The organism is Streptomyces sp. NPDC029044, assembly GCF_040637495.1.
Lineage (GTDB): Bacteria > Actinomycetota > Actinomycetes > Streptomycetales > Streptomycetaceae > Streptomyces.
Genome location: NZ_JBEZWN010000019.1, coordinates 54,020 through 107,069 on the forward strand (window position 1 = coordinate 54,020; position 53,050 = coordinate 107,069).

Sequence of the window (53,050 nt, forward strand, 5' to 3'; positions counted from 1 at the left end):
GCTCCCGCACGTCCTGCCCGACCCGCGTGCGGCGCGGATCACCTCGCAGGCGGACTGGCTGTGGGTCCGGATCCTGGACGTCGTACGGGCGCTGGAGGCGCGGACGTACGAGGGGCAGGGGACGCTGGTGCTGGAGATCGCCGGGGTGGACGGGCTGACCGGCGGGCGCTACCGGCTGGAGGCCTCACCCGAGGGGTCGTCCTGCACGCCGACGACCGAGAGCGCGGAACTGGAACTGGGACTGGGCGAGTTGGCAGCGCTGTGGCTCGGGGACGAGTCGGCGGTGCGGCTGGCGGCGCTGGGGAGGGTGCGCGAGGAACGAGCGGGCGCCGCCCGGAAGGCCGACGCCCTGCTGCGTACGTCCAGACGGCCTTGGTGCCCGGACATGTTCTGAGCCGCTCCCTCCTGCCGGTGTGCTGGGACCCGCATCCGTAGCGAGCTGTTCAGTTGTGGTTGTCGTGCGGCCGAGCCGGCCGGGCGGGACTCCCGGCTCCCCTCCGGAAGGGAGTCCCTGAGCGGGTGGCCAACCCCCTGAAGGTCTGACCATGTTCCCCAAGTTGGTTACCAACTTCACTGTTTGTATCTCCGCTTGGAAGCGGCTCATAACCACCTTTCCGTGAACTGCCGAAAGATGGCGGGAAGTTGTACTGTTCGAATGTGGACCCGGAACACGACTCCGTCCATGGACGGAAGAAGTCGCAGCGGCCACAGAGAACACATCACGAGGTGGCCGACGCGCTGCGCGCCCGGATCAGGTCAGGGGCGCTGCGCCCGGGTGAGCGCATGCCCACCCAGGCCCAGCTGGCTCACGAGTTCGGCGTCGAGCGCACCGCGGTGCGGCAGGCGCTGCGCCTCCTTCAGTCCGAGCGGTTGCTCACCAACGTGTCCAAGGGCAGCCCGGCGACCGTCGCCCCCGACCCCGTCGGCGCGCTGACCGGCCCACAGGTCCCGCCGCTGCCCACCACGGTGGCCCTCGCTCCCCGGATAGCGACGGCGTTCGCGGCGGAGCACGTCGAGATCGACGCCGTGTGCCTGACGTCCATCTCCCTCACGCTCGCGATCGGGGAGCCGCTGCGGCAGATCCACGCCGGACGGCTGAAACCGGCCAAGGTCGACGTGCGGGTGCTGCTGCCCAGCCGGGACATCGACCTCGCCTTCCCGGTGCCGGTCGAGGGGCGCGGCGACGACTGGGTGCACGAGCGGTGGCTGTCGATGCGCAACGCCCAGGGGCAGGTCCTCCAGCACAATCTGCTGGCCCTGCGCGCCACCCACGGCATCGATGTGCGGGTCACGTTCCGGGCGCTGCCCTTCACCCCGCCGGTGAAGCTGTACCTGCTGAACGGCACGGAGGCGCTGTTCGCGTACTACACGCTGACGCGCCGGGAGGCCGAGGCCGATCACGAGCAGCCGGCGCTGTACGACGCCCAGGGCACCCAGTCCATGCTGTTCGCCTTCCGGCAGGGCGCCGGGCTGCGCGACACGACGTTCGTGGAACAGTCGCACCTGTGGTTCAACGCACTGTGGGAGACGATCAGTTCGGAGCTGGTGCTCACGACCTGACGTCTCCCACGGGTCGTTCCGGGGTGGCGCGGTGACTCATCGGGCGGGCCCCGTCATCAGCAGCGCGAGCACGACCGCTCCCGCGGAGCTGACGGCCGGGCTCTTGGCCTTGACGCCCACGGTGAGAAGGATCAGGCCGACGATGCCGGCCGGACCGTACTTCCACTGGACGAGCTGCTCGAAGGCGACGACGAAGGCGGCGGAGAGGAGAGCGAGGGCGGGCATCGGTGTTCCCCCTTCGGAAGCCGGAAGCAAAACTTCCGCCAACTCCGAGAAGTTGGCAACCAACTCTGATTAAGTTGTCCCCACTTGGCCCCTAGTCATAAACAACTTTCAAACAACTCCCGCCAGATGGATCAGAGTTGTAGCGTTTGGTCGTGACCCAGGAGAGCGTGGCGGAGAACGTGGCAGTGAACGGCAGCAGAAGGTCATCGCCCCAGGAGATCGCCGACAGCCTGCGGGAACGCATCCGCGCCGGCGAACTCAAGCCCGGGGACCGCCTGCCCACCCAGGCCGAACTGGCCGAGGAGTTCGGCGTGGAGCGCGGCGCGGTCCGCCAGGCCCTGCGGACGCTCCAGGAGGACGGTCTCCTCAGCAACGTCAGCAAGGGCAGCCCGCCACGGGTCGCCGCCCCGGCCCCGGCCCGGGGGGAGCCCCAGCCGACGATGGTGGGCCTGGCGCCGCGCCTCACGGAGGCGTTCTCGGCCCCGCGCGTCCGCGTCGACGTCGTCTGCCACACCGCCGAGACGCTGATGGTCGCCATCGGCGAACCGCTGCGCCTGATCCACGAGGGCCGTATCCACCCCGAGGCCATCGACGTCCGCATCCTGGTCCCCTCCCGGGACATCGAGCTGGCCTTCCCGGTCCCGGTCGAGGCTCACGGCGACGACAATCCGGTCCACCAGCGCTGGCTGTCCATGCGCAACGCCCAGGGGCAGGTCCTCCAGCACAACCTGCGCGCGCTGCGCTCGACGCACGGCATCGACGTGCACGTCACGTTCCGGGCGCTGCCCTTCACCCCGCCGGTGAAGCTGTACCTCCTCAACGAGGAGGAGGCCCTGATCGGCTACTACATGCTGACCAGACGTGCGGAGGAGTGGGGCAGTCAGACCCTGGACATGTACGACGTCCTCGGCTCCCAGTCCCTCCTCTTCTCCTTCGTGAAGCGGGCGGGGCGGCGGGACGCGGCTTTCGTCGAGGAATCCCAGAAGTGGTTCAACGCCCTCTGGGAAACCATCACGACGGACCTGACACTCTCCTAGTGACTTCTGATGCGACGCAGACTGGTGCGGTGCCCTTCGAGACCGAGAATGATCCGAATCGACTCCCTCATCTGATCAGACGTGCCCGTGTCGTGCTGTGGGACTTCGACGGCCCCATCTGCCGCCTGTTCGCCGGGCACTCCGCGGAGCGGGTGGCGGGCGACCTGGTGGCCTGGCTGGCGGGCCGTGGTCTGCACGGCCTGCTCACCGACACCGAGCGCGAGTCCCTCGACCCGCAGGTGGTGCTGCGTGCCGTGGACCGCCGGCACCCCGGCAGCGACCTCGTCGCCGAGCTGGAGGAACGTCTCACCCAGGAGGAACTGCGGGCCGCGTCGTCGGCCTGGCCCACCGAGTACGCGGACCCCCTGATCCGCACCTGGACGGCCGTCGGCTCCCGCCTGGCGATCACGACGAACAACTCCCCGCGCGTGGTCCGCAAGTACCTCGCCGGCCGCGGCCTCGTCGACTGCTTCGCGCCCCACATCTACGGCCGGACCCAGGAACTGCGTCTCCTCAAGCCGGATCCGCACTGCCTGAACCGCGCGTTGAGTGCGATGGGGGCGGCGCCGGGGGACGCGCTGATGATCGGTGACACGCCTCCCGACCTCCAGGCGGCGGAGCGGGCCGGGGTGCCGTTCCTGGGCTACGCGCGCAATGAACGCAAGGCCAAGATCCTGCGGGACGCCGGGGCCGAGACGGTCCTCGTGTCCCTTCAGCCGCTGCTGGAGCGGCTGCGCGGACAGGCGGGCGCTCCGGGAGCCGGCGGAGCACCGGGACGGGTGTAGCATTCCCGCACCGCGCGCACCGATTGAGTCGAACGCCCGGCCTCGTTCGTAAGGGAAGAAGCCAACCGGCCGCCATCGAACGGGCTCGCGCCGTCTCATGCAGACGGGTGGCAAACCACCCTCAACGGCTCACTCCGCATGCGCTGGGCGGGCCGCGTATCTACCGTTTGCCATACCGTTCTCCCCTTCTCGCACATCCGGAGCGGCCAGTGGGCGCATCCCCTCGTCCCCGTCCTGTTCTCGGGGAGCGCGCCTCGCACGACGCCACCTGCCGGGCCTTCGTGAAACTCGCCGCCGAACTGGGGCAGGAGACCGGCGGCCACCACAACCGGAACTACCTCCTTCCGCTGACGGAGGGCATGGCCCGGATGGTCGGCGGTGAGGCGGGCGCGTGCGTGACCGTCCGGATCCGGCGCCCGGACGCGCTGCCCGTGGTCATCCGGACCTGGCAGCACGAGGCCGACGTCCTCGCCGCCGTCCGGGGGGTCCTGCCGCACACACCGCGGTCCCTGGTCGAGCGGGACGGATTCTCGATCCACAGCTTCGTGGACGGCGTACCGCTCTCCAGCGTCTGCGACTACGGCAAGCCCGTCGACACCCTGTTCGTCAAGGCGCTGGCCGGGCTGCTCGCCCGGATGGCCCAGGTGCGGCGCGGGGCGCTGCCCGCCCTGCCGTCGGTCTGGCCCCGCAACGACACGGACAGCCAGGGCTTCCTGAGGACCATGGTCCACCTGGCCGACCAGCAGATCAGACGGCCCAACCGGGACGGGTTCGGCGGGTTGTTCGCGGCGCTGGGCATCCCCGAGGACACGCTCGCCGGGCTGGCCGGGCGAGTGCCCGCCATGGCCCGGCGGCCGTACAGCCTGCTCCACGCCGACCTGCACCGCGACAACGTGATCGTCTCGCAGGCGGGCGACCCGCCCCTGGTCTGCGTCGACTGGGAGCTCGCCACCTACGGCGATCCGCTGCACGACCTCGCGACCCACCTCGTGCGCATGCGGTACCCGGCACACCAGTGGGCCGAAGTGGTCGACGCCTGGGCCGAGGCCATGCAGCAGGTCCGTCCGGCCGCGGTCAGCGGTCTGGCCAAGGACCTGCGGCACTATCTGGCGTTCGAGCGGGCGCAGTCCGTCTTCCCGGACGTGATGCGGGCCGCCCGGTCCCTGGAGGAATCGTTCACGCAGGCGAGTCTGGACGAGGCGACGGCCGAGGTGGGGCGGGCCCTGGAGGCGGCGGCGGAACCGCTGCGCCTCGTCAGCGTGCCGAAGGAGGGCGACGTCCGGCGGGCCCTGTTCCGGTGGCTGCTCTCGCGGACGAACGGGGATGCCGGAGGCCGGGCCTGGGGTGCGGAGGCGTTCCGGTGGCGGCCCGACCGCCGGATGCCGGAGCGCCGCGGCTTCCCGGCGACCGCGGTCAGGCAAGCGCTGCTGGCGGAGGGGGCGGCACCCGCGGGCCGGGTGTTCAAGGGCACCGCGCACCTGAACACCGTGGTGTCGGTACCGGGCTTCGGCTCTCCCGTGGTCGTACGGCGCAAGCTGTCCGAGGGGTGCCGCAGGGAGCGCGGCTTCCTCAGCGAACACGCCGTGCTGCGCGCGATCGAGGAGTCGGCCGTCGCGGTGGCGGCGCCGCGGGTGCTCGCCCTGGGCGAGACCTGCCAGGGTGACACCATCGCCCTCCACACGTACGTCGGGCCGCGGGACGTGGACCGGCCCCCCGACCACCCGGTCCACGGCCTGTTGCCGCACGAGGCGGACGGCCTGGTGGACCAGCTGTGTGCCCTGACGCACGTCCGGTACGAGCAGGTCGACCCGACCGCCGGCGAGGGCGCCTTCCACCACTGGCTCCGGGACCAGCTGGTCTCCCTGGTACGGGACCTGCCGAAGGAGTCGCAGCAACTGGCCCGGCATCTCGGGCTGCCCGACGCGGAGCGGTTGCAGCTGATCCTCTCCCGGTACGAGGTGAGCCACCGGGAGCCCGCGCTCCTGCACGGCGACCTGAACCCCTGGAACCTCGTGCGCCGCGACGACGATCTGGCGCTGACCATCATCGACTGGGAGATGGCAGTCGTCGGCGATCCCCTCTACGACCTCGTACGGCACATGCACCTGACCCCGACCCGGCCGGAGATCAGGGACCGGATGTTCCGCCGCTGGGAGGGCCGGCTGCCCGCGCGGTACACCCGCGACTGGCGCAAGGACTGGCGGGTGTACCGCCGGCTGGAGATCGTGCGCTCCGCCTACGTCGACCTGGACCGCATCGTGACGGGCGCGAGCCTGGACGCCCCCAACGTCCGGCGGGCGGTGGACTCCTACGCGGTGACGCTGGCCGTCGCCACGGGCTCGCTCGGTCTTCCGGTGCGCTCCACCGCCAATCCGTATCTCGCCCGCGCCCTGGCCTGACCCCACCGCTGCGTAGGCTCCCCGGTATGACCAACCCGGGCCTGCGTGAGCGCAAGAAGCAGCGGATGTACGAGACCGTGTCGGACATCGCCGTGCGGCTCTTCCTGGAGAAGGGGTTCGACGCGGTGTCCGTCGCGGAGGTGGCGGCGGCGGCCGATATCTCGAAGCCGACGCTGTTCCGGTACTTCCCGGCCAAGGAGGATCTGGTGCTGTACCGGATCGCCGATCACGAGGGGGAGGCCGCCCGGGTGGTCGCGCGGGCCGAGGGGACGGCCGTGGAGGCGCTGCGGCGGCATTTCCTGGAGGGGCTGGAGCAGGGAGACCCCGTGACCGGGCTCAATGACCACCCCGACGTGCTCGCCTTCCACTCCCTGCTCTACGGGACGCCCTCCCTGGTGGCCCGGGCGTACACGCACCAGGAGCGGTCGGAGGCCGCGCTCGCCGAGGTGCTCGGGGGTGATCTGGACGCGCGGCTCGCGGCCGGGCAGATCATGGCCGTGCTGCGGGTGCTGGCGCTGGAGAACTGGCGGCGGATCGCGGCGGGGGAGCGGGTGGCGGAGGTGCGGCCGGACGCGGTGGCGGCGGCGCAGCGGGCGTTCGGCCGGCTCGCGGCCGGGCTGCCGCCGCATCTCTCTGGCGATACTCGGTAATTTATTTAACTCAGTCACTTTTTCGCGTACGCTCGGTGGAATGACCTCGACCGACCCTGCCCTTCAGCACGTCCTCGACCAGGAACGCGCCCACCACGAGCGCTGCCGGACCGCCCTCGCCGCGATGGTCGAGGGCGCCGGTGAACAGGTCGTCATCGGGGAGGACGTGTCCGCGTCCGGGGCGGATGCCGAAGTCCTCGGATACCGGCTGCGCAGCCATGCGAAGGCGCTGCGGGAACTGCCGGAGGGGCCGTTGTTCTTCGGGGCCCTGCGGGGCGGCGAGGGGCAGCTGCACATCGGGCGGCTGCGGATCTCCGAGCACCCGGCCGAACCGCCCCTGGTGGTCGACTGGCGTGCGCCCGTCTCCCGGGCCTTCTACCAGGCGTCGGCCCGTGACCCGCAAGGTGTGGTGGTGCGCAGGCGCTTCGGGTGGGCGCCCGGCAGCCGGGGCGACTCCGGGGACCTCACCGGCCTGGAGGACGAGCACCTGGAGCAGGGGGAGGCGCGCGACAGCGAGATCGTCGCCCGGGAGATCGAACGGCCCCGGGTCGGGCCCATGCGGGACATCGCCGCGACGATCCAGCCCGAGCAGGACGACCTCGTCCGGGGGGATCTGGCGCTGTCGGTGTGCGTGCAGGGCGCGCCGGGCACCGGCAAGACCGCGGTCGGGCTGCACCGGGCCGCGTATCTGCTCTACACCCACCCGCAGCGCATCCGGCGCGGCGGTCTGCTGATCCTCGGGCCCAACCGCACCTTCCTGTCGTACATCGCCGAAGTGCTGCCCGCCCTCGGCGAGAGCGGAGTGCGGCAGTCGACCCTGGGGGAGGAGATCGCGCGCCTGCCGGTCCGGGGCGTGGACGACGAGCGGGCCGCCGTGGTGAAGCACGACGCCCGGATGGCGGAGGTGCTGCGGCGGGCGCTGTACGCGAGGGTGCGCGCCGAGGGGAACGGCGCGGAGATCGCCCTGCCGGACGGGGCCTACCGGTGGCGGGTGCCGGCGGGGCAGCTCGCGCGGATCGTGGCCGGGGTCCGGGAGGAGGAACCGCCGTACGAGGTCGGGCGGGAGCGGGTCCGGGCGCGGATCGTGCGGTGTCTGCGCGAGCAGGTGGAGCGACGGGCCGGGCCGCCGCCGAACGCCTGGGTGCGGCGGGTCGAGCGGGCGCGGCCGGTGTCGGCGTACGTCGACGCCGTGTGGCCGCGGGTGCGGCCCGAGGAGGTCGTGGCCGGACTGCTCGGGGACGAGGCAGTGCTGGCGGCCGCCGCCGAGGGGCTGCTCGACGCCGGTGAGCAGCGGGCCCTGCTGTGGGACCGGCCGCCCCGGTCGTGGAAGTCGGCGCGCTGGTCGGCCGCCGACCTGGTGCTGCTCGACGAGGTCGCCGGGCTGATCGCGCATCCGGCAGGGTACGGGCACGTCGTCGTCGACGAGGCGCAGGACCTGTCCCCGATGGAGTGCCGGGCCATCGCCCGCCGGGCCCGCTTCGGTTCGCTGACGGTGCTGGGCGACCTGGCGCAGGGGACGACGCCGTGGGCGGCCCGGTCCTGGCGTACGGTCCTCGCGCACCTGGGGAAGCCGGACGCGGCCGTGATCGCGCTGACCACCGGGTTCCGGGTGCCGCAGGCCCTCGTCGGACTCGCCAACCGGCTGCTGGAGCACCTCGACGTGGACGTGCCGGCGGCCCGTTCGCTGCGCGGGGACGGGGAGTTGCGGATGCGGGAGACGACCGTGGACGGCGTGCCCGGGGCGGTCGTCGCGGCCGTCCGGGACGCGTTGGGGCGGGAGGGCTCGGTCGGGATCGTCGCGGCGGACGCGGACGTTCCCCGGGTGCGGGCGGCACTGGACGCGGCCGGCATCGAAGCCGCGGGCCCGGACGAACTCGGCGCGCGGGTCGCCCTGGTGCCGGCGAGCGTGGTCAAGGGCCTGGAGTACGACCATGTCGTGGCCGTCGAACCGGCGGCGATCGCCGAGGCGGAGGAACGGGGACTGCACCGTCTGTACGTGGTGCTGACGCGGGCGGTGTCGCGGCTGGAGGTGGTGCGGGGCAGGCCGCTGCCGTTCCGCTGAAACCGCGGTTAGGGTCCGGGACATGGCTGACGTCGACGCGTTCACGGACATTCCCACGACCACACTGGCCGACCTGCTGGGCCGCGGGCAGGTCATGGACTTCGGGATCCGGCCGCTGTGGGGCCCCGTGCCCCGGGTGGCCGGACCCGCCTTCACCGTACGGTGCCCTCCCGGCGACAACCTGATGCTGCACGCCGCGATCCACCGGGCAGACCCCGGCTCGGTCGTCGTCGTGGAGTCGGGGGACCTGGACTACGCCCTGGCCGGCGGCAACGTCTGCGCCGTCGCCCGGCGCCGGGCATCACCGCGTTCGTCGCCGACGGGCTGATCCGCGACCTCGCCGAGGTCCGGGAGATGCGCTTCCCGGTGTTCGCACGCGGCGTCATCCCCATCCCGGGCACCAAGTCGGCCGCCCGGCCGCTGAACGAGCGGGTGCGCTGCGGTGGGGTGGACGTGGACGCGGGGGACGTGGTCGTCGCCGACGAGGAGGGCGTCGTGGTGGTCCCCGTGGCCCGCCGAGAGGAGATCCTGCCCGCGGCCCGGGCCAAACTGGCGAAGGAGGCCGCGGAGTCCCTGGCCGACTGGGAGTCGGCCCACCGGTCCCGCATCGCCGGGATCCTGGCGGACCAGGGCTTCGAGGCCTGACGGACCGGCCGCTTCCGCTCACGCCCCCTTCGCGAAGGGCCCTGACTTCGTGAAGGCCAGTTCGTGGAAGCGGGTGCCGATGTGGTGGTGGGTGGCCGCGTCCGGGTGGACGTGGTCGGGCAGGGGGAGGGTGGCGGCGTCCTGCGGGCCGTAGAGGTCGAGGCCGTCGAGGTAGTGGAGGTGGGGGTCGTCGGCGCGGCGCTGTTCGACGATGCGGGACAGTTCCTCGCGGATGACCGTCAGGGTGAGTTTGCCCATGGGCGTCTCCGCCGGGTCGCCCATGGGGGCGAAGACCAGGCGGCCCTTGCCGATCTCGTCGCGGTCGGGGGCGGTGGGGCCGGGTGTGTCCTCGTGGATGGCGCAGTGGATGGGGGAGACCAGCAGCAGCGGGGTGTCCGGGTGCCCGTCGCGGATCGTGTCGAGGAAACCGTGCACGGCGGGGCCGAACGCGCGCAGCCGCATCGCGTCCTGGTTGACGATGTTGATGCCCATCTTGACGCTGATCAGGTCGGCCGGGGTGTCCCGCATGGCGCGCGCGGTGAACGGGTCGAGCATCGCGCTGCCGCCGAAGCCCAGGTTGACCAGCTCCACACCGCCGCGCAGCGCGGCGATCGCCGGCCAGATGGCCGTGGGGCTCGCGGCGTCCGAGCCGTGGCTGATCGAGCTGCCGTGGTGCAGCCACACCCGGCGGCCCCGGTCCGGTACGGGCGTGACGGGCGCGTCCGTGCGCAGGGCGACCAGCTCGGTGGTCTCGTTGTGCGGCAGCCAGATCTCGACGTCCTTGTCCCGCGCGGGCAGACCCGTGAAGCGGACGGTGCCGACCGGGCCGGACGTGACCTCGCCCGCCCAGGTGGCCAGGTCCACGGTGAGGACGTTGCCGCCCGTCCCTGCGGCCTGGCCGGCCGGGACGCCGTCGACGAGCAGGTCGTACAGCCCGTCCGGGCGCGGCGGGAAGCCCGTGTAGTCGCGCTTGGTGCGCAACGTGTCCAGCTCGACGGCGGTCGCGGCGGTACGGAACACCAGACGTACGCCGGAGGGCTGGGCCTCGGCCATCGCCAGCTGCGCGTTGGTGTTCTGCGCACGGGCCCGGGCCGGGAGCCGGTGGGGGAGCAGGCCGTGCTCGGTGTGCTCCACGTCGAGGGCGCCGCGCAGCAGGTCCGCCGTGAGCGGGGTGGTGATCCAGTCGTGCTCGGTGTGCATGGGTGTCAGCCTCGGGGGTCGGTAGGGGCCGCGGGCCAGTTCCGCAGCAGCGTGTCGAGGGCGTCGAGGATCCGGGCCCAGGTCTCCTCGGTGTCCGGGGCGCTGTGGCTGAAACCGCCGCCGAGCTCCAGGCTGACGTAGCCGTGGAAGACGCTGCCGAGCAGCCGGACCGCGTGGGTCTGGTCCGGTTCCGTCAGGTCGTAGCCGCGCAGCAGCGCCCGGGTCATCTGCGCGTGCCGGACCCCGGCGCTCGCGGCCGCCGTCTGCGGATCGAGCCGGAGCTGGGCCGCGGCGTAGCGGCCCGGGTGGTCCCGGGCGTAGTCGCGGTACACGTTCGCGAGGGCGGACAGGGCGTCCTTGCCGGCTCGTCCGGCCAGGGCCTCGGCGGCCCGGTCGGCGAGTTCCGCGAGGGCGAGCAGGGCGATCCTCGTCTTCAGGTCGTGGGAGTTGCGCACGTGCGAGTAGAGGCTCGCGACCTTGACGTCGAACCGCCGGGCGAGTGCCGAGACGGTGACCTGCTCGAAGCCGACCTCGTCGGCGAGCTCGGCGCCGGCCTCGGTCAGACGCTCGGGCGTCAGTCCTGCGCGTGCCATGAGGGGCCCTCCCTTCTACCTGAAGAGAGTGTGCCCCTGCCTAAAGGTTTTAGGCAACTGCCTGCATCTTTCTGCGACCGCGGCGGGTCTTCCCCCAGGGCTTGAGGACGGAGATCACCGTCATGAAGGCGTACGCGGACAGCGACACGACCGGCCCGAACAGCACGTCACCCGCGTCCGGCAGCGGCCCGCCCGCGGCGACGGCGGTGACCGCGGAGTTCACCCCGGGGCGCAGCGCGAACACCGTGGCGGTCGTCGTGGCGAGGGTCAGCCAGAACTTCGTGTACACCCAGCGGTACCGGGCCAGACCCCACACCGTGCCCAGCGCCAGCAGCAGGCCGCTGAGGAGCGTGAGGAACGCGACCGGCAGCAGGAGCCAGTCGGCGAAGAGCTTCATGGCCCGCACCGAGGCCTCCACGGTCCCGGCGGAGCCGTTGGTGGCGGCGGTGGCCCCGAGTGCGAGCAGCCCGAGCGTGAGCCCGAGCCAGCCGGCGGAGGCGATGACGTGCACGACGAGGGCGGCCCGGCGGGCGGGGCGGCCGAGCCGCCGGGGCGGGCTCGGGGCCGGTGTCGGCCTCTGTTTCTGCCTCGTATTCATGGTCATGCCGAGCACGGTGCCGAACGGGGGCCGCGGGGTCGTCTCACGGTGGGAGTAACCCGGCGTACTGGCGTCGGAGTACGGGTCGTGTCACCGCCGTCGCCTAGGTTCACGGCATGACCGAGCCCTCCCACCTCACAGCGGTCCGCGAGTCCTACGACGCCGTCGCCGCCGACTACGCCCGGCGCGTCAAGGAACCGGCCGAACTGGACCCGGTGTCCCGCGCGATGCTGGCCGCGTTCGCCGACCTCGTCCGGCCCCCGCACCCCGGGCCGGTCGCCGACCTGGGCTGCGGCCCCGGCAAGGTGACGGCACATCTGGCCGCCCTCGGGGTCCCGGCGTTCGGCGTGGACGTGTCGCCGAGGATGGTCGAGCTGGCCCGGGCGGCGTACCCGGAACTCCGCTTCACCGTCGGCTCGATGACCGCGCTGGACATCGCCGACGGCGGGCTCGGCGGCATCCTCGCGTACTACGCCACCCACCACACCCCGCCGCAGTGGCTGCCGACGGTGTTCTCCGAGTTCCACCGCACCCTCGCACCCGGCGGCCGGCTGATGCTGGCCGGCCACATCGGCGGCGGCGAGGACCTCCGCCCGACCCACGCCTACGGCGGTCACCCGGTGTCCTACGCGTCGTACCTGCTCCCGCCGGACCGCATCGCCGAACTCCTCCAGCGGGCGGGTCTGGTGGTCACGACGCGGGTGGTGCAGGAACCGGAGGGAGAGTCGAAGAGGCAGGTGGGCACGTTCCTGGCGTACAGGCCGCAGTAGCTGCCCGGCACCCGGCGTGTGTCCACACCCGGAGCGGCCCGACGGCCTCGAAACCGTGGCGGAGGGCGGCCGTCAGGTCGTCCCCCTGCTCGTAGCCCACGATGGGCAACGCGGGGAAGAGCCGGCCGGCCGCGTGCAGGACGAAGGGCCAGGCCACGTCGGGCGGTCCGAAGACGTTGGACACCCCGACCACGTCACTGCTCCGGCCGGCCACCGCTCCCACGGCCACCCGCCCGTCGGCGGACCGCCCGGCGAGCACGAACGTCTCCGGATCGTCGAGCAGCCCCGGCCCGAACAGGTCCGCGTTCCCGCCCCCGTCGTCGTCACGACGGGGATCAAATCGATGGCCGGCCCGGTCCGTCCACCGATTTGATGGTTGCCGCCCCGTCCGGACCACTGCTGGAAGGACTCCCCCTGTGCCTGTCTCCCCTCCCGACTGCGGACCGGCCGTCACGCTCCTGCGCGGCCTCGGCGCGGCGGACACCGCCCACCCGGGCGGCACCCTCCTCGCCCACCTCACCCGGGTCCAGCGGCAACTGGCCGCGTGGGGCGCCCGCCCGGCCCTCCAACTGGCGGGCCTGTGCCACGCCTTCTACGGCACCGACGGCTTCCCGGAAGCCCTGCTGCCCCTGGACCGCCGCGGCGAACTGGCAGCGGCGGTGGGTGCCGAGGCCGAGGCCCTGGTGTACCTGTACGCCTCGTGCGATCGCAGGGCCACCTATCCGACGCTCGCGGCTGCCGACGGACCTTTTCATGACCGGTTCACCGGCCTGAGCCACATCCCGGAACCGCAGTCGCGGCGCGACTTCGCCGAGCTGTCCGCCGCCAACGAGACCGACCTCGCCCGTCTCGACCCCGCGTTCCGCGACCAGTGGGGACCCGAACTCCTCGGCCTCTTCACCCGCATCCGCCCCCTGCTGAGCGAACCGGCCTGGGCGGACTGTCAGGAGGTGCTCGCCGGATGAAACTGAGCGCGATCACCCTGGACTGCGCGGACCCGCTCGCCCTCGCGGCGTTCTACCAGCAGGCCATCGGCCTGGAACCGCATCCGAAGTCGGACGCCGAGTTCGCCGCGCTGGGCGGTGAGGGCGGACTCATCCTCGGCTTCCAGCGGGTCGACGGCTACCGGGCACCGAGCTGGCCCGGCCAGGACGTCCCCCAGCAGCTGCACTGCTGCTTCGACGTCGAGGACCTGGACGAGGCCGAGGCGCGGCTGGTGGAGCTGGGTGCGGGCAGGCCGGAGCAACAGCCGAACGCGGGCAGGTGGCGGGTGCTGACGGATCCGGCGGGGCATCCCTTTTGCATCGTCGGGGGCTGAGACCGCCGGAGTGCCGACCGCAGATGTCAAAGGCCCTTAAGGACACGATCAAGTGCGGACCGGCCTGCGGGCCCCCAGTTCGGCTTGCCGCCGGGCAGGCCGCGGTCCCCGTTCTGGCCCATCGACATCAGGAACAGGCTCCTCATCGCGGCCAGTCCGCGCGCTCGTCGCACCGTCGCCTCGTCCGCCGGTGAGTAGCTGTTGAAGAACCGTGAAGCGCCGCCCGCGGGGAGCAGCAGCCAGGCGGCCGCGAGGTCCCACGCCGGGTCGCCGGCGACGAGTGCGCCGAAGTCGACGACACCCGCCAGTGTCCCGTCCGCGACGACGACGTCCGCGGGATGCAGATCGCCGTGCACCCACACCGGTGGGCCCTGCCACTCCGGGGCCGCCACCGCTTCGCCCCAGACCTCGCGGATCTCATCGGCGAGGTCCGCAGGGGCCACGGCCTGGAAGAAGTGCTCGAAGCCGCCCGTGCAGGCCTCGGGGTGGGCGCCGAAGTCCGATGCGGTCGGTGCGTCGGCGGGTGCCTCCACGTGCAGTGCCCTGAGGAATTCCGACAGCGCTTCGGCCGCGTGGTCGCCGCGGGTGATCGAGCCGTGGTCCAGCGGCGTGCCCTCGACCCATGTCATGACGGTCCAGATCTTGGGGAAGCGCTCGGACGGCGCACCGTCCCGGACGGGGACCGGAACCGGCAGCGGCAGGCGCGCGGCCAGAGTCGGCAGCCACCGGCGCTCCTTGAGCTGCGGATCGGGGCTCGTGTCCATCCGCTGCATCCGGACGGCCAACTCGTCACCGAGGCGCCACATCTGGTTGCCCCAGCCGCCCGCCACCTCGCGTATGGGCAGCTCGGCCAGGTCCGGATGCTGTTCCCGAAGCAGGTCACGGACCAGACCCTCGCTGATCTCGATCTCGGATTCGATCATGAGTCCTGCGCTGCTTCACGCTCGGCGGCGAACTCGTCGAGGAGCTCGAACAGGACCTTGATCGCCTGCTGTTCGTCCTCAGGCGGAAGATTCCACAAGTCGTCCCAGCCGTTCGGGAGGGCGATGTGGAGGATTTGGCCCGGCCAGGCGTGGTCGCAGTCGCGTCCGCGACGGGCGACGAGCCAGTCGTGCCAGCCGGTGAGCCCGGGCCCACCGTGCCGGAGAGCATGCTGGTCATAACCGGTCAGGAACGCGGTCAGCATGGGGAAGGAGGTCTTGCCGACGAACATGCCGGGACGTTGGCCGACGCTGACGAAGTACTCGCGTTCAGTCATCTCCGAGAGGGGCTTCATGTGTCCGTACCCTCCTCGTCAATGTCGCTGACGCCCAGGTCTGGACGAAGCCTGCTGCGGGCCGCCTCCAGACGTTCGGCGTAGTCCGCCGCAAAGATCCCCGACAGCGACTTGTCGAGCGTTCCCGCAATGCGGTGAAGGGGTGCCCAGACCGCCGCATCGTCGACGAGACGACTGAGGTCCGTCATCTGTACCTGCTCCAGCCAGTCCGACAGGACCAGCGCCTCATCCGAGGTGAGCTTGATGATGATCTCCGGATTCTCCACTCCTCGAACATAGTTCGTCGACCCTGCCCTGTCAGAGGTGCCTGGCACAGTGCCGCTGTGGACACTGATTCCTTCTGGAAGCTCATCGAGGAGTGCCGGCGTCAGGCGCAGGGCCCGGACGAGCGGCTCGCGTGGCTGCGTGGCGCATTGGCGCGAAGGCCGCTGGCTGAGGTTGTGCAGTTCCAGGTGCGCTTGGACGAGGTGACGCACGAGGCGTTCACGTGGGATCTGTGGGCGGCAGCGGACCGGATCTTCGGTGGCTGGTGTTCGGATGACGGATTCTGCTACTTCGGCCTGTGGATGGTGGGGCTCGGCCGTGATGCCTTCTCCAGGGCATTGGCTGATCCGGACCCTCTGGCCGACGTTCCGGAGGTCCAGCGCATGGTGGGACGCCTGGTTCAGATAGACCGAGACCGGCTCGCCTTCAGCGAGACGCGTCACCGTACCCGAGGCAGCCGGGTGGCGTGGCGCACTATTGCAAGCGGGTGCTTGCAATAGTTAGCGAGGTGCTGCACTGTGGAGGCATGGCAACGCTCAACGTCGGCAACCTCGGTGACTACTTGCGCGAACAGCGGCGCACCGCGCAGCTGTCGCTGCGGCAGCTCGCCGATGCCGCCGGGGTGTCCAACCCGTATCTGAGCCAGATCGAGCGCGGGCTGCGCAAGCCGAGCGCGGAGGTGTTGCAGCAGGTCGCCAAGGCCCTGCGGATCTCCGCCGAGACGCTGTACGTCCGGGCCGGCATCCTCGACGCCGAGCGGGACCGGGACGAGGTGGAGACGCGCGCCGTCATCCTCGCCGACCCGGCGCTGAACGAGCGCCAGAAGCAGGTGCTGCTCCAGATCTACGAGTCCTTCCGCAAGGAGAACGGGTTCGGGAGCGGTGACGGCTCGGACGCCCCGGGTGTCGTCGGGGTCGTCCCCGGGGACGGTGTGGTGAGCGTCGACGGGGACGCTCCCGCTGCCGGAGCCGAGATACCGGCGCCCGGCCCGACCGCGGACGCTCAGCCCGCCCGGCGCCGAAGCCGCAAGAGCACCGGCAAGAGCACCGGCAAGAGCGCCAGTAAGAGCCTCAGCAAGAACGACGGCAGCGACATCGACCCGCAGCAGACGGCCGGCTGAGCCGGACCAGGGCACCGGCCGCTCTGCCGCGGATCACACACCCTCAGCCGAACCCTCAAGCGATACAGAATCCGGGAGGACCATCACCATGGCCATCACCGACGACCTGCGCAAGACCTTCAGCGACCCGACCCCGCTCTACTTCGCCGCAGGCACCGCCGACCTGGCCCTTCAGCAGGCCAAGAAGGTGCCGGCCCTGGTCGAGCAGCTGCGCTCCGAGGCCCCCGCGCGGATCGACGCCGTACGCAACACCGACACCAAGGCCGTCCAGGAGAAGGCGTCCGCCCGGGCCAAGGAGGCCTCCGCCCGCGTCAAGGAGACGCAGGAGACCTTGCAGACCAAGGTCACGGAGTTCATCGGCTCCATCGACGTCGACATCAAGAAGCTCGGCAGCACGATCGACTCGGACCTGAAGAAGTTCGGCGAGAGCGCCCAGGACTTCGCGCTGCGCGGCGTCGGCGTGGCCGCCGAGTACGCCGTCAAGGCCCGTGAGACCTACGAGAAGGTCGCCGAGCACGGCGAGCAGGCCGTGCGGACCTGGCGCGGCGAGGCCGCCGACAGCATCGAGGACGTCGCCGAGGGCGTCGAGGAGCTGGCCGTGGCCGTCGAGCCGAAGCCGAAGCCGCAGCCGGTCGAGGTCAAGGAGGAGCCGGCGAAGCCGGCCGCCGCCGCCCCGGCGAAGAAGGCGCCCGTCGCCAAGAAGGCCCCGGCGCGCAAGCCCACCACCGCGAAGAAGACCACCCCGCCCGCGAAGTAGGACGGCGAGCAGGACGGCGGAGCGGTCACACGGGCCGGGCACCCTGGGGGTGCCCGGCCCGTTGTACGGGTACGGTGACGCGTAGGACGAGCCGAGTCAGGTGGTGGACGTTGTGCTGATGCAGGGCTTCGCAGGGTTTATGTGGCTTCTGAGCATGGCCCTGATCGTTTTCAGCGGCTTCGCGTTGCTCGACGCGGCTGTGCGCCGGGAGGACGCCTACCGGGCGGCCGACAAGAAGACCAAGCCCTTCTGGCTGATCATCCTGGGCATCGCCTTCGTGGTGAACCTGCTCTTCCCGATCCTGTCGTTCCTCCCGATCATCGGCCTCATCGCGACGATCGTGTACATGGTCGACGTACGGCCCGCGATCCGGGCGCTCCCGGGCGGCGGCCGCAGCCAGCGGGGCTCCAGCAGTGACGGCCCCTACGGCCCGTGGAACGGCGGCCGGTAAGGGCTTCCTCCGGAGACTCCGGAGAGGCGGCGTCAGAGCTACGGCACCCGGTCCAGCAGCAGGACGGCCACGTCGTCCGTCAGCTCGCCGCCGTTGAGGTCGCGCACCTCGTTCACCGCCGCCCGCAGCAGCTGCTCGCCCCGCAGGCCCTCGGCGAACTGGCGGCGGACCATCTCCGTCATGCCGTCCTGGCCGAGCCGCTCCCGGCCCTGGCCGATGTGGCCCTCGATCAGGCCGTCGGTGTAGAGCATCAGGCTCCACTCGGCGCCCAGCTCCACCTGCATCCGCGGCCAGCGGGCGCCGGGCAGCAGTCCGAGGGCCGGGCCGTTGTTGTCGTACGGCAGCAGGCGGGCCGGCTTGCCCGGGCGGGCCAGCAGCGGCGACGGGTGGCCCGCCAGGCACAGGCCGGCGCGGCGGCCGTCCGGCGCGATGTCCACCGTGCACAGGGTCGCGAAGATCTCGTCGTCGGCCCGCTCGTGCTCCAGCACCTGCTGGAGCGTGCCCAGCAGCTGGTCGCCGCACAGGCCCGCCAGGGTCAGCGCGCGCCAGGCGATCCGCAGCTCCACGCCGAGAGCTGCCTCGTCCGGGCCGTGGCCGCAGACGTCGCCGATCATGGCGTGCACGGTGCCGTCCGGCGTGCGCACGACGTCGTAGAAGTCGCCGCCGAGCAGCGCGCGCGAGCGGCCGGGGCGGTAGCGGGCGGCGAACCGCAGCGTGGAGCCCTCCAGCAGCGGCGTCGGCAGCAGGCCGCGCTCCAGGCGGCGGTTCTCCTGCGCGCGCAGCCGGCCCTCGGCGAGCCGCCGCTCGGCCGACTCGGAGCGCTTGCGCTCCACCGCGTAGCGGATCGCCCGGCTCAGCAGCCTGCCGTCCAGCTCGTCGCGGAAGAGGTAGTCCTGGGCGCCGACGCGCACCGCCTCGGCGCCGCGCTCGGCGTCGCCCGACGCGGTCAGCGCCAGGACGGCGTGCCGGGGCGCGAGCTCCAGCACGTGCCGGAGCACGGCGAGCTCGTCCTCGGAGTCGCTGTGGCCGGGCGCGGGCAGCGCCAGGTCCAGCAGGATGCAGTGGACGTCGTCGGTCAGCAGCCGCCCGGCCTCCGTCAGGTTGCGGGCCGTGCGGACGCGGATCGGCTTGCCCGCCTGGTCGAGCATGTCGGGCACGATCGGCGAACCGGCCGGATCGTCCTCGATCAGCAGCAGCGTCAGGTTGGTGTGGGCGGTGCTGTTCTCCACCTTGTCCGTGGTTTTCCCGGCGGTGTCCGGCGTGCGGCCCGTGGGCGAGGCGTCCTTCGCGGATTCCTCGGCCGAGCCGCCGTGCGGGGACGCGGCCTGCGCCTGACCACTCTCCACGGCCGGGATCGCTCTCTGCCGCGGTATGGGTACGGGCATCGTCTTGGGTTCCTTCCCTCCCCCCGAGGGCACGGTGGGGCGAGGGACCTCGACCCACCGACGGGGACCATAGCGGGTGTCGGCGCCGCATTGGAATGGTGTGAGCCACGCCGCTGTGCCACCGGCCAGTGTCATATGCCGCGATATGTACCGCAGTTGGACAGCTGGGAGATGCTGCGGGGATGACGAACGTCACGTCAGCGCACGGTTTGCCCGCGGTGGGGCGTGCGGTGGGTCACGTGGGCCAGGTCACCGCGGGTGTCCGATATCCGGTGCGCGTCGTCAGGCCGCAGTCTTCGGGTGCGCCGTCGTCAGGCCGCCGTTGTCAGGCCGCAGCCTTCGGGTGCGCCGTCGTCAGGCCGCAGTCTTCGGGTGCGCCGTCGTCAGGCCGCCGTCGTCAGGCCGCAGTCTTCCGGTGCGCCGTCTTCAGACTTCCGCTCACAGGCCGCCGTCTTCACGCCGTCGCCGGCGATCAGTTGGCGCCGGTGTCCGGGTCCGGCCGGACCACCCCGAGGATGGGCATGGATCCGGCCCCGGCGATCGTCACGGTACGCCCGGGCCGCGGTGCGTGCACCATCGCCCCGTCGCCGATGTACATCGCGACATGGCTGGCGTCGTCGAAGTAGATGATGAGGTCGCCGGGCCGCATGTCCTGGACGGCGATGTGCCGCAGCCGCTTCCACTGCTCCTGCGAGGTGCGGGGGATGCCGCGCCCGGCGGATATCCAGGCCTGTGACGTCAGCCCCGAGCAGTCGTAGGTCTTCGGGCCCTCGGCGCCCCACTGGTACGGCTTGCCGATCTGGGCCGTGGCGTACTGCACGGCCTTCTTGCCCTGCTCGGAGGCCTTTCCGTCGATCTCGTCGAGGATGCCGGAGTCGAGCCAGGCGGTCTGCGCCTTGTTCGCGGCCTCCTTCTCCAACTCGGCGAGGCGCTCCTGTTCCTCCTCCTGTAGCGCGGATTCGAGCTTCTCCGCCTGCGCGATCTGCTTCTCGATCTTCTTCTGTGCGGCGGCCTTGGCCTTGCGGCCCGCTTCCAGCTTCTTCCACTGCGCGGAGGCGTCCTTCGCGTACTGCTCCAAGTCCTCCTGGGTGCGGGTCACTTCGCCGAGCAGGCCCTTCGTCGCGTGGTGGCCCTCGCGGACCCGGCCGGCGCCGTCGAGGAAGTCCTGCGGGTCGTCGCTCAGGACCAGGTGGGCCTCGGGCGGGAGCCCGCCCCCGCGGTACTGGGCGGCGGCCGCGGCCCCCGCGCGGTCCTTCAGCTTCCGGAGCTTCTCCTTGCCCTTGACGATCTTCTTGGCCAGTTCGACGACCTCGGCGGACTGCTTGTCCGCCTTCTCCTCGGCGGCGTTGTACTCGTCGGTGGCGCGGCCCGCGGCGCGGTAGAGCTTGTCGAGCTTCTTACGGACGGCTTCGAGGTCCTTGCCGGCCGCGAGGGACGGGCCCGCGCTCGGGGTGGGGGAGGGGGTGGGGTTCGCGAACGCCGTGCCCGGTGCGGCCAGCACCGTGATCGCGCAGACCACGGCCACCGCCGTCGCGATCAGGCCACGTTTGCCCGTTCCCATACCTCAGCCCCCAAACTGATTAACCGTCAGTAACGTGCGGTTCGTCCGGGGATGCTGCCATGTCCGTCCGGAAAGCGACAGGGGTAGTACTGCCCGCCGCCCCCTCGCCGGTATGCCCCCGGCATGCGATCTCCCCGGTCTGTGTGACGAACGACTCAGAGAGATCGTTCCATCGGCCCCGGCCGGGCCGGAGGAGTCAGGCGCCCGGCGCCAAGGCCTCCCACCGCACCGTCACTTCGCCCTGCCGCCACCGCACCGGCCCGTCCGCCACCGGCCAGTCGGCCGCGAGGTCCCGGACCGCGCGCATCCAGCGCTGGCGGGCGCCGTAGGAGGCGTAGGGCGCGGCGGCCGCCCAGGCGCGGTCGAAGTCGCGCAGGAAGGCGTGCACCGGCTCGCCCGGGACATTGCGGTGGATGAGTGCCTTCGGCAGCCGTTCCGCCAGGTCCGAGGGGCGTTCCAGGGAGCCCAGCCGGGTCGCGAAGGTGACCGTGCGCGGTCCCTCCGGGCCGAGCGCGACCCAGACGTGCCGGCGCCCGATCTCGTCGCAGGTCCCCTCGACCAGCAGCCCGCCGTGCGAGCCGGTCGCCGGGTCGGCCGGTGCCAGCCGCGCGCACAGCCGCTGCCACACGGCCGCGACCTCGCCCTCCTCGTACTGCCGCAGCACGTTCGCCGCGCGGACGAGCAGGGGCCGCTGCGGGACCGGGATCTCGAAGCCGCCGTGCCGGAAGACGAGGCCCGGCCGCTCGTAGGGCAGCGCCGCCGCGACCCGGGCCGGTTCGATCTCGACGCCCACCACGCGCGCGCGGGGCGCGACCGTCCGCAGGCGCTGGAGCAGTTCGACGGCCGTCCAGGGCGCGGCGCCGTAGCCGAGGTCGACCGCCACGGGGTCGGGGGCGCGGCGCAGCTCGGCGCCGTGCGTGGCCACGATCCAGCGGTCCATGCGGCGCAGCCGATTGGGGTTGGTCGTCCCGCGCGTCACCGTGCCCAGGGGTCGGGTCGCTGCGCGGGGTGTCATACGTACGAGGTTAAGCGGCCTCCGGCCCGGTCAGGGGCGAGGTGCCGCCGCCGGCGGGTGGGGCCCGGCAGCCGGACTCTCTCGAACGGTTGAGCGACAAGCGGTAATGATTCGGTAAAACTGCCGAATCAGGAAATGGAGCACCGGCTTCCGGTGTTGGACTCCGTCGGAGGGCAGCGTGCGCCCTGCGAAAGGCATGCCCCGAGCGAGGAGGAACGCCCCGTGAGCCAGTACATCGGCAGGCTCGGCCGGCGCGCCACGTCATCGCCCCCGCGCCTCCGGCTGCACCGCAGGCCCCGCCGGGTGGCCATGCTCTCCGTGCACACCTCCCCGCTCCACCAGCCGGGCACCGGCGACGCCGGCGGCATGAACGTCTACATCGTGGAGCTCGCCCAGCGCCTGGCCGCACACGGTGTCGAGGTCGAGATCTTCACGCGCGCCACCGCGGCGGCCCTCCCCCCGACCGTCGAGCTGGCCCCCGGCGTCCTCGTCCGGCACGTCGACGCCGGTCCCTACGAGGGCCTCAACAAGGAGGACCTCCCCGCCCAGCTGTGTGCCTTCACGCACGGCGTCATGCAGGCCTGGGCCCACCAGCGCCCCGGCCACTACGACCTGGTCCACTCCCACTACTGGCTCTCCGGCCACGTCGGCTGGCTCGCCGCCCAGCGCTGGGGCGTCCCCCTGGTGCACGCCATGCACACCATGGCCAAGGTCAAGAACGCCAACCTGGCCGACGGCGACACCCCCGAGCCCGCCGCCCGCGTCATCGGCGAGACCCAGATCGTCGCCGCCGCCGACCGGCTCATCGCCAACACCACCGAAGAGGCCGACGAACTGGTCCGGCACTACGCGGCCGAGACCGACAAGGTCGCCGTGGTCCACCCCGGCGTGAACCTCGGCCGCTTCTCGCCCGCCGACGGCCGCGCCGCCGCCCGGGCCCGCCTCGGCCTGCCCCAGGACGCGCTGATCCCCCTCTTCGCGGGCCGCATCCAGCCCCTGAAGGCCCCGGACGTGCTGCTGCGCGCCGTCGCCGTCCTGCTCGACCGGCGTCCCGAACTGCGCTCGCGCATCCTCGTGCCCGTCGTCGGCGGCCCTTCCGGCAGCGGTCTCGCCAAGCCCGAGGGGCTACAGAAGCTCGCCGCACGCCTGGGCATCGCCGACGTCGTACGGTTCCGCCCGCCGGTCGGCCAGGAGCAGCTGGCGGACTGGTTCCGCGCCGCCTCGGTGCTGGTCATGCCCTCCTACAGCGAGTCCTTCGGCCTGGTCGCCATAGAGGCGCAGGCGGCCGGCACCCCGGTGCTCGCGGCGTCGGTCGGAGGCCTGCCGGTCGCCGTGCGTGACGGGCACACCGGTTTCCTCGTCCAGGGGCACGACCCGGCCGAGTACGCGCGCGTGCTGGGCGACTTCGCCGACGACCCGCAGCTGGTGCCCCGGCTCGGCGGGCAGGCCGCCCGCCACGCCCAGTCCTTCGGCTGGGACACGGCGGCCGCCGCCACGGCCGACGTCTACACGGCCGCGATGCAGGCACACCGCCGTCGCGTACGCTCGCTGCATGGGTGAAACCGATCAGGAACAGCGCGCGGCCCAGGTCATCGAGGGAGCGCTGAAGGACGCCGACCTGGAGTGGGAGAGCCCCCAGCCCGGCACCTACGTCGCGCAGCTCCCCGGCACCCGCAAGCTCAAGACGACCGTCTCCCTGATCGTCGGCCGCCACTCCCTGTCGCTCAACGCCTTCGTCATCCGTCATCCCGACGAGAACGAACAGGGCGTCCACCGCTGGCTCCTGGAGCGCAACCTCAAGCTCTACGGCGTGAGTTACGCCGTCGACCAGCACGGCGACGTCTACGTCACCGGCCGGCTCTCCCTGTCCGCCGTCACCGCCGACGAGCTCGACCGGCTGCTCGGCCAGGTCCTGGAGGCGTCCGACGGCGCCTTCAACACCCTGCTGGAGCTGGGCTTCGCCTCGGCGATCCGCAAGGAGTACGCATGGCGGGTGGCGCGGGGGGAGTCCACGCGCAACCTGGACGCGTTCGCGCACCTGACCCAGCGCCCCGAGCGTTAGCCCGCCTTGTACCGCCCCGGCGGCACCCCCACCAGTCTGCGGAAGTGCCGGGTGAGGTGCGACTGGTCGTAGAACCCGGCCGCCACCGCCACGTCGCCCGGTGAGCGCCCCTCCAGGAGCAGCCGCCGCGCCCGCCCCACGCGCAGGGACGTCAGGTACTGGTGCGGGGCGATGCCGTAGGCCGCGCTGAACGCCCGTACGAGATGGGCGGGGTGGGCGCCGAGCAGCCCGGCGGCCTCCCGCAGGGCGATGCCCTCGACGATCCGCTCGTCCAGCAACTCCCGCAGCCGCCGCGCGAGAACGGGATCGGCCGGCCGCGGGGAAGCGGGGTCGCCGCGCAGGTGCCCGCGCAACCGCTCCCCGACGAACAACAGCCTGCTCTCCGCCTCCAGTTCCTCACCGGGCCGCCCCAGCGCGCCGTGCAACTGCCCCACCCGGCACCGCAGCAGCGGATCGCGCAGATCCGGCCGGTCGACGGCCGCCCCGATGAACTCCTCCCCGAGATGCGTCACGTCGAGGTACAGCACCCGCTTGCGGAAGCCCTCCGGGGTGACCGGGGAGCCGTTGTGCGGCACATGCGGCGGCAGCAGCGACACGGTGTCGTGCGGAGTGCCGTGCTCGTGCCGGTCGAGGTCGTACCGCACGGCACCGGTGTCGACGATCAGCAGCGTCCAGGCGTCATGGACGTGCATCGGATACGCGTACTCGGTGAACCGCGCGTGGAAGACCTCGACGACACCCGGGACGGCGGGCCGCCAGGCGGAGACGATCCGGGCGGGCTGGGAGGCCATGCAAAGAACGTACAAGACCTCGACGGGGACTGCCCGGCACGCTCGGATCATGAACACGATCACCGAATCCCCGGGCCCGGAGCCGATCCGCTTCGACACGAAGATCGCCGTGCTGCTGCGCGCCGACCTGGAGCCCTGGCAGCGCCTCAATGTGACGTCGTTCCTGGTCAGCGGCCTGGGAACGCAGCTTCCCGAGGTGATCGGCGAACCGTACGAGGACGCGGACGGCGTGCCCTACCTCCCCATGTTCCGCCAGCCGGTCATGGTCTTCGAGGCCACCAAGGAGACTCTGACCGCCGCCCACACCCGGGCTCTGACCCGCGCCCTGCCCCGCGCGGTCTTCACCGCCGACCTCTTCGCCACGGGCAACGACCGCGACAACCGCGCGGCCGTACGGGCGGTGCCCACGGCGGATCTCGACCTCGTCGGCCTCGCGGTGCACGGCCCGAAGAACGCGGTGGACAAGGTCGTCAAGGGAGCGCGGATGCACCCCTGAAACCAAAGTCGGGCCCCTGTAGACCAACGGCCGATGACAGGGCGGACGGCCCTTCAGGAGACTGGCCGCATGGAGGAAGCCAGGAACGTTCCCATGGGCAAGAGCCCCCGGCCGCGGGCGGGCGAGGCGACGGAACTCGCCGAATCCGCCTGGGCGATCGTGCTCTTCTGCGTCGCCTGCGGTGCCGTGGCCGGCGCCCTGCTCCCGCTCCTCGCCCGCCTGTTGCTCACCCTGCCGTGGGCGCCGCTCGAAGGCCCGGCCGAACTGCTGACCTCGGTCCCGGAACCCGCCCTCACCCTCGGCACGATCACGGTGGGCGTCCTCGGCGGCCTGCTGCTCGGCTTCACGGCGGTGGACGAGTCGCTGTCCGTCCGCGTCTGCGACACCCGGGTGACCCTGGCCGTCCGGGGCAGTTCCCAGGAGTTCACCCGCGAGGAGATCTCCGTGCTGTTCCGGGACGGCAAGCAGCTCGTCCTGCTCGGCCCGGACGGCATGGAACGGGCGAGGGAGCACAGCGGGCTGCCCTGGCAGCGCCTCGCGGACGCCCTCACGGAACACGGGTACGCGTGGGCGGAGGAGGACCCGCACCGAGCCGAGTTCCGCCGCTGGGTCCCCGGCACCCCCGGCCTGCCCCCGGGCGCGGACGCCCTGCTGCGGGCGCGCGCGCAGGCCCGCAAGCACGAGGACGACGCGAGGGACGCCCGGGAGCTGCGCGACGAGCTGCTGCGGCTCGGGGTGGTCGTACGGGACGAGGAGAAGCGGCAGTACTGGCGGCCGGTACGGCGGGACTGAGGCTCACGGAGGGGCTCACGGAGGGACCCGCGCCGCGGACGCCGGTGGCCGGCCACGAACGTCCTCGCTCAGCGACAGCGCCCGGTCACGGGGTGCAGGCCTCGGCGATCGACAGGCTGTTCTCGTAGAGGTGGTGCCGGGTGATCCGCCCGTCCTCGACGGTGAGCCGCAGCGCGAACGGTCCCGAGAAGGACTTCCCCGTCGCCCGGACGGTTCCGGAGAGCCGGCCCATCAGCACGGCGTCGGTCCCGTCGACGAGGAAGGTGTCCACGGACGCGCGGGCGTCCTCCGGGACGGTGTACCGGCCCAGCTCATCGGCCTGTGCCGCACACTCGGCGGCGGTGGACCGGGGCCGGATCCACGGGACGCCGGGGTTGTCGGCGAGCATCCAGTCGACCTCGTCGGCGAAGAGCGCGGCGAGCCCCTCGGTGTCCCCGGCGAGCCGGAGTCCGAGGAACTTCTGGACGGTGAGGCGGGTGGCTTCGGTGGTGTCGGCGGGTGTCATGGACGCCAGCCTGCCGGGACATGGGGTGAGCGTCGATTACCTCGGAGGTAGCCGGCACCGCCGCCGGTGGGGGTCCGGGGTGGGCCGGGAGGCGACGTCGAACCTAGAATCGAACGCATGAACGATCCAGAGTCGCGGCTCGCGCTGCTCCGTTTCCTGGAGCGCGTGCAGGAACGCGACCTGGCACGCACCCGTCGATGGATCGCGGACGAGGAACGCCGCCAGGCCGAACACCGGCACGGTCTCCTCGCCCGGCCGCCCGCGCCGGACTGGGTGATCGAGCGCGGCCTGTCCGGCCAGGAAGCGGTGTACGTCCATGTCGGCGGCTGCTGGAACGCGGGCCGGCGCGGCAAGGGCGTCGACCGCGAACACGCCCGGCGCGCCCTCGCCGAGGGGGTCAAGGCCTGCCCGCAGTGCCGCCCGGACACGGAGCTCGGATTCGTGGACGGCTAGGGCGGCCACGCTCGCCGGCGCCGACGCCGAAGGCCCGTTGTCAGCCCGAGGCTGTGGTCGCGAGCGCGCGGCCGGCTTCCCGGGGTTCCAGCTCCGCAGGGAATGGTTGCCATCCCCGATCTGTCCGGGGGCGGCCCGGAGAAGGCGTCCGCGAATCCGGACGGGTGCGGCTGTACTCCCTGCCGATGTGACGGGCCGGGTGGCTGTGGCCGGTCACAGCGCCCCGCCGGTCTCCCCGGCCACCGTCGCCCGGACCCCCTCGGCCTTCTCCGCCCTCGCCCCCTCGTCCTCCTGCTCCGCGGACACCCGCCGCATCAGCGCGGCGTACCCCGCCCCGGCCACCGTCCCGAGCACCGCGCAGGACCCCCACAGCCACTCCGCCCCGAACCGGTCGATGACGAACCCGGACAGCAGCGGGGCGACGAGGGCGGCCACGGACCAGGACATCGTGTACATGCCCTGGTAGCGACCACGCCCGTGCACCGGGGACAGGCGTACGACGAGGCCCGTCTGCGTGGGCGCGTTGACGATCTCCGCCAGCGTCCACACGCACACGGTGAGCGCGATGACCCCCACCGATCCCGCGAAGGCGGTGAGCGCGAAGCCGTACCCCGCGAGGAGGGACGAGACGACCAGCAGCCGACGGGGATCCCGGTGCTCGATGAAGCGGGTGACGGGGATCTGGAGGACGACGATCAGCACGCCGTTCACGGCGATCGCCATGCCGTACTCGGCCGGGCTGAAACCGGCCTCGCCCATCGCCACCGGCAGTCCCACCGACCCCTGCTGGAAGATCAGCGCGATCAGGAAGGACAGTCCGACGACGCTCATGAACCGCCCGTCGCGCAGGACGGTGCCCAGGCTCACGGAGTCCTCCGCGGTCGCGTCCCGCACCGCCGGTGCGGCCGGCTTGGACTCCGGCAGCCGCAGGAAGACGAGGATCGCGCAGGCCATCGTCATCCCCGCCTCGATCAGGAACCCGGCGCGGTAGCTGACCTCCGCGATGAACCCGGCGGCCATGGAGGAGACGGCGAAGCCGAGGTTGATGGCCCAGTAGTTGAGGGAGAAGGCGCGGATCCGGTCCTCGGGCCGCACGATGTCCGCCATCATCGCCTGCACGGCGGGCCGCGAGGCGTTGCTCGCCATGCCCACCAGGAAGGCGACACCGGCGATCGCGACCGGGTCGTGCACGAACCCCAGCAGCGCCACGGCCACGGCGGTCGAGGCCTGCGCGATCAGCAGCGTCGGCCGCCGGCCCAGCCGGTCCGCCATCACCCCGCCGCCCAGCGAGGAGAGCACCCCGCCGAGCCCGTGCAGGGCGGCGACCAGGCCGGCGTAGGTGGCGGAGTAGCCGCGGTCGAGGGTCAGGTACAGCGCCATGAAGGTGGCGACGAAGGCACCCAGCCGGTTGACCAGCGTGCTGGTCCACAGCCACCAGAACTCGCGGGGCAGACCCGAGACCGTCTCCCGGACGGCGCGTCGGGCACGCAGGACGTACGGCATGGATCCCCCCGGAGGCGACGAGTGCCGGCTGCGCCGCAGCCGCGCCTGTAAGCAGCACTGATGGCAAGCGCAAATTACAAGCCGCCGCTTGACGGCGGCCACTCAATTAACAGATCCAGTCAAACGTCCGCCTGCCGGGCAGCCACGCGAACGGGCGAAAGCGTGGATTACGCTTCGAGGCATGGCCGACGCACCGTACAAGCTGATCCTCCTCCGCCACGGCGAGAGCGAATGGAACGCGAAGAACCTGTTCACCGGCTGGGTGGACGTCAATCTCAACGAGAAGGGCGAGAAGGAGGCGGTCCGCGGTGGCGAACTCCTGAAGGACGCCGACCTCCTGCCCGACGTGGTCCACACGTCCCTCCAGAAGCGCGCGATCCGCACGGCCCAGCTCGCGCTGGAGTCCGCGGACCGCCACTGGATCCCCGTCCACCGCTCGTGGCGCCTGAACGAGCGCCACTACGGCGCCCTTCAGGGCAAGGACAAGGCCCAGACGCTCGCCGAGTTCGGCGAGGAGCAGTTCATGCTGTGGCGCCGGTCCTACGACACCCCGCCCCCGCCGCTCGACGTCGACGCCGAGTACTCGCAGTTCTCGGACCCGCGCTACGCGACCCTCCCGCCGGAGCTGCGCCCGCGCACGGAGTGCCTGAAGGACGTCGTCGTCCGCATGCTCCCGTACTGGTTCGACGCGATCGTCCCCGACCTGCTGACCGGCCGCACGGTCCTGGTCGCGGCGCACGGCAACTCGCTCCGCGCCCTGGTCAAGCACCTGGACGGCATCTCCGACGCGGACATCGCCGGCCTCAACATCCCGACGGGCATCCCGCTCTCCTACGAGCTCGACGCCGACTTCAAGCCGCTGAACCCGGGCGGCACGTACCTGGACCCCGAGGCGGCGGCAGCAGCCATCGAGGCGGTCAAGAACCAGGGCAAGAAGAAGTAAGCAGCGCTGAAGAAGCCCCCTGCCTGCGGGTTGTCCGCTGGTAGGGGGCTTGCTGTCGGTCTTGGGCCGTCTCTGGGCCGTCAGGGGCGACGACGCGAGCGACGGACTCTGATGCCGAGGGCGACCGGCAGCGCCAGGGGGATGCCCCGACGGCGCGGGTGAGGCGGTTGGCCCTGGCGTCGAGTGGCGACTCTGGACGTCGGTATGCCAGGGGCGCCGGATATGTTGCCGAGCATGACAAGTTGGATCGACTGCGGCGTCATGGCGTGGTTGGAAGACGGCCCCTACCGGGAAGACGAAACCGTCCTGGTCTACTTCAGGGGAACTGACTTGGCCGCCATGGCCGATGGCCTGTCCGCACAGCACCGGCCGCCGTTCGCCTACGGCAACGACACAGCACCAGGCGACTGGGGCATGCTCGTGCACCCCATGTTCAACCCTTCCCGCAACGACTACGACGAGATCGACTACCGGGAGCTGTGCCCACAAGGCGCCGAGCTGATGGTGTTCGTTCCCAACCCGTCCCTTGCCCAGGCCCACGGACCCAAGGCATACCACTACGAGGACGGCCGGCTGTCGTCCTGCGTCGACTACGAGGATCCGGACTACGCCGGGGAGTACTGGCCCAACAAGATGGCCTCCGTCATCACCGCGGCCGGACTGGATCGTCAGAACGAGACCTACGAGGAGCAGCTGACCCAGCTGATCTGCAACCACCTGGGGCTGCCCGCACTGGATCGCGACACCATCACGGTGGACCGCGATCTGGTGGCCTCCTACGATCGCTGACCTGTTGTTTCACCTTGCCGTGGCGAGGTTGTGCATGATGGCGACGGCCTGGCAGACCTGCCGGACGCCGAACTGCGCCTCTTCGACGGCGGTCACTTCGTCCTGGAGGACCACCTGCCCGACATCGCCCCGCTGATCGCCGACTTCCTCGACCGGACCCGGGCCTGACCGGCCCCGTCCGCACGCGCCGGACGCTCAGCCGGGACCGCTCGCGGTGCTCAGCCCGGCATGACGGGACGAAGCCACCCGGCGAGCGCGCGGAAGTCGGCGTCCACGAGGCCCTTCGCCGGGTCGACGCGATGCAGCAGTGCCCGCCCGGGATGACTCGCCTCCACCCACAGGTGGTCCATGGCGCCGATCTCGTCGTCGACCCAGATGAACGGCCGGCCCTCGGCCCACTCGACGAGGCGGCCGGTCTTCCAGTGCAGGCCGTGCGGGCCCTGGTCGGCGGCGCAGGGGTCCGGCCACTCCACCACGGGCAGCTTCGGCAGTCCGACGAGGGGGGAGACGACCTCGTTCGCCTCCTCCATCCAGGTCGTCGCCCAGACGAGCCGGCAGCCCAGGGCCAGGAGGCGCGGACCGAGTCCGGGGTCGAGCCGCTCCAGCAGGGGGTTTCCCTGACCGGCCGCAGGGGGGTGGAGGTGACCGGACGATGACCCGAACGGGATGAGCGGGCCGTCGACGTCGAGGAAGAGGAGGGGACGCTCCGTCGCGCTGGTCACGGCGGCACGATAGCTCCGCGCAGCGAAAGCGGGCCAGGTGTGCTGTCCCCTTGATGAAGGCGAGGGCCGGCCTGCGGTGACGCGTGAGGCCTGTGGGCGGGCACGGCACGTCCTGGTCGTCGACACCGGGCCGCCGTCCCCTGTCACGTCCGCGCCCGATATTCGGTGGCGCCCATGCCCCACCCGGTCCACCATGCCCGCATGATCTCTGGCGAGCACACCGGCGAACGAGCAGCGTCCACCGCGTCAGCGGACTCGGAGACGACGCGGTGGACGAAGGCCACCGTCTATCCCGACATGTGGGTCGACCCCGACGACGACCCTCGTGAGACCGGCACCGAGCCGGTCGACGAGCGCGGCATCCTCCTCGACTACCTGCGCCACTACCGCCTCACCTTCGAGATGAAGTGCGCGGGTCTGGACGCCGAGCAGATGGCCCGGCGGTCCGTCCCGCCGTCCACGATGTCGCTGCTCGGACTGGTGCGGCACCTGACGGAGGACGAGCGGCACCTCCGCCGGGTGATGGCCGGAGAGGACGCGCCGAAGCTGTACCGCACCGAGGAGGACCGGGACGGTGACTTCAACGGTGCCGTCGCCGACCAGGCGGTCGTGGACGAGGCCTGGCGGGCGTGGCGTGCCGAGACAGAGCGCACCGACCGCTTCCTGGCCGGCGTCACCGACCTCTCCACCCGCAACGCCGGCTTCTCCGACTACGGCGCCGAACCGGGCGGACAGGTCCAGCTCCGCGACATCCTGGTCGCGCAGATCGCGGAGTACGCACGGCACTGCGGCCACGCCGACCTCCTGCGCGAACGGGTCGACGGCCGCGTCGGGCAGTGAGCACCGGCCCGCAGAAAAAACTTCGGCGGCGATGTCGAGAACCCGTGCCCCGCTCCGTCCCCGGGGTGAAGGCGGCCAAGATGGGTCGCAACCGCACCGAGGAGAGCCACCATGGCCAAGTACCTGCTCCTGAAGCACTACCGAGGCGCTCCGGCAGCGGTCAACGACGTCCCCATGGACCAGTGGACGCCCGAGGAGATCTCGGCGCACCTGCAGTACATGCGCGACTTCGCGGACCGGCTGGAGAAGACGGGCGAGTTCGTCGACGGTCAGGCGCTCGCCCCCGAAGGGGCGTGGGTCCGGTACGACGGTGAGGGGCGCCCGCCGGTCACCGACGGCCCGTTCGCCGAGACCAAGGACCTCATCGCCGGCTGGATGATCATCGATGTCGACGGCTACGAGCGTGCCGTCGAGCTGGCCGGGGAACTGTCGGCCGCCCCCGGAGCGGGCGGCAAGCCGATCCACGAGTGGCTGGAGGTGCGCCCCTTCCTGGCCGCCCACCCCACCGTCACGGAGTGACCCCACCGATGGACGAGGCCCTCGTCAGAAGCCTCATCCCCGGCGTGCTCACGATCCTCGTCCGCCGCGGAGCCGACTTCGCGGCGGCCGAGGACGCCGTGCAGGACGCGCTGATCGAGGCGGTCCGGGTCTGGCCGTCCGACCGGCCCCGGGACCCGAAGGGCTGGCTGGTCACCGTCGCGTGGCGCAAGTTCCTCGACCAGGCGCGGGCGGACAGCGCGCGCCGCCGGCGTGAGGACCTCGTCGAGGAGGAGCCGCCGCCCGGGCCCGCGGCCGACGCGGACGACACGCTCCAGCTCTACTTCCTGTGCGCCCACCCCTCGCTGACGCCCTCGTCGGCGGTCGCGCTCACGCTGCGCGCAGTCGGCGGGCTCACCACCCGGCAGATCGCCCGGGCCTACCTCGTGCCCGAGGCGACGATGGCCCAGCGCATCAGCCGGGCCAAGCGCACCGTCTCCGGCGTGCGGTTCGACCAGCCCGGCGACGTCGCGACCGTGCTGCGCGTGCTCTACCTGGTCTTCAACGAGGGCTACTCCGGCGACGTCGACCTCGCCGCCGAGGCCATCCGGCTCACCCGGCAGCTCGCGGCCGCGATCGACCACCCCGAGGTCGCGGGGCTGCTCGCCCTGATGCTGCTCCATCACGCGCGGCGGGCGTCCCGGACCGGGCCCGACGGCGGCCTGGTGCCGCTCGCCGAGCAGGACCGCGGCCGGTGGGACACGCGGATGATCGCCGAGGGCATCGGGATCCTCCAGGCGGCCCTCGCCCGCGACCGGCTGGGCGAGTTCCAGGCCCAGGCCGCCGTCGCGGCCCTGCACGCCGACGCGCCCACCGCCGAGGAGACCGACTGGGTGCAGATCGTCGAGTGGTACGACGAACTCGCGCGCCTGACCGACAGCCCGGTCGTCCGGCTCAACCGCGCAGTGGCCGTCGGCGAGGCCGACGGACCGCGCGCCGGACTCGCGGCGCTGGCGGCGCTGGACGACTCACTGCCCCGCTACGCCGCGGTGGCGGCGTATCTCCACGAGCGCGACGGTGACCCGGAAACGGCGGCCCGCCTGTACGCCGAGGCGGCCCGCAAGGCACCCGACCTCGCCGAACGCGACTACCTGACCCGGCAGGCGGCCCGCCTCAACGCCGGCCGGCGCCGCTGACGGGCCGCGTGCGGTCGGTCACGTCACCGTCAGCGGCACGGGGTGCACCTCGTCCGCCTTGTGCCCGGCGCGCTCGTGAATGCGCTGGACCGCTTCGGCCGAGGGGGCCTCGGAGAGGCAGTAGACATGGCCGGACTCCGGGTCCGCCCAGGCCATCTCGAAGTGGACCTGCTCGTCCTTCTCTATCGCGAGGTCCGCGTTGTGGGCTTCACGCAGCTGCTCCTCCGTGATGCCCTTCATGCCGCTGTGGACATCCATGAACTTGGGCATGCCTCCAGCCTCCTTCCCGGCAAAGGCAGCGGCTGGGCGACGTCAGCGCCGACGGCGCAGGCCCGTGCCGCCTCGCCTCCCTCCCATGCTCCGCCCGTACGGCCACCAGGGCGACCCCGGGCGCCACGCCGCAGGGCCCCGGCGGGACAGCCGGGGCCCTGACGGACGTACGGGACGACACTGCGTCGGCGTCAGCCGCACTGGCAGGGGCTGCCCGACTGGCACCCGCAGCCACAGCCCGAGCCGCACCCGCACGCGGCGATCAGGTGCAGGCTCCTGATCTCGGCGGGCTGCTCGGTCTCACGCTGCCGTGCGGGGTCGGGCGTCGTGCTGGGGGATTCGGCCATGGGTCCCTCCTAGAGGCTGGTGCCTGTGCCCATTGGATGCCCAGGGCGCTGGGCGCATCAACGGCGCATTGAGGCGCCCGCGCGCCCGGTCCCGATCCCCGGCCTCGGCCTCGGCCCCGGTGCAGCGCGTCAGGCGCTCTCCGCCCCCGGAACCGCCTGGATCTCCGGCTGGGCGTCCGCCTGGAGCTCGTCCGCGTGCTCGCCCGTCACCAGGTACACCACGCGCTTGGCGACCGACACCGCGTGGTCGGCGAACCGCTCGTAGTAGCGGCCGAGCAGCGTGACGTCGACGGCCGTCTCGATGCCGTGCTTCCAGCGGTCGTCCATCAGGTGCTGGAAGAGCGTGCGGTGCAGCAGGTCCATCTCGTCGTCGTCCTGCTCCAGCTGGAGCGCCAGGTCGACGTCCTTGGTGATGATCACCTCGGCGGCCTTCGCCATCAGGCGCTGCGCGAGCTGGCCCATCTCCAGGATGGTGGCGTGCAGGTCGCTCGGGACCGCGCGGTCGGGGTAGCGCAGGCGTGCGAGCTTCGCCACGTGCTGGGCGAGGTCGCCCGAGCGCTCCAGGTCGGCCGACATCCGCAGCGACGTGACGACGATCCGCAGGTCGGTGGCGACCGGCTGCTGCCGGGCCAGCAGGGCTATGGCCCGGGCCTCCAGCTCGTGCTGGAGCTCGTCGACCCGCTGGTCGGCCTCGATGACGTTCTCGGCCAGCTTCAGATCGGAGTCGAGCATGGCGGTCGTGGCGCGCCCGATCGCCGACCCGACCAGCCGGGCCATCTCCACCAGACTGTCGCTTATCGAGTCCAGTTCCTCGTGGTACGCGTCCCGCATCAGGCTTTCCCTCTCGTGCGTCTCAGTCGGGGGTCCAAGGGCCGGGGCCCACCGGACAACCGGCGATACGACCGTCGTATTACCAACGGTCCGAACCCCACGCTCCCACGTTCCGGCCCTTACGCGTCCGTTTCCGTCATCCCAAATGAACCAATACTGGCTCCAAGGTGAACTCTGGGCGACGAGTGTTCGAGCTCGCAGCCCGACGGCTGTGGAGGGTGCCCTGGCCATGCCTAACCTGGGTGCATGGACGTGAACGCGGCGGTCGCCGCAGTGGCAGCGATCGCCGGGGTGCTCACCGGCGTCATCGCGATGCTCGCGTTCCGCTGGAGTGAGCGCGAGCAGAAGCGCCCCACCCGTAGCTCCCTGCACACCGACGCGGTGCTCCCGCCGGGCGTGGACACGGTCCTGTCGGTCCTCAGGTCGTCCGCCGTCGTCCTCGACGAGGCGGACGCCGTGGTCAAGGCCAGCTCGGCGGCGTACGCCCTCGGCCTGGTCCGCGGCGGCAAGCTCGCCGTCGAGCCGATGTTGCAGATGGCCCGGGACACCCGGCGGGACGGCGAGATACGCCAGGTCGAACTGGACCTGCCGCGGCGCGGCACCGGACGCGGAGAGGCCCTGGCCGTCTCCGCGCGGGTCGCGCCGCTCGGCTCCCGGCTGGTGCTGCTCCTCGTGGAGGACCTGACCGAGGCCCGCCGCATCGAGGCGGTCCGGCGCGACTTCGTCGCGAACGTGAGCCACGAGCTGAAGACGCCCGTCGGTGCCCTCTCGCTGCTCTCCGAGGCCGTCATGGACGCCTCCGACGACCCCGAGGCCGTCGAGCGGTTCGCCGGGCGCATGCAGATCGAGGCCACCCGGCTCACCAGCCTCGTACAGGAGCTCATCGACCTCTCCCGGGTGCAGAACGACGACCCGCTGGAGGACGCCGAACCGGTCCGGGTCGACGAGCTCGTCGCCGAGGCCGTCGACCGCTGCCGGCACCAGGCCGGCGCCAAACAGATCACCATGGCCTCGAACGTCTGGGCGCCCGAAGGGCCCGACCAGGCGGGCGGCGGGCGACGTGAAGGCGCTACCGACGACCTGCGCGTCTGGGGAAACCGCGGCCAGCTCGCCGCCGCCCTCGGCAACCTCGTCGAGAACGCCGTCAACTACTCACCCGCCCGCACCCGCGTCGGCATAGCGGCCCGCAGCGTGAGCGCGCCCGGCGGGGACCAGATCGAGATCGCCGTCACCGACCAGGGCATCGGCATCTCCGACAAGGACAAGGAGCGCATCTTCGAGCGCTTCTACCGCGTCGACCCGGCCCGCTCCCGTGCCACCGGCGGTACGGGGCTGGGACTGGCGATCGTGAAGCACGTGGCCGCCTCGCACGGCGGGGAGGTCACGGTGTGGAGCGCCGAAGGCCAGGGCTCCACCTTCACCCTGCGGCTGCCGGAGGCCGGTGCGGCCCGCGACCGCGCACATCAGCAGCCCGCCCGAGAGACACGCGCAGGAGGCGCGGGCCTCGACGTGGAGGCCGGGCGGTCCACCCCTCATTCCCCCGAATCGAACGCGTACGAAACGCTTCCCGCCCCGGAGGTCCTTCCGTGACCCGTGTGCTCGTCGTCGAGGACGAGGAGTCCTTCTCCGACGCCCTGTCGTACATGCTCCGCAAGGAGGGCTTCGAGGTCGCGGTCGCGACCACCGGGCCCGACGGACTCGACGAGTTCGAGCGCAACGGCGCCGACCTCGTCCTCCTCGACCTGATGCTGCCCGGCCTGCCGGGCACCGAGGTGTGCCGCCAGCTGCGCGGCCGTTCCAACGTCCCCGTCATCATGGTGACGGCCAAGGACAGCGAGATCGACAAGGTCGTCGGGCTGGAGATAGGAGCCGACGACTACGTCACCAAGCCGTTCTCCTCACGCGAGCTGGTCGCCCGCATCCGCGCCGTGCTGCGCCGCAGAGGCGAGCCCGAGGAGGTCACGCCGGCGGCCCTGGAGGCCGGCCCGGTCCGCATGGACGTCGACCGGCACGTGGTCACCGTAGGCGGCACCAAGATCGACCTGCCGCTGAAGGAGTTCGACCTGCTGGAGATGCTGCTGCGCAACGCCGGCCGCGTGCTCACGCGCATGCAGCTGATCGACCGGGTCTGGGGCGCCGACTACGTCGGTGACACCAAGACCCTCGACGTCCACGTCAAGCGCCTGCGCGCCAAGATCGAGCCGGACCCGGGCGCTCCGCGCTACCTGGTGACGGTCCGCGGCCTCGGCTACAAGTTCGAGCCGTAGACCGGCCGCGCACGACGGCACGACGAAGGGCGGGCCCTCTCCTCGGAGAGGGCCCGCCCTTCGTGCTGCGACCGACTGCTCAGTGCCCGGCGCCCGCGCTGGCCGAGGCCGCGTCGGTGGGCGTACCGGACGCTCCGTGGCCACCCGGCGTCTCACCGCCCGCGGGGCTCTCCGGCGCGCCCGACGCACCCTCGGCGGGGGAGCCGGACGGCGAACCGGACGGCGAGCCGGACGGGGAGGAGGAGGCGCCCGGCGCGGCCGGAACCTCCGTCGGGCCCCACTCCTTGAAGTAGTGCTCTGCGGGGACGACGAACGCGCGCAGGCTCACGGCACCCGTCTTGCTGAAGGTGAAGGTGACCTTCTGCGCGTTGCCGTCCTGCACCGCCTCGCGGCTGCTCGGCAGCATCGCCGTGGCGTTGTTCTGGCCGCCCAGGACCAGCGAGCCGCCGGGCGGGATGCTGAGGCTGCCGCCCTTGGCGGGCTTCAGCTGGGCGGTCTTGCCGGTGCCCGGGAGGGTGATGGACTCCAGCGTCTCGGCACTGCGGCCGGAGTTGAAGAAGGTCGCGGAGATCGCCGCAGGGCCGGTCGACTCGAGGTCGGGCTGCGTGATCACGACCGCGTTCTGGATCTTGATGTCGCCGACACTCGTGGCGGCGTTGTCCGGCTTGATCTCCAGGGTCTGGGCGTTGGAGCCGGCGCCGCACGCGGCGAGCGAGGCGATCGAGAACGCGGTGACGGCGGCGGCGAGGGCACCGCGTCGAAGGCTGCTGCTCACGGCGGCGGCAACTCCTTGACTCGAGCGGAGCGGCCGATAAAGCCGCCCTAAGTGTCTGTCAGCGGGCCTTAGGTTACCGAGCCGCCCTCGTCCGGCCCCACCCGACCCCCCGTCACCGCCCGGTCCACCTGAGTCACACAGGACTGCCGCGTCACATTGGCGCGTTGCTCGTCCGGCATTCACATAAGAGCCCCGGACAGTGGCACGGATTTTCCGTGAAGGAATGCGCGGGGCACCCGGAATTGATCACCGACCACCCGTCCGGGGGCCTCGTGATCAATTCCGGATTCGACCGGAACCCGGCTCGGGCCGCCGAACGGAGTAGCGGAAGTCGATCATACGGAACCAGACATATGGGGATGTTCGTCCCTCTGGAGGATGCTCCGGATGCGTGTACCGTACGCGTTTCGCTCACCCCGGAGAGCCGCTCCCACCTGCGAATACCTTCTTCCACTCCCTGTCCGAAGCACGTTCCTGTCGGAGTTGTCAAGCCCCGAGATACGCCCTGACCTGCGAAAACGCCATTCAGAACCCGCGATTTCCGTGTTACCCTGGATAGCCACGGAAGGGGTACCTGTCACATGACGTTCAAGGTTGGCGACACCGTGGTCTATCCCCATCACGGGGCCGCGCTGATCGAGGCCATCGAAACTCGCCAGATCAAAGGCGTGGACAAGACCTACTTGGTGCTGAAGGTCGCCCAGGGCGACCTGACGGTACGTGTGCCAGCGGACAATGCGGAGTTCGTCGGCGTGCGTGATGTGGTCGGTCAGGACGGGCTGGACCGGGTCTTCGAGGTGCTGCGCGCGCCGTACGCCGAGGAGCCCACGAACTGGTCCCGTCGATACAAGGCAAACCTGGAGAAGCTCGCCTCGGGCGATGTCATCAAGGTCGCGGAAGTGGTGCGTGACCTGTGGCGTCGTGAGCGCGAGCGTGGACTCTCCGCCGGTGAGAAGCGCATGCTCGCCAAGGCCCGCCAGATCCTGGTGAGCGAGCTGGCCCTCGCGGAGAACACCAACGAGGACAAGGCCGAAGCCCTGCTCGACGAGGTTCTCGCCTCCTGAGGCGAAGCCGGTCGTCCAGCGCTCCGCGTATGAAGCGCGCGCCTGCACATCGAAATGCCGCGGTGCCCGATGACGAATTCTCCGTCGCCGGGCGCTGCGGCATGTTCGTACTCCGACGCCGATGCGCCACCGCCCCGGGATGTGTTATCACTCACGCCCCGGTGTTTGGCGTGCCGGGCCCGGGCAGCCGGCTCGACCAGCGTCACGGAAGGGTCCGGTCGAGCGCGTCGCGCCCGGCACTCCTCCAGGCCATACCCACGCCAGGCCAGCACACAAACCTGACAGGAACCGATGTCTGACGATTCGCGTCCCTCGCCGTCCGCCGGCCCCCCGGCGGCCCGTACGGCAGCCGTGATCCCGGCCGCCGGCCGCGGTGTCCGGCTCGGCCCGGGTGCCCCCAAGGCGCTGCGGGCGCTGAGCGGCACGCCCATGCTGATCCACGCGGTCCGCGCGATGGCCGCCTCCCGCGCCGTCTCCCTGGTCGTCGTCGTGGCACCGCCCGAGGGCGCCGCCGAGGTCAGGTCGCTGCTCGACGCGCACGCGCTGCCCGAGCGGACGGACTTCCTCGTCGTCCCGGGCGGGCAGAGCCGCCAGGAGTCGGTGAAGCTCGGCCTGGACGCGCTGCCGTCCGGCCACGACATCGTGCTGGTCCACGACGCGGCCCGGCCGCTGGTGCCGGTGGACACGGTCGACGCGGTGATCGAGGCCGTACGCGACGGCGCACCGGCCGTGGTCCCGGCGCTGCCGCTGGCCGACACCGTCAAGCAGGTCGAGCCCGCCGGCACCCCCGGCGAGCCGGAGCCGGTCGTCGCCACGCCGGAGCGCGCCCTGCTGCGGGCGGTGCAGACCCCGCAGGGCTTCGACCGGGCCACGCTGGTCCGGGCGCACGAGACGGTCACGGGCGAGGTCACCGACGACGCCGGCATGGTCGAGCAGCTCGGCCTCACGGTCGTGGCCGTCCCCGGTCACGAGGAGGCCTTCAAGGTCACCCGCCCCCTGGACCTGGTCCTCGCCGAGGCGGTCCTGGCCCGCAGGAGGCTCAACGATGGCTTCTGACCAGCCCGTCCTGCCCCAGGTCGGCATCGGCACCGACATCCACGCCTTCGAGGAGGGCCGCGAGCTGTGGTGCGCCGGCCTGAAGTGGGAGGGCGAGGGCCCGGGCCTGGCCGGTCACTCCGACGCGGACGTCGTCGCCCACGCCGCCTGCAACGCCCTCTTCTCCGCCGCCGGCCTCGGCGACCTCGGGCAGCACTTCGGCACGGGCCGCCCCGAGTGGTCGGGCGCCTCCGGGGTCACCCTCCTGACGGAGGCCGCGCGCATCGTGCGCGAGGCGGGCTTCCGGATCGGCAACATCGCCGTACAGGTGGTGGGACCCCGGCCGAAGATCGGCAAGCGCCGGGACGAGGCGCAGAAGCTCCTGTCCGAGGCGGCCGGGGCCCCGGTGTCGGTGTCGGGCGCGACGACGGACGGCCTCGGCTTCCCCGGCCGGGACGAAGGGCTGATGGCGGTGGCCACGGCGCTGGTGGTGCGCGCGGGCTGAGGGCAGGCGTCCGGGGCGTACCCGTTGCCAATGTCACGAATATGCGCACCCCGAGGGGAAGGTCCTGATGCACACCCCGGGGCCCACTACCCTGGAGTGGTGACTATTCGCCTGTACGACACCAGCGCCCGGCAGATCCGTGACTTCTCCCCGCTCAAGCCGGGTTGCGTCTCGATCTACCTGTGCGGTGCCACCGTGCAGGCCGCCCCGCACATCGGGCACATCCGTTCCGGACTGAACTTCGACATCATGCGCCGCTGGTTCGAGTACCGCGGCTACGACGTCACGTTCGTGCGGAACGTGACGGACATCGACGACAAGATCATCGTCAAGTCGGCCGACCAGAACCGCCCCTGGTGGGCCATCGGCTACGAGAACGAGCGCGCGTTCAACGACGGTTACCAGGCGCTGGGCTGCCTGCCCCCGACCTACGAGCCGCGCGCCACCGGCCACATCACCGAGATGGTCGAGATGATGCGCGGTCTCATCGAGCGCGGGCACGCCTACGTCGCCGACGGCAGCGTCTACTTCGACGTCCGCTCCTTCCCGGAGTACCTGGCGCTGTCCAACCAGGACATCGACGACCTGCGTCAGCCCGACGAGGGCGTCTCGGGCAAGCGCGACCCGCGCGACTTCGCCATGTGGAAGGCCACCAAGCCCGGCGAACCCGACTGGGAGACGCCCTGGGGCCGCGGCCGTCCCGGCTGGCACCTGGAGTGCTCGGCGATGGCCCACAAGTACCTCGGGACCGCCTTCGACATCCACGGCGGCGGCCTCGACCTGGTCTTCCCGCACCACGAGAACGAGATCGCCCAGGCCAAGGCCTACGGCGACGAGTTCGCGCGGTACTGGGTGCACAACGCCTGGGTCACCATGAGCGGCGAGAAGATGTCCAAGTCGCTCGGCAACTCGGTGCTGGTCAGTGAGATGGTCAAGCGCTGGCGGCCCATCGTGCTGCGCTACTACCTCGGCACCCCGCACTACCGCTCGATGATCGAGTACAGCGAGGAGGCACTGCGCGAGGCCGAGTCGGCGTTCGCGCGGATCGAGGGCTTCGTGCAGCGCGTGGTCGAGAAGGCCGGCGTCGTCGAGCCCGCCCCCGAGGTGCCGCTCGCCTTCGCCGAGGCCATGGACGACGACCTGGGCGTGCCGCAGGCGCTCGCCGTGGTGCACACCACCGTCCGGCAGGGCAACAGCGCCCTGGCCGCCGACGACAAGGAAGCAGCCGTGGCCCGGCTCGCCGAGGTCCGCGCGATGCTCGGAGTGCTCGGCCTCGACCCGCTGGACCCCCAGTGGGCCGGGGAGGGCGACCGCGGCGAAGACCTGCACGGCGTGGTCGACACGCTCGTCCGCATGGTGCTGGACCAGCGCGAGGCCGCCCGGGCCCGCAAGGACTGGCCCACCGCGGACGCCATCCGCGACCAGCTGGGCCAGTCCGGTCTGGTCATCGAGGACAGCCCGCAGGGGCCGCGATGGAGCCTCGGCCCGCGCTGAGACCAGCCCCACGGGCTGCTCGACTGTGCCGCCCGGGCCTCCGGGCGGCACACTTCACAGACGTACACACTTCACCGCCTCACGGCGACAGCAGAGACAGGTAGGTCATGGCAGCCAACAACCGCCGCATGTCCGGCAAGAAGGGCGCGCAGGTCGGCAGTGGCGGCCAGCGGCGCCGGGGCCTGGAAGGCAAGGGCCCCACCCCGCCCGCCGAGATGCGCAAGGGGCACAAGAAGAACCGTGTCGCCAACGCCAAGGCGAAGCAGGCCGTGCGCCGGCCCACCGTGCGCGGCCGTGGCGGCAAGGGCACGTCCGAGCTGGTCGTCGGACGCAACCCGGTCCTGGAGGCGCTGCGCGAGGGCGTCCCGGCGTCCACGCTCTACGTCCAGCAGTTCATCGACAACGACGAGCGGGTGCGCGAGGCCCTCCAGGTCGCCGCCGAGCGCGGCGGGATCAACCTCATGGAGGCCCCGCGCCCCGAGCTGGACCGGATGACCAACGGTCTCAACCACCAGGGCCTGGTCCTCCAGGTCCCGCCGTACGAGTACGCCCACCCCGAGGACCTGGCGGCCGCCGCCTACGACGAGGGCGTGGACCCGCTGATCGTCGCCCTCGACGGCGTCACCGACCCGCGCAACCTGGGCGCGGTCGTCCGCTCCGTCTCCGCCTTCGGCGGTCACGGCGTGGTCGTCCCCGAGCGCCGTGCGGCCGGTATGACGGCCGGTGCCTGGAAGACGTCCGCCGGTACGGCGGCCCGTACCCCGGTCGCCCGGGCCACCAACCTCACCCGGGCCCTGGAGGCGTACAAGAAGGCCGGCATCACGGTCGTCGGCCTGGCCGCCGACGGCGAGGCCGAGCTCGGCGAGCTTCCGGCGCTGGACGGCCCGGTCGTCATCGTCGTCGGCAGCGAGGGCAAGGGGCTGTCCCGGCTGGTCGGGGAGACCTGTGACGTCCGGGTGCGGATCCCGATGCCGGGCGGCGCCGAGTCGCTCAACGCCGGTGTGGCGGCGGGGATCGTGCTGTACGAGGCGGCCCGCCGACGCCGCTGAACAAGCGTCCGGAACTTCACCCGTGCGGGGTAATTCCGGTGTCAACGGGGCGACGAGGACAAGCTTGACGGGGTCCGGACAGATCCGGCGGGTCAAAGCAGTGTCCTAACGCGACGTCACTCGGTTAGATGAGTGTGGACACCAGAACACCCCGCACACCCACGGGGGACCGCTCGTCGGGACTCGACGACGCTCCCGCGCTGAGCATGGTGAAGGTGCCGAGCGACCCGGCGCAGGTCATCGTCAATCACGCGAGTTTCCGCGTGCAGTTGGGCGTCTCGACGCGTCGCGTCCAGTCCCCCCGGGTCGCACGGCACCTGACCGCCACCGAGGACACCGCCCGCATCCCCCAGGTGGGGGGCGGGGCGGACGGGGCCACCGCCCGCCGCCGGCCCGTCGTCTGGAGCGGCAGATCCGCCCCCGACGACACCGGCGCGCACCGGCTCCTTCAGGCCGTGCGGCACGAGAGCGTCCGCCACGCCGACGAGCCCGCCTCCGACACGGGGGCCACCCAGGTCATCTCCCGCGTGGGCCCGGGCTACGACGACCCCGGGTACCAGGGCGCGGGCTACGGCGGCGCCGGCTACAGCGGCACCGGCTACGAGGACGGCGGCTACGAGGACGACCTCGTCCAGACCGTCGAGACCCCGGTCGTCGGCCCCCAGCGCACCCACGAACCCGGCGACGGCACCCGGCTGCTGCCGCCCATGCGCACCGTCGGCAGCGCCTACGACGAACCGGCGTACGGCGAACCTGCCTACGGGGACGGCGAGTTCGAGGAGTCCGCCCCCGGCGCGGACGACACCGGACGGCGGGCCAAGCGGCACGGCGACGACCCGGCCCGGCACGCCTACTACCCCGGCCGCCGGATGAACCTCGGCGTCGTCCTGCTCCCGCTGCGCGTCTTCCTGGGCTTCATCTCCATCTACGCCGGCATGGGCAAGCTGTGCGACCCCGTCTACTTCGAAGGCGGCAAGCGTGGCTCCATGGTCAAGTGGCTCAACACGCTGCACCCGTGGGAAGTCGCCGAGCCGCTGCGCCAGTTCGCCCTGGAGCACCCGGTCGGCGCCGGGCTGGTCATCGCCTTCGCCCAGGTCATCGTCGGCGTCCTGACGGTGCTGGGCTGCTGGCAGCGCGTCGCCGCCTGTCTGGGCGCCCTGCTGTCGGCCGCGCTGCTGGTCACGGTCAGCTGGAAGAGCGTCCCCGCCTACGAGACGCCCGACATCATCTACCTCGCCGCCTGGTCGCCGCTGATCATCGCGGGCGCCCCCGTGTACTCCGTCGACGGCCGGCTGGCCGGCAGCGCCTGGCGCCGTCTCGGCCCCCGCGCCGACATCTGGGACCTGCGCCGCTACGTCCTGCGTCGCGGCGCCCTCGTCACCGCCATCGCCACCGGCGTCACCCTGCTCGTCGGCTCGCTGCTCGGCGGTGCCGTCCGCGACGCCGACCGGGTCGTCGTCCCGGGTCCCGGCGAGGCCCCGCGCAACGAGCTGCCCGGCTCCCCGCTCCCGGGTGAGCCCGGCAAGCGCAAGGAGAAGCGGACGCCGTCGGCCTCCTCCTCGCCCACCCAGGGCGCCACGGCCGGCTCCGCGAGCCCGAGCGCGGGCACCACGACCCGGCCGGACGCCACCCGGGACACCGGCACCGTCACCGGCGGCTCGCCCAGCCAGACCCAGGGCACCGCGGGCCAGGCCCCGCCCCAGCAGTCCACCCCGGAGAACCAGGTCCCCAGCACCACGACCGGCCCGACCTCCGGCGGCGGCACCGCCACGGGCGGCACGGGCTCGACCGGCGGCACGGGCGGCGGCGGCTCCTCCACGGGCCGCCCGGGCCTGGTGGGCGGCTTGCTGGGCTAGCCCCGCCCCAAGCGCCAGAAGGGCCCCGCACCGGAAGGTGCGGGGCCTTCTGGCGCGCAAGGGAGAGACCCTCCAGGGGCGCGGGGAACCGCGCGACCGACCACGACGGGCCGGCGCGGCCGCCCGGCATGCCGGGGGCACCTGTTGACGCCTGGGGTGCAGACGCCCTTGAAGGGGCGCGGGGAACTGCGCGAGCAACCACAACGGGCCCGCGGCCGCCCGGCATTCAGGGGGCACCTGTTGACGCCTGGGGTGCAGACGCCCTTGAAGGGGCGCGGGGAACTGCGCGAGCAACCACAACGGGCCCGCGGCCGCTCGGCATTCAGGGGGTACCCGTCGACGCCTGGGGGTGCAGACGTCCCTGAAGGGGCGCGGGGAACTGCGCGAGCAACCACAACGGGCCCGCGGCCGTTCGGCATGCCGGGGGCACCTGTCGACGCCTGGGGGTGCAGACGCCCTTGAAGGGGCGCGGGGAACTGCGCGAGCAACCACAACGGGCCCGCGGCCGCTCGGCATGCCGGGGGCACGTCCTTGAAGGGGCGCGGGGAACTGCGCGAGCGACCACGACGGGCCCGCGGCCGAAACACACCGCACACCGCACACGGCAGACCGCGGCTAGCGCCCCGCCGCCAATTCCTTCGCCGCCTCCGTCAGATCCTTCGCCGTGTCGATGGCCCGCCAGTACGACCCTTGCGGGATCGTGAACCCGGCCAGGCGCCGCTCACGGGCCAGATGCGGAAACGTCGTCCGCTCGTGGTCCCCTCGGTGCGGCAGCAGCCCGGCGAACTCGGGGGAGAAGACGTACACGCCGGCGTTGATCTCGAACGTCGACGGCGGCGCCTCGATGAAGTCGGTGATACGCCCGAACCCGTCGGTCTGCACCGCTCCCCACGGCAGCCGGGGCCGCGCCAGCGCCAGCGTCGCCACGGCGTCCCGCTCGGCGTGGAAGTCGGCCATGTCCCGCAGCGAGAACCGGGTCCAGATGTCCCCGTTCGTCGCGTACCAGGGCTGGTCGGGGTGGGGGAGATGCGCCGCGGCGTACTTGAGGCCGCCGCCGCGTCCGAGCGGCTCCGGTTCGACGACCGTCGTGACGGAGACGGGCAACTCGGCCGTCTCCAGCCACTTCTGGAGGACCTCGGCGAGGTGGCCGCAGGAGACCACGACGTCCGTCACACCCTCGTCGGCGAGCCAGGACAGCTGATGGCCGATGATCGGCGTCCCGGTCCCGGGGATCTCGACCATCGGCTTGGGCCGGTCGTCGGTGTACGGACGCAGCCGGGAGCCCTGGCCACCGGCCAGAACGACGGCTTGAACGGGGCGGGACGCGGCGCTCGGATCGCTCATGAGAACGAACTGTACGTGGCGTCCCGCCCGCGGCAGCGGCCGACGATCGTTCCGGCGCCGGACGTCAGGGACTTCCCACCCGGTGGCAGGGCGGTGCGCTCAGCTGTGCGCGGCGGCGACGCCGGTGGCGAAGGCGGTGTCGCACACCGGGCGCGCGTAGGACTGGGCGCGGGTCGGGCCGTAGACCCGGACGGCGGCCTGGCCGAGGGCGCGCGCGATGGACGCGCAGTGCTTCGCCAGCGACGGGCGGCCGTTGACGGCCTGCTGAAGGTGGGTGAGGGCGACGCCCGGGTCCTCTTCCTGGAGTTCCGTCAGCAGCTTGTCGCGCAGGATGTCCTGGGGGGCGCGCTTGGCGGCCCGGGGGCTGCCCACGGAGGTGTCCGCGGCGGTGAGCACCGGGTCGGTGGAGTTCCCCGACCAGTTGACTCGGGTGACCGCGAGGGTCCCGGAGAGCACCAGGACGACGGGCAGGACGAAAGCGAGGGTGCGGCCGATCCGGCGGGCGGGGCCCCGGCCGCGTCGCGTCTGTTGGTTCATGGAGTGCTTCACGCGTGTGAGGGTAGCGCCCGGTAATGGTTTGTAGACATTTAGTCACCGGTTCGGGGGATGAGAGAGTCCCACTTTCCGGGTAGGGGGTTGACGCACACAGCTCGAAACGTCCGGTCTGCCGGGGTTTTTGTCGACAACGGAAAGGGCCCCGCGGCGCGCCGCGGGGCCCTCTTCGTCAACCTGGGTGATTCACCCGGGGTTGTGCGTTCGCTGGTTGATCAGTCGGACAGGCGTGCACCGGTCGACGTCGAGAACACGTGGGTCTCGCCGGAGCGGGGCACGATGTGCAGCTGGCTGCCCTTCTCCGGGACGTCACGGCCGCTGACGCGGACGACGAGGTCCTTGGAGTCGTCGCCGACCTTGGCGGTGCCGTAGACGTACGCGTCGGCGCCGAGCTCCTCGACGACGTTGACGGTGACGGCCAGGCCCTGCTCGACGTCCGGGCCGGCCACGTCGAAGTGCTCGGGGCGGACGCCGACGGTGACGGTCTTGTCGGTGGCGGCGGCGATCGCGTCACGCTGCACCGGCACGACCGACTTGCCGAACTTCACGCCGCCGTCGGTGATCGGCACCTCGACGAGGTTCATCGCCGGGGAGCCGATGAAGCCGGCGACGAAGAGGTTCGCGGGCTTGTCGTACATGTTGCGCGGGGTGTCGATCTGCTGGAGCAGACCGTCCTTGAGGACCGCCACGCGGTCGCCCATCGTCATGGCCTCGACCTGGTCGTGGGTGACGTAGACGGTGGTGATGCCCAGGCGCCGCTGGAGCGAGGCGATCTGCGTACGCGTGGACACACGGAGCTTGGCGTCCAGGTTCGACAGCGGCTCGTCCATGAGGAAGACCTGGGGCTCACGCACGATGGCGCGGCCCATGGCGACACGCTGGCGCTGACCGCCGGAGAGGGCCTTCGGCTTGCGGTCCAGGTACTCGGTGAGGTCGAGGATCTTCGCGGCCTCTTCGACCTTCTGCCGGATCTCCGCCTTGTTGACGCCGGCGATCTTGAGCGCGAAGCCCATGTTGTCGGCGACGGTCATGTGCGGGTAGAGCGCGTAGTTCTGGAACACCATGGCGATGTCCCGGTCCTTCGGCGGCAGGTGCGTGACGTCGCGGTCGCCGATGCGGATGGCGCCGCCGTTGACGTCCTCCAGGCCCGCGAGCATGCGGAGCGAGGTGGACTTGCCGCAGCCGGAGGGGCCGACGAGGACGAGGAACTCGCCGTCCTCGATGTCGATCTCCAGCGCGTCGACGGCGGGCTTGGTGGAACCCGGGTAGATCCGGGTCGCCTTGTCGAACGAGACAGTGGCCATGGTGAATGAACCCCTTCTACCGGCAGGAACGTGCCGGACGATCCGAGTAGGAAGGCGGTGCCACGACGGTGATTCCGTTGTGGTGTAGTCCACGCGTGTGAACTGGCTCAGGACGGTACCTGGCGTTCACACGTCTGTCAGTAGTTCCGGGCCTGTGAACTTCGCGGAAATTTTCGAAGCGGCACGTTACGGCTGACCGGACCTGTTGGTTTCCGTTTCCCCGTAACGGTCCGCGAGCACCGCCGCCGCCCGGGCCACGGCCTGCCGGAGCCCGGGAGGGCCGAGCACCTCCGCCTCCACGCCGAGCCGGAGCAGATCGCCCACGGCCACCGCCTCCGACTCCACGGTCAGCTCCACCTCCACCCAGCCCTCCCCGTCGGGCGGGCCCGCGCTGCCCAGGGCCCGTACGCCCGCCGCGCCGAACTGCATCGGCAGCAGCTTCCGCGCCCGCGGTGAGATCCGCAGTCGGGCGGTGTCCTGCTGCAGAGCGGCCTCCAGACGCCGGGAGGACTCGGCCCAGTAGGCGGCCAGGTCGAACCCGGCGGGCCGCTCGAAGACGTCCCCCGTCTCCTCCACGTCCAGCACGCGCGAGACCCGGTAGGTCCGTACGGCCTCCTCCGCGAGGGCCACCAGGTACCAGATGCCGCCCTTCAGGACGAGCCCCAGTGGCCGCACTTCCCGGCGCACCTCGCCGCGCCAGCGCCGGTAGTGCAGCCGCAGGGTCCGCCGCTCCCACACGGCCGCCGCCACGGCCTCCAGGCACGGCACCGGGTCGGCCTCCCGGAACCAGGCGGGGGCGTCCAGATGGAACCGCTCCTGGACGCGCCGCGCCTGCGCGGACAGCTCGGCGGGCAGGGCCGCCTGGACCTTCAGCTGGGCGCTGGCCAGGACGGCCCCAAGACCCAGGTCCCGGGCCGGCCCGGGCATCCCGGCGAGGAACAGCGAACCGGCCTCGGCGTCGGTCAGACCGGTCAGCCGCGTCCGGTACCCCTCGACCAGCCGGTAGCCGCCCTCGGGCCCCCGGTCGGCGCACACCGGCACACCGGCCGCCCCCAGCGCCTCGACGTCCCGGTAGACCGTCCGCACCGACACCTCCAGCTCGGCGGCGAGCTCGGGTGCGGTCATCCGCCCGCGGTTCTGGAGCAGCAGGAGCAGGGAGAGGAGCCGGTCGGCGCGCATGGGGCCATTGTCCCGGCGTACGTCCCGTACCTGACAGGAGATGTCAGGTACGGCGTCCAAGCTGGTCGGAGGACACCAGCCCGACCGAGAGGACCACCCATGCCCGGCACCACCAGCATCGTCACCACCAACGGTCACTTCACCTTCGCCGACTGGCAGGAACGCGTGATCGCCCCCGGCGAGGACGCGAACCCCCGCCTCGCCCACGCCTCCGTCCGGAACACCTTCACGGGCGGCATCGAGGCGGCCGGGACGACCTGCGAGTACTCGATCGTCTACGTCACCGCGAAGACCGGCTCCTTCAGCGGCATGGAACTCCTCACCGGCCGCGTCGAGGGCCGTGAGGGGAGTTTCGCTGTCGAGGAGTGGGGATTCTTCGGCGAGGACGGCGCCGTCCACTGCACCTTCGAGGTGGTGCCGGGGTCGGGGAGCGGGGAGCTGACCGGCCTCACCGGAAAGGGCGACTTCACCGCACGCCATGGTGAGACGACGGTGGCGTATCGCTTCGCCTACGAGCTGGCCGGGGAGCCCGCCCGGACGGAACTTCGTGGCTCGGCGTAACGGGCTCTGTGTACAGTGGTGCCGCCCTCGCGCACGACAACCCGGCGCACGGCACCCGCCTCCTTAGCTCAGCTGGCCAGAGCAACGCACTTGTAATGCGTAGGTCGTCGGTTCGAATCCGACAGGGGGCTCTGCTGAAACCCCAGGTCAGGCTTCTCTGACCTGGGGCTTTGTGTGTTCGCCGTCAGTCTGGGGACGGGCCTGTGCGGTTGATGCGGACGACGTCGCCGGGCTTCAGCAGCTCGTAGCACCACTTCGCATCCGCCGAGCGCAGGCCGATCCAGCCGTGTGTGACGTCGCGCTCGCCGGGGGCCTGCTCGTTGAAGGTCAGGGCGACGAGGTAGTTGGTCGTGCCGTCGGCGGCCCGTAGCTCGACCACCCAGCGCATGGCGACGTCGTACTCCTCGCCCAGGCCGACGGTCGCACCCGGCAGGCGCCGTTCGGGGTACTTGGCGACGACGGTCATCCGGCCGGTCGGAGTCGGATGCTGTGCGGTGCCGCCGGAGACGGGCAACCGGCGCCCGGACAGGGCGAGTTCGTGTCGCGTGAGGTCGACCGTCGCCGTCGCGTGCTGCTGTGGCGGTGACGGCCGTGGTGGTGCGCTGGCGCTCACGGCGGCGGGTGGTGCGGGGCGGGCGTCGTCGTGACCGGTGAACGCCACCGCCAGGCCACCGGCGAGGGCCAGTGCGACGGCGGCGGCCCCGCCCGCGTACATCGCGCGGCGCCGGCGTCCCCGGCGCTCGGCCAGCCGCCTGATCTCCCGCGCCGGCACCGACGGGGCGGCACGATGCCGGTCGGCGACCTCGTGCAGAAGGTCGGAGAGGTCATCGGACACGGTCACCCTCCTTCTCACCGCTGTTCCGCCCGGGGTCGAGATGCACGGCGAGCGCGGCCCTGCCGCGTGACAGGCGGGCCTTCACCGTTCCCACGGCGGCGCCGGTCTCGGAGGCCACCTGTTCCACGCTCAGGTCGCACAAATGGTGCAGGACGATCGCGGTGCGCTGTGCCTGCGGCAGCCTGCGCAGGGCCTGGACCAGCGCGGTGTGCTCCGGGCCGGGTCCCGGGACATGCTCGGGGGCGGCGTGGTGGCGCACCAGTTCCAGCCAGCGCCGGGCACGACGCCAGCGGCTGACCGCGAGCCGTATCGCGACCGTACGCACCCACGCCTCCGGCGCCTCGTCGGTCAGCATCTCGCGCCGTCGGTCCCAGGCGCGCACGAACGCTTCCTGGACGACGTCCTGCGCCTCCGCCAGATCCCCCGTCACGGCGTAGACCCGCCCGACCAGCCGCGGGAAGGCCGAGGCGTAGAAGATGTCGAACTCCTCCTCGGTCATGCCCCGTTGCGCCCCCGTGTGGTCCTCGCCCGGAAGTCCGGGAAAAGAATTCCGAATCCGCTGCAACCCGACTGCCGTGCCGTGCGTACAGGTGGCGTACATGGAAGCACAGGCAGCGAGTTGCGCGTGATCGAAGGAGACGGACGACGATGCAGCGTTTCACCACACGTTCGAGGATCAAGCTCATGACGGCGGCGGCCGCGGCGGTCCTCGTCGGGGCCGGTACGGCGGCTCCGGCGGCCGCCGCGCCGGACCAGCAGACCGAGCGGGCCGCCGCGACCGTGCGTGCCAGTCAGACGGTCGTCACCTGGATCAACGGCAATGTGCGGGTCGGCCCGGCGGTGGGCTACCGGATCGCCTACACGGTCGCACCGAACCAGAGCCTCAGCGCCGAATGCTGGCTCGTGGGCGGTCCGGTCACCGCCAACGGCATCAGCCACGACAAGTGGGTGCTGCTCTCGGACGGCAACTACATCTGGGGCGGCCTGCTCAAGGGCAACGAGGTGGGCAACGTGTCCAGGCCCTGCTTCTGACGGACCGGCACCGGGCCGCGGTACGACGAGGGGGTACCGCGGCCCGGGCTGCTCGCTGCCCCTCCCGTATCAGCGGCCCCGACCGCGCAGGCGTCGGGCGATCTCCAACTGGGCGTCGTCGACGGGACGTTCGTCCTCGATGTCCCACAGGGTGTTCTGGAGGAGGCGGGCGAGGGTCCAGGCGCGGGCCCTGGGGCGGTCCAGGGCGAGGATGTCGGTCATGGCGTCGAAGCGCCAGAGGATGTCGTCGGGGTCGTAGCGGTTGTCGAGGGCGGGCCACAGTTCGAAGCCGGGGTCCCCCGCGAGGGGCTTGGGGTCGATCGCGAGCCAGGGGGCGCGGTCGGAGGCGAGGACGTTCTCGTCGTGCAGGTCCCAGTGGAGGAGACGGTCGCCCGGCTCGTCCACGACCTCGCGCAGCGCGGCCGCGCAGTCGGAGACCAGGCGGCGGGATTCCGGGTCGGGGATGCGGGCCAGGGCCCAGGACGTCTGGTCGAGCATGCCGCGGGCGATGTCGCCGAGGCGGCGCATGCCGAGCGGGGCCGGGAACGACGTGAGGTGGGCCAGGAGCTCGGCGATGGTGACCACGGCCTCGTGGGCGTCCGGCACGTGGGACAGCATGCGGTTCTGGTCGAGGCGTTCCAGCAGCATGGTGCCGGTGGGCTCGTCGTGGTCGAGGAGACGGACGGCTCCGTCGCCGTTCCAGGCGCGCAGCGCGACCGGCTCGCCCTCGCTCTCCTCGTCGAGGATCTGGAGCTTGAGGACCGCCGGGGTGCCGTCGGCGGTCCGGATGACCGGGATGACCAGGGCGGAGACGCCGTGCATGGGCGGTCCGTCGGGGCTGAGGTCCCAGTGGTCGAGGAAGCGGGCCGACTGCTCCGGCAGTCCGGCGATGAAGACGCGGCCCGCCTCTCCGTTGAACTTCTCCTGTGATGCCGCCAGTTCCCGGGGAATGTCGATCACCCTCGGCACGGTAGTGGGGCGCGCCGGGTGGGGCATGCGATTTTGCCGGCGCGCACCAGCCTGGTCGCCGGGGCCGGTCAGGGCTCCAGGACCACCTTTCCGATCGTGCCCCGCGTCTCCAGCGCCCGGTGCGCCGCCGCGGCCTCGGCGAGCGGGAAGCGCTGCACCGCCGGGGTGAGCCGGCCTGCTGCGGCCTCGGTGAGGGCGCGCAGTTCCAGGGTGCGGACGGGGTCGGGTCCGCCGGTCTTCCCCAGCATCACCGGGCCGAGGACCTCCTCGGAGACGCCTTCGACGAGGTAGGGGCCCCCGTCCCGGATGCCCTCGCCGGACCAGCCGAAGACGATGTGCCTGCCGCCCGGGCCGAGGAGGGCGACGGCCTCGCGGGCGATGTCGCCGCCGACGCCGTCGAAGACGACGGTCGCGGTACGGCCGCCGAGGTGCGCACGGACCTTCGCGGGCCAGGCGGGGTCCTTGTAGTCGACGGCGAGGTCGGCGCCGCCCGCCTGCACCCGGGCGGTCTTCTCCGGCCCGCCCGCGAGGCCCACGACCA

61 protein-coding genes, 1 tRNA gene and 2 pseudogenes (2 of these 64 cut by a window edge) are annotated in these 53,050 nt (G+C 71.9%); 37 read left to right on the top strand and 27 right to left on the bottom strand.

What is annotated here, in order from left to right; genetic code table 11:
- A protein-coding gene (locus tag AB0E85_RS17900; protein ID WP_361927755.1) for a GNAT family N-acetyltransferase crosses the window boundary here: on the top strand, positions 1-394 show its final stretch. It extends 869 nt beyond the left edge of the window; 394 of the gene's 1,263 nt are visible here — the last part of the coding sequence; its start codon lies beyond the left edge, outside the window; its stop codon occupies positions 392-394.
- 248 nt (positions 395-642) lie between these two features.
- On the top strand, positions 643-1,560 hold the full coding sequence (locus tag AB0E85_RS17905) for a GntR family transcriptional regulator (protein ID WP_361927758.1): 918 nt from the start codon (positions 643-645) through the stop codon (positions 1,558-1,560).
- Between the two features lie 36 nt (positions 1,561-1,596).
- On the opposite strand, the gene AB0E85_RS17910 is transcribed toward AB0E85_RS17905, so the two are convergent.
- Positions 1,597-1,785: a hypothetical protein gene (locus tag AB0E85_RS17910; protein ID WP_031143363.1), complete on the bottom strand. Its 189-nt coding sequence runs from the start codon at positions 1,783-1,785 to the stop codon at positions 1,597-1,599.
- Positions 1,786-1,931: 146 nt separating this feature from the next.
- Here AB0E85_RS17910 and AB0E85_RS17915 point away from each other — a divergent pair, with 146 nt between their 5' ends.
- The 6 genes and pseudogenes from AB0E85_RS17915 to AB0E85_RS17940 all read left to right on the top strand — a co-directional run bounded on the left by AB0E85_RS17915 (position 1,932) and on the right by AB0E85_RS17940 (position 9,363).
- A complete protein-coding gene (locus tag AB0E85_RS17915) occupies positions 1,932-2,822 on the top strand; it encodes a winged helix-turn-helix domain-containing protein (RefSeq protein WP_361927762.1) in 891 nt (296 codons plus the stop codon).
- A gap of 29 nt (positions 2,823-2,851) precedes the next feature.
- Complete coding sequence (locus tag AB0E85_RS17920; protein ID WP_361927765.1) at positions 2,852-3,607, top strand: HAD family hydrolase; 756 nt, start codon at positions 2,852-2,854, stop codon at positions 3,605-3,607.
- Between the two features lie 209 nt (positions 3,608-3,816).
- On the top strand, positions 3,817-6,006 hold the full coding sequence (locus AB0E85_RS17925; RefSeq protein ID WP_361927767.1) for an aminoglycoside phosphotransferase family protein: 2,190 nt from the start codon (positions 3,817-3,819) through the stop codon (positions 6,004-6,006).
- A gap of 26 nt (positions 6,007-6,032) precedes the next feature.
- Complete coding sequence (locus AB0E85_RS17930; RefSeq protein WP_361927770.1) at positions 6,033-6,656, top strand: TetR family transcriptional regulator; 624 nt, start codon at positions 6,033-6,035, stop codon at positions 6,654-6,656.
- Positions 6,657-6,696: 40 nt separating this feature from the next.
- Positions 6,697-8,718, top strand: a complete 2,022-nt coding sequence (locus tag AB0E85_RS17935; protein ID WP_361927772.1) for an AAA family ATPase — start codon at positions 6,697-6,699, stop codon at positions 8,716-8,718.
- Between the two features lie 22 nt (positions 8,719-8,740).
- Positions 8,741-9,363, top strand: a pseudogene (locus tag AB0E85_RS17940) (RraA family protein).
- An 18-nt stretch (positions 9,364-9,381) separates the two neighbouring features.
- Here AB0E85_RS17940 and AB0E85_RS17945 read toward each other — a convergent pair.
- Genes AB0E85_RS17945 through AB0E85_RS17955 form a run of 3 tightly spaced genes read right to left on the bottom strand, consistent with a single transcriptional unit; the run spans position 9,382 to position 11,754 of the window.
- A complete protein-coding gene (locus AB0E85_RS17945; protein WP_361927774.1) occupies positions 9,382-10,563 on the bottom strand; it encodes an SGNH/GDSL hydrolase family protein in 1,182 nt (393 codons plus the stop codon).
- 5 nt (positions 10,564-10,568) lie between these two features.
- Positions 10,569-11,156, bottom strand: coding sequence for a WHG domain-containing protein (locus AB0E85_RS17950; protein ID WP_361927777.1), 588 nt, complete (start codon positions 11,154-11,156; stop codon positions 10,569-10,571).
- Between the two features lie 49 nt (positions 11,157-11,205).
- Positions 11,206-11,754 carry a DUF2269 domain-containing protein gene (locus tag AB0E85_RS17955; RefSeq protein WP_361927918.1) on the bottom strand — a complete coding sequence of 183 codons (549 nt, stop codon included), beginning with the start codon at positions 11,752-11,754 and terminating at the stop codon, positions 11,206-11,208.
- A 116-nt stretch (positions 11,755-11,870) separates the two neighbouring features.
- Here AB0E85_RS17955 and AB0E85_RS17960 point away from each other — a divergent pair, with 116 nt between their 5' ends.
- On the top strand, positions 11,871-12,524 hold the full coding sequence (locus AB0E85_RS17960; protein ID WP_361927780.1) for a class I SAM-dependent methyltransferase: 654 nt from the start codon (positions 11,871-11,873) through the stop codon (positions 12,522-12,524).
- A gap of 16 nt (positions 12,525-12,540) precedes the next feature.
- On the opposite strand, the pseudogene AB0E85_RS17965 reads toward AB0E85_RS17960, so the two are convergent.
- Positions 12,541-12,846: pseudogene (locus tag AB0E85_RS17965) on the bottom strand (hypothetical protein); the annotation flags it as partial.
- Between the two features lie 94 nt (positions 12,847-12,940).
- Here AB0E85_RS17965 and AB0E85_RS17970 point away from each other — a divergent pair.
- Both AB0E85_RS17970 and AB0E85_RS17975 read left to right on the top strand, forming a co-directional pair.
- Complete coding sequence (locus tag AB0E85_RS17970) at positions 12,941-13,489, top strand: DUF6817 domain-containing protein (protein ID WP_361927783.1); 549 nt, start codon at positions 12,941-12,943, stop codon at positions 13,487-13,489.
- The gene (locus AB0E85_RS17975) at positions 13,486-13,842 is read left to right on the top strand and encodes a VOC family protein (RefSeq protein ID WP_361927786.1); all 357 of its coding nucleotides are present in this window, start codon (positions 13,486-13,488) and stop codon (positions 13,840-13,842) included. Before AB0E85_RS17970 ends, AB0E85_RS17975 begins: the two co-directional genes overlap by 4 nt.
- Before the next feature lie 26 nt (positions 13,843-13,868).
- On the opposite strand, the gene AB0E85_RS17980 is transcribed toward AB0E85_RS17975, so the two are convergent.
- Genes AB0E85_RS17980 through AB0E85_RS17990 form a run of 3 tightly spaced genes read right to left on the bottom strand, consistent with a single transcriptional unit; the run spans position 13,869 to position 15,384 of the window.
- On the bottom strand, positions 13,869-14,765 hold the full coding sequence (locus tag AB0E85_RS17980) for an aminoglycoside phosphotransferase family protein (protein ID WP_361927788.1): 897 nt from the start codon (positions 14,763-14,765) through the stop codon (positions 13,869-13,871).
- Entirely contained in the window at positions 14,762-15,118 is a 357-nt protein-coding gene (locus AB0E85_RS17985) for a hypothetical protein (protein WP_361927791.1), read from the bottom strand. The genes AB0E85_RS17980 and AB0E85_RS17985 overlap by 4 nt, the downstream gene beginning before the upstream one ends.
- Positions 15,115-15,384: a hypothetical protein gene (locus AB0E85_RS17990; protein WP_361927795.1), complete on the bottom strand. Its 270-nt coding sequence runs from the start codon at positions 15,382-15,384 to the stop codon at positions 15,115-15,117. Before AB0E85_RS17990 ends, AB0E85_RS17985 begins: the two co-directional genes overlap by 4 nt.
- A 57-nt stretch (positions 15,385-15,441) precedes the next feature.
- Here AB0E85_RS17990 and AB0E85_RS17995 point away from each other — a divergent pair, with 57 nt between their 5' ends.
- The 4 genes from AB0E85_RS17995 to AB0E85_RS18010 all read left to right on the top strand — a co-directional run bounded on the left by AB0E85_RS17995 (position 15,442) and on the right by AB0E85_RS18010 (position 17,710).
- Positions 15,442-15,882 carry a DUF4240 domain-containing protein gene (locus AB0E85_RS17995; RefSeq protein ID WP_361927798.1) on the top strand — a complete coding sequence of 147 codons (441 nt, stop codon included), beginning with the start codon at positions 15,442-15,444 and terminating at the stop codon, positions 15,880-15,882.
- Between the two features lie 26 nt (positions 15,883-15,908).
- A complete protein-coding gene (locus AB0E85_RS18000) occupies positions 15,909-16,502 on the top strand; it encodes a helix-turn-helix transcriptional regulator (RefSeq protein ID WP_361927801.1) in 594 nt (197 codons plus the stop codon).
- Between the two features lie 88 nt (positions 16,503-16,590).
- Positions 16,591-17,259 (top strand): hypothetical protein, encoded by a 669-nt coding sequence (locus AB0E85_RS18005; protein WP_361927804.1) that lies wholly within the window; start codon positions 16,591-16,593, stop codon positions 17,257-17,259.
- Positions 17,260-17,377: 118 nt separating this feature from the next.
- Entirely contained in the window at positions 17,378-17,710 is a 333-nt protein-coding gene (locus AB0E85_RS18010) for a DUF2516 family protein (RefSeq protein ID WP_078945429.1), read from the top strand.
- A gap of 38 nt (positions 17,711-17,748) precedes the next feature.
- Here the strand turns inward: AB0E85_RS18010 and AB0E85_RS18015 are convergent, their stop codons facing one another.
- The 3 genes from AB0E85_RS18015 to AB0E85_RS18025 form a co-directional block, all read right to left on the bottom strand.
- The gene (locus AB0E85_RS18015; protein ID WP_361927807.1) at positions 17,749-19,095 is read right to left on the bottom strand and encodes a SpoIIE family protein phosphatase; all 1,347 of its coding nucleotides are present in this window, start codon (positions 19,093-19,095) and stop codon (positions 17,749-17,751) included.
- 472 nt (positions 19,096-19,567) lie between these two features.
- Positions 19,568-20,656 (bottom strand): NlpC/P60 family protein, encoded by a 1,089-nt coding sequence (locus AB0E85_RS18020; protein ID WP_361927810.1) that lies wholly within the window; start codon positions 20,654-20,656, stop codon positions 19,568-19,570.
- Positions 20,657-20,852: 196 nt separating this feature from the next.
- On the bottom strand, positions 20,853-21,671 hold the full coding sequence (locus AB0E85_RS18025) for a class I SAM-dependent methyltransferase (RefSeq protein ID WP_361927812.1): 819 nt from the start codon (positions 21,669-21,671) through the stop codon (positions 20,853-20,855).
- Between the two features lie 222 nt (positions 21,672-21,893).
- Between AB0E85_RS18025 and mshA the strand changes: the two genes are divergently transcribed.
- Both mshA and AB0E85_RS18035 read left to right on the top strand, forming a co-directional pair.
- The gene (gene mshA, locus AB0E85_RS18030; protein WP_361927815.1) at positions 21,894-23,231 is read left to right on the top strand and encodes a D-inositol-3-phosphate glycosyltransferase; all 1,338 of its coding nucleotides are present in this window, start codon (positions 21,894-21,896) and stop codon (positions 23,229-23,231) included.
- Positions 23,224-23,733, top strand: a complete 510-nt coding sequence (locus tag AB0E85_RS18035; protein WP_361927818.1) for a YbjN domain-containing protein — start codon at positions 23,224-23,226, stop codon at positions 23,731-23,733. The genes mshA and AB0E85_RS18035 overlap by 8 nt, the downstream gene beginning before the upstream one ends.
- Here AB0E85_RS18035 and AB0E85_RS18040 read toward each other — a convergent pair.
- Positions 23,730-24,524 carry an AraC family transcriptional regulator gene (locus AB0E85_RS18040; protein ID WP_361927821.1) on the bottom strand — a complete coding sequence of 265 codons (795 nt, stop codon included), beginning with the start codon at positions 24,522-24,524 and terminating at the stop codon, positions 23,730-23,732. The two genes, AB0E85_RS18035 and AB0E85_RS18040, sit on opposite strands and share 4 nt — an antisense overlap.
- A 49-nt stretch (positions 24,525-24,573) precedes the next feature.
- Between AB0E85_RS18040 and AB0E85_RS18045 the strand changes: the two genes are divergently transcribed.
- Together AB0E85_RS18045 and AB0E85_RS18050 are read left to right on the top strand one after the other, a co-directional pair.
- Positions 24,574-25,020, top strand: coding sequence for a DUF2000 domain-containing protein (locus tag AB0E85_RS18045; protein ID WP_361927824.1), 447 nt, complete (start codon positions 24,574-24,576; stop codon positions 25,018-25,020).
- A gap of 69 nt (positions 25,021-25,089) precedes the next feature.
- Positions 25,090-25,812: a hypothetical protein gene (locus AB0E85_RS18050; protein WP_361927827.1), complete on the top strand. Its 723-nt coding sequence runs from the start codon at positions 25,090-25,092 to the stop codon at positions 25,810-25,812.
- An 85-nt stretch (positions 25,813-25,897) separates the two neighbouring features.
- On the opposite strand, the gene AB0E85_RS18055 is transcribed toward AB0E85_RS18050, so the two are convergent.
- On the bottom strand, positions 25,898-26,317 hold the full coding sequence (locus tag AB0E85_RS18055; RefSeq protein ID WP_361927831.1) for a nuclear transport factor 2 family protein: 420 nt from the start codon (positions 26,315-26,317) through the stop codon (positions 25,898-25,900).
- A 117-nt stretch (positions 26,318-26,434) separates the two neighbouring features.
- On the opposite strand from AB0E85_RS18055, the gene AB0E85_RS18060 reads away from it, so the two are divergent.
- Positions 26,435-26,770 carry a DUF6233 domain-containing protein gene (locus AB0E85_RS18060; RefSeq protein WP_361927834.1) on the top strand — a complete coding sequence of 112 codons (336 nt, stop codon included), beginning with the start codon at positions 26,435-26,437 and terminating at the stop codon, positions 26,768-26,770.
- Between the two features lie 213 nt (positions 26,771-26,983).
- Here AB0E85_RS18060 and AB0E85_RS18065 read toward each other — a convergent pair whose 3' ends face one another.
- Positions 26,984-28,273 (bottom strand): MFS transporter, encoded by a 1,290-nt coding sequence (locus tag AB0E85_RS18065; RefSeq protein WP_361927836.1) that lies wholly within the window; start codon positions 28,271-28,273, stop codon positions 26,984-26,986.
- Positions 28,274-28,454: 181 nt separating this feature from the next.
- On the opposite strand from AB0E85_RS18065, the gene AB0E85_RS18070 reads away from it, so the two are divergent.
- From AB0E85_RS18070 to AB0E85_RS18080, 3 genes are all read left to right on the top strand, one after another.
- Positions 28,455-29,216 carry a phosphoglyceromutase gene (locus tag AB0E85_RS18070; protein ID WP_351626452.1) on the top strand — a complete coding sequence of 254 codons (762 nt, stop codon included), beginning with the start codon at positions 28,455-28,457 and terminating at the stop codon, positions 29,214-29,216.
- 234 nt (positions 29,217-29,450) lie between these two features.
- Complete coding sequence (locus AB0E85_RS18075) at positions 29,451-30,005, top strand: hypothetical protein (protein WP_361927840.1); 555 nt, start codon at positions 29,451-29,453, stop codon at positions 30,003-30,005.
- Between the two features lie 30 nt (positions 30,006-30,035).
- Complete coding sequence (locus AB0E85_RS18080; protein ID WP_361927843.1) at positions 30,036-30,173, top strand: hypothetical protein; 138 nt, start codon at positions 30,036-30,038, stop codon at positions 30,171-30,173.
- Positions 30,174-30,223: 50 nt separating this feature from the next.
- Here AB0E85_RS18080 and AB0E85_RS18085 read toward each other — a convergent pair whose 3' ends face one another.
- A complete protein-coding gene (locus AB0E85_RS18085; RefSeq protein WP_361927846.1) occupies positions 30,224-30,727 on the bottom strand; it encodes an HAD domain-containing protein in 504 nt (167 codons plus the stop codon).
- Positions 30,728-31,024: 297 nt separating this feature from the next.
- Between AB0E85_RS18085 and AB0E85_RS18090 the strand changes: the two genes are divergently transcribed.
- The 3 genes from AB0E85_RS18090 to AB0E85_RS18100 all read left to right on the top strand — a co-directional run bounded on the left by AB0E85_RS18090 (position 31,025) and on the right by AB0E85_RS18100 (position 33,240).
- Positions 31,025-31,567 (top strand): DinB family protein, encoded by a 543-nt coding sequence (locus tag AB0E85_RS18090; RefSeq protein WP_361927922.1) that lies wholly within the window; start codon positions 31,025-31,027, stop codon positions 31,565-31,567.
- A 111-nt stretch (positions 31,568-31,678) separates the two neighbouring features.
- Positions 31,679-32,086 (top strand): YciI family protein, encoded by a 408-nt coding sequence (locus AB0E85_RS18095; protein WP_184847697.1) that lies wholly within the window; start codon positions 31,679-31,681, stop codon positions 32,084-32,086.
- Positions 32,087-32,094: 8 nt separating this feature from the next.
- Entirely contained in the window at positions 32,095-33,240 is a 1,146-nt protein-coding gene (locus AB0E85_RS18100; protein WP_361927925.1) for a DUF6596 domain-containing protein, read from the top strand.
- An 18-nt stretch (positions 33,241-33,258) separates the two neighbouring features.
- On the opposite strand, the gene AB0E85_RS18105 is transcribed toward AB0E85_RS18100, so the two are convergent.
- The 3 genes from AB0E85_RS18105 to phoU form a co-directional block, all read right to left on the bottom strand.
- A complete protein-coding gene (locus AB0E85_RS18105; RefSeq protein ID WP_361927849.1) occupies positions 33,259-33,510 on the bottom strand; it encodes an SCO4226 family nickel-binding protein in 252 nt (83 codons plus the stop codon).
- A gap of 191 nt (positions 33,511-33,701) precedes the next feature.
- Complete coding sequence (locus AB0E85_RS18110) at positions 33,702-33,857, bottom strand: hypothetical protein (RefSeq protein WP_361927852.1); 156 nt, start codon at positions 33,855-33,857, stop codon at positions 33,702-33,704.
- A gap of 129 nt (positions 33,858-33,986) precedes the next feature.
- The gene (gene phoU / locus AB0E85_RS18115) at positions 33,987-34,688 is read right to left on the bottom strand and encodes a phosphate signaling complex protein PhoU (protein WP_184847696.1); all 702 of its coding nucleotides are present in this window, start codon (positions 34,686-34,688) and stop codon (positions 33,987-33,989) included.
- 246 nt (positions 34,689-34,934) lie between these two features.
- Here phoU and AB0E85_RS18120 point away from each other — a divergent pair, with 246 nt between their 5' ends.
- Positions 34,935-36,278 carry an ATP-binding protein gene (locus AB0E85_RS18120; RefSeq protein ID WP_361927854.1) on the top strand — a complete coding sequence of 448 codons (1,344 nt, stop codon included), beginning with the start codon at positions 34,935-34,937 and terminating at the stop codon, positions 36,276-36,278.
- The gene (locus tag AB0E85_RS18125) at positions 36,275-36,955 is read left to right on the top strand and encodes a response regulator transcription factor (RefSeq protein ID WP_030243122.1); all 681 of its coding nucleotides are present in this window, start codon (positions 36,275-36,277) and stop codon (positions 36,953-36,955) included. The genes AB0E85_RS18120 and AB0E85_RS18125 overlap by 4 nt, the downstream gene beginning before the upstream one ends.
- A 79-nt stretch (positions 36,956-37,034) precedes the next feature.
- Here the strand turns inward: AB0E85_RS18125 and AB0E85_RS18130 are convergent, their stop codons facing one another.
- On the bottom strand, positions 37,035-37,730 hold the full coding sequence (locus AB0E85_RS18130) for a DUF461 domain-containing protein (RefSeq protein WP_361927856.1): 696 nt from the start codon (positions 37,728-37,730) through the stop codon (positions 37,035-37,037).
- A 581-nt stretch (positions 37,731-38,311) separates the two neighbouring features.
- On the opposite strand from AB0E85_RS18130, the gene AB0E85_RS18135 reads away from it, so the two are divergent.
- From AB0E85_RS18135 to AB0E85_RS18160, 6 genes are all read left to right on the top strand, one after another.
- Positions 38,312-38,794 carry a CarD family transcriptional regulator gene (locus AB0E85_RS18135; RefSeq protein ID WP_003953493.1) on the top strand — a complete coding sequence of 161 codons (483 nt, stop codon included), beginning with the start codon at positions 38,312-38,314 and terminating at the stop codon, positions 38,792-38,794.
- A gap of 291 nt (positions 38,795-39,085) precedes the next feature.
- A complete protein-coding gene (gene ispD, locus AB0E85_RS18140; protein WP_361927859.1) occupies positions 39,086-39,850 on the top strand; it encodes a 2-C-methyl-D-erythritol 4-phosphate cytidylyltransferase in 765 nt (254 codons plus the stop codon).
- Positions 39,840-40,334 carry a 2-C-methyl-D-erythritol 2,4-cyclodiphosphate synthase gene (ispF, locus tag AB0E85_RS18145; RefSeq protein ID WP_062927607.1) on the top strand — a complete coding sequence of 165 codons (495 nt, stop codon included), beginning with the start codon at positions 39,840-39,842 and terminating at the stop codon, positions 40,332-40,334. Before ispD ends, ispF begins: the two co-directional genes overlap by 11 nt.
- Positions 40,335-40,433: 99 nt before the next feature.
- Positions 40,434-41,828: a cysteine--tRNA ligase gene (cysS, locus tag AB0E85_RS18150; RefSeq protein WP_361927863.1), complete on the top strand. Its 1,395-nt coding sequence runs from the start codon at positions 40,434-40,436 to the stop codon at positions 41,826-41,828.
- Positions 41,829-41,935: 107 nt separating this feature from the next.
- Positions 41,936-42,877 carry a 23S rRNA (guanosine(2251)-2'-O)-methyltransferase RlmB gene (rlmB, locus tag AB0E85_RS18155; protein WP_361927865.1) on the top strand — a complete coding sequence of 314 codons (942 nt, stop codon included), beginning with the start codon at positions 41,936-41,938 and terminating at the stop codon, positions 42,875-42,877.
- Between the two features lie 128 nt (positions 42,878-43,005).
- Positions 43,006-44,733, top strand: a complete 1,728-nt coding sequence (locus AB0E85_RS18160) for a DoxX family membrane protein (protein ID WP_361927868.1) — start codon at positions 43,006-43,008, stop codon at positions 44,731-44,733.
- Positions 44,734-45,348: 615 nt separating this feature from the next.
- Here the strand turns inward: AB0E85_RS18160 and AB0E85_RS18165 are convergent.
- The 4 genes from AB0E85_RS18165 to AB0E85_RS18180 all read right to left on the bottom strand — a co-directional run bounded on the left by AB0E85_RS18165 (position 45,349) and on the right by AB0E85_RS18180 (position 49,112).
- Positions 45,349-46,077, bottom strand: a complete 729-nt coding sequence (locus tag AB0E85_RS18165) for a nucleotidyltransferase family protein (protein WP_030849188.1) — start codon at positions 46,075-46,077, stop codon at positions 45,349-45,351.
- A gap of 99 nt (positions 46,078-46,176) precedes the next feature.
- Positions 46,177-46,626: a hypothetical protein gene (locus tag AB0E85_RS18170; protein ID WP_107456790.1), complete on the bottom strand. Its 450-nt coding sequence runs from the start codon at positions 46,624-46,626 to the stop codon at positions 46,177-46,179.
- A 218-nt stretch (positions 46,627-46,844) separates the two neighbouring features.
- On the bottom strand, positions 46,845-47,933 hold the full coding sequence (gene ugpC / locus AB0E85_RS18175) for a sn-glycerol-3-phosphate ABC transporter ATP-binding protein UgpC (RefSeq protein ID WP_361927871.1): 1,089 nt from the start codon (positions 47,931-47,933) through the stop codon (positions 46,845-46,847).
- Positions 47,934-48,119: 186 nt separating this feature from the next.
- Positions 48,120-49,112, bottom strand: coding sequence for a WYL domain-containing protein (locus tag AB0E85_RS18180; RefSeq protein WP_361927873.1), 993 nt, complete (start codon positions 49,110-49,112; stop codon positions 48,120-48,122).
- Between the two features lie 99 nt (positions 49,113-49,211).
- Here AB0E85_RS18180 and AB0E85_RS18185 point away from each other — a divergent pair, with 99 nt between their 5' ends.
- Positions 49,212-49,673, top strand: coding sequence for a DUF3224 domain-containing protein (locus AB0E85_RS18185; protein WP_361927875.1), 462 nt, complete (start codon positions 49,212-49,214; stop codon positions 49,671-49,673).
- A 57-nt stretch (positions 49,674-49,730) separates the two neighbouring features.
- Positions 49,731-49,804 (top strand) — tRNA-Thr (locus AB0E85_RS18190).
- 53 nt (positions 49,805-49,857) lie between these two features.
- Here AB0E85_RS18190 and AB0E85_RS18195 read toward each other — a convergent pair.
- Both AB0E85_RS18195 and AB0E85_RS18200 read right to left on the bottom strand, forming a co-directional pair.
- Positions 49,858-50,508, bottom strand: a complete 651-nt coding sequence (locus AB0E85_RS18195; RefSeq protein ID WP_361927878.1) for a L,D-transpeptidase — start codon at positions 50,506-50,508, stop codon at positions 49,858-49,860.
- The gene (locus AB0E85_RS18200; protein ID WP_361927880.1) at positions 50,498-51,007 is read right to left on the bottom strand and encodes a SigE family RNA polymerase sigma factor; all 510 of its coding nucleotides are present in this window, start codon (positions 51,005-51,007) and stop codon (positions 50,498-50,500) included. Before AB0E85_RS18200 ends, AB0E85_RS18195 begins: the two co-directional genes overlap by 11 nt.
- A 149-nt stretch (positions 51,008-51,156) precedes the next feature.
- On the opposite strand from AB0E85_RS18200, the gene AB0E85_RS18205 reads away from it, so the two are divergent.
- The gene (locus tag AB0E85_RS18205; RefSeq protein ID WP_361927883.1) at positions 51,157-51,540 is read left to right on the top strand and encodes a hypothetical protein; all 384 of its coding nucleotides are present in this window, start codon (positions 51,157-51,159) and stop codon (positions 51,538-51,540) included.
- Positions 51,541-51,609: 69 nt separating this feature from the next.
- Here the strand turns inward: AB0E85_RS18205 and AB0E85_RS18210 are convergent, their stop codons facing one another.
- Entirely contained in the window at positions 51,610-52,500 is an 891-nt protein-coding gene (locus AB0E85_RS18210) for an aminoglycoside phosphotransferase family protein (RefSeq protein WP_361927886.1), read from the bottom strand.
- A gap of 77 nt (positions 52,501-52,577) precedes the next feature.
- Positions 52,578-53,050 carry the end of a zinc-binding dehydrogenase gene (locus AB0E85_RS18215; RefSeq protein ID WP_361927889.1) on the bottom strand. The gene runs 511 nt beyond the window's last position, so only the last 473 of its 984 coding nucleotides appear in the window; the start codon falls outside the window, past its right edge; the stop codon is at positions 52,578-52,580.

What these genes read in the sequence shown, in the direction of transcription:
- AB0E85_RS17910 (WP_031143363.1), bottom strand. Translation starts at nt 1,785, where the DNA reads ATGCCCGCCCTCGCTCTCCTCTCCGCCGCCTTCGTCGTCGCCTTCGAG.
- AB0E85_RS17930 (WP_361927770.1), top strand. Translation starts at nt 6,033, where the DNA reads ATGACCAACCCGGGCCTGCGTGAGCGCAAGAAGCAGCGGATGTACGAG.
- AB0E85_RS17935 (WP_361927772.1), top strand. Translation starts at nt 6,697, where the DNA reads ATGACCTCGACCGACCCTGCCCTTCAGCACGTCCTCGACCAGGAACGC.
- AB0E85_RS17945 (WP_361927774.1), bottom strand. Translation starts at nt 10,563, where the DNA reads ATGCACACCGAGCACGACTGGATCACCACCCCGCTCACGGCGGACCTG.
- AB0E85_RS17950 (WP_361927777.1), bottom strand. Translation starts at nt 11,156, where the DNA reads ATGGCACGCGCAGGACTGACGCCCGAGCGTCTGACCGAGGCCGGCGCC.
- AB0E85_RS17955 (WP_361927918.1), bottom strand. Translation starts at nt 11,754, where the DNA reads ATGAATACGAGGCAGAAACAGAGGCCGACACCGGCCCCGAGCCCGCCC.
- AB0E85_RS17960 (WP_361927780.1), top strand. Translation starts at nt 11,871, where the DNA reads ATGACCGAGCCCTCCCACCTCACAGCGGTCCGCGAGTCCTACGACGCC.
- AB0E85_RS17975 (WP_361927786.1), top strand. Translation starts at nt 13,486, where the DNA reads ATGAAACTGAGCGCGATCACCCTGGACTGCGCGGACCCGCTCGCCCTC.
- AB0E85_RS17980 (WP_361927788.1), bottom strand. Translation starts at nt 14,765, where the DNA reads ATGATCGAATCCGAGATCGAGATCAGCGAGGGTCTGGTCCGTGACCTG.
- AB0E85_RS17985 (WP_361927791.1), bottom strand. Translation starts at nt 15,118, where the DNA reads ATGAAGCCCCTCTCGGAGATGACTGAACGCGAGTACTTCGTCAGCGTC.
- AB0E85_RS18000 (WP_361927801.1), top strand. Translation starts at nt 15,909, where the DNA reads ATGGCAACGCTCAACGTCGGCAACCTCGGTGACTACTTGCGCGAACAG.
- AB0E85_RS18005 (WP_361927804.1), top strand. Translation starts at nt 16,591, where the DNA reads ATGGCCATCACCGACGACCTGCGCAAGACCTTCAGCGACCCGACCCCG.
- AB0E85_RS18010 (WP_078945429.1), top strand. Translation starts at nt 17,378, where the DNA reads ATGCAGGGCTTCGCAGGGTTTATGTGGCTTCTGAGCATGGCCCTGATC.
- AB0E85_RS18015 (WP_361927807.1), bottom strand. Translation starts at nt 19,095, where the DNA reads ATGCCCGTACCCATACCGCGGCAGAGAGCGATCCCGGCCGTGGAGAGT.
- AB0E85_RS18020 (WP_361927810.1), bottom strand. Translation starts at nt 20,656, where the DNA reads ATGGGAACGGGCAAACGTGGCCTGATCGCGACGGCGGTGGCCGTGGTC.
- AB0E85_RS18025 (WP_361927812.1), bottom strand. Translation starts at nt 21,671, where the DNA reads ATGACACCCCGCGCAGCGACCCGACCCCTGGGCACGGTGACGCGCGGG.
- AB0E85_RS18035 (WP_361927818.1), top strand. Translation starts at nt 23,224, where the DNA reads ATGGGTGAAACCGATCAGGAACAGCGCGCGGCCCAGGTCATCGAGGGA.
- AB0E85_RS18040 (WP_361927821.1), bottom strand. Translation starts at nt 24,524, where the DNA reads ATGGCCTCCCAGCCCGCCCGGATCGTCTCCGCCTGGCGGCCCGCCGTC.
- AB0E85_RS18045 (WP_361927824.1), top strand. Translation starts at nt 24,574, where the DNA reads ATGAACACGATCACCGAATCCCCGGGCCCGGAGCCGATCCGCTTCGAC.
- AB0E85_RS18050 (WP_361927827.1), top strand. Translation starts at nt 25,090, where the DNA reads ATGGAGGAAGCCAGGAACGTTCCCATGGGCAAGAGCCCCCGGCCGCGG.
- AB0E85_RS18055 (WP_361927831.1), bottom strand. Translation starts at nt 26,317, where the DNA reads ATGACACCCGCCGACACCACCGAAGCCACCCGCCTCACCGTCCAGAAG.
- AB0E85_RS18060 (WP_361927834.1), top strand. Translation starts at nt 26,435, where the DNA reads ATGAACGATCCAGAGTCGCGGCTCGCGCTGCTCCGTTTCCTGGAGCGC.
- AB0E85_RS18065 (WP_361927836.1), bottom strand. Translation starts at nt 28,273, where the DNA reads ATGCCGTACGTCCTGCGTGCCCGACGCGCCGTCCGGGAGACGGTCTCG.
- AB0E85_RS18070 (WP_351626452.1), top strand. Translation starts at nt 28,455, where the DNA reads ATGGCCGACGCACCGTACAAGCTGATCCTCCTCCGCCACGGCGAGAGC.
- AB0E85_RS18075 (WP_361927840.1), top strand. Translation starts at nt 29,451, where the DNA reads ATGACAAGTTGGATCGACTGCGGCGTCATGGCGTGGTTGGAAGACGGC.
- AB0E85_RS18090 (WP_361927922.1), top strand. Translation starts at nt 31,025, where the DNA reads ATGTGGGTCGACCCCGACGACGACCCTCGTGAGACCGGCACCGAGCCG.
- AB0E85_RS18095 (WP_184847697.1), top strand. Translation starts at nt 31,679, where the DNA reads ATGGCCAAGTACCTGCTCCTGAAGCACTACCGAGGCGCTCCGGCAGCG.
- AB0E85_RS18100 (WP_361927925.1), top strand. Translation starts at nt 32,095, where the DNA reads ATGGACGAGGCCCTCGTCAGAAGCCTCATCCCCGGCGTGCTCACGATC.
- AB0E85_RS18105 (WP_361927849.1), bottom strand. Translation starts at nt 33,510, where the DNA reads ATGCCCAAGTTCATGGATGTCCACAGCGGCATGAAGGGCATCACGGAG.
- AB0E85_RS18110 (WP_361927852.1), bottom strand. Translation starts at nt 33,857, where the DNA reads ATGGCCGAATCCCCCAGCACGACGCCCGACCCCGCACGGCAGCGTGAG.
- phoU (WP_184847696.1), bottom strand. Translation starts at nt 34,688, where the DNA reads ATGCGGGACGCGTACCACGAGGAACTGGACTCGATAAGCGACAGTCTG.
- AB0E85_RS18120 (WP_361927854.1), top strand. Translation starts at nt 34,935, where the DNA reads ATGGACGTGAACGCGGCGGTCGCCGCAGTGGCAGCGATCGCCGGGGTG.
- AB0E85_RS18135 (WP_003953493.1), top strand. Translation starts at nt 38,312, where the DNA reads ATGACGTTCAAGGTTGGCGACACCGTGGTCTATCCCCATCACGGGGCC.
- ispD (WP_361927859.1), top strand. Translation starts at nt 39,086, where the DNA reads ATGTCTGACGATTCGCGTCCCTCGCCGTCCGCCGGCCCCCCGGCGGCC.
- ispF (WP_062927607.1), top strand. Translation starts at nt 39,840, where the DNA reads ATGGCTTCTGACCAGCCCGTCCTGCCCCAGGTCGGCATCGGCACCGAC.
- rlmB (WP_361927865.1), top strand. Translation starts at nt 41,936, where the DNA reads ATGGCAGCCAACAACCGCCGCATGTCCGGCAAGAAGGGCGCGCAGGTC.
- AB0E85_RS18160 (WP_361927868.1), top strand. Translation starts at nt 43,006, where the DNA reads ATGAGTGTGGACACCAGAACACCCCGCACACCCACGGGGGACCGCTCG.
- AB0E85_RS18165 (WP_030849188.1), bottom strand. Translation starts at nt 46,077, where the DNA reads ATGAGCGATCCGAGCGCCGCGTCCCGCCCCGTTCAAGCCGTCGTTCTG.
- ugpC (WP_361927871.1), bottom strand. Translation starts at nt 47,933, where the DNA reads ATGGCCACTGTCTCGTTCGACAAGGCGACCCGGATCTACCCGGGTTCC.
- AB0E85_RS18180 (WP_361927873.1), bottom strand. Translation starts at nt 49,112, where the DNA reads ATGCGCGCCGACCGGCTCCTCTCCCTGCTCCTGCTGCTCCAGAACCGC.
- AB0E85_RS18185 (WP_361927875.1), top strand. Translation starts at nt 49,212, where the DNA reads ATGCCCGGCACCACCAGCATCGTCACCACCAACGGTCACTTCACCTTC.
- AB0E85_RS18200 (WP_361927880.1), bottom strand. Translation starts at nt 51,007, where the DNA reads ATGACCGAGGAGGAGTTCGACATCTTCTACGCCTCGGCCTTCCCGCGG.
- AB0E85_RS18205 (WP_361927883.1), top strand. Translation starts at nt 51,157, where the DNA reads ATGCAGCGTTTCACCACACGTTCGAGGATCAAGCTCATGACGGCGGCG.